Annotated in this window: 46 protein-coding genes (2 of these 46 cut by a window edge); 15 read left to right on the plus strand and 31 right to left on the minus strand. The window is 73.9% G+C overall.

Features of this window, described 5'->3' with window-relative positions; genetic code table 11:
• A protein-coding gene (locus ACFVYK_RS09900) for an enoyl-CoA hydratase/isomerase family protein (RefSeq protein ID WP_389770876.1) crosses the window boundary here: on the plus strand, positions 1 to 294 show its final stretch. It extends 504 nt beyond the left edge of the window; 294 of the gene's 798 nt are visible here — the last part of the coding sequence; its start codon lies off the left edge, out of view; it ends in the stop codon at positions 292 to 294.
• Positions 295 to 361: 67 nt separating this feature from the next.
• Positions 362 to 940, plus strand: a complete 579-nt coding sequence (locus ACFVYK_RS09905) for a flavin reductase family protein (RefSeq protein ID WP_389771006.1) — start codon at positions 362 to 364, stop codon at positions 938 to 940.
• Positions 941 to 1110: 170 nt separating this feature from the next.
• Here the strand turns inward: ACFVYK_RS09905 and ACFVYK_RS09910 are convergent, their stop codons facing one another.
• Both ACFVYK_RS09910 and ACFVYK_RS09915 read right to left on the minus strand, forming a co-directional pair.
• Entirely contained in the window at positions 1111 to 2622 is a 1512-nt protein-coding gene (locus ACFVYK_RS09910; RefSeq protein WP_389770878.1) for a multicopper oxidase family protein, read from the minus strand.
• 244 nt (positions 2623 to 2866) lie between these two features.
• Entirely contained in the window at positions 2867 to 4192 is a 1326-nt protein-coding gene (locus ACFVYK_RS09915) for an MFS transporter (protein ID WP_389770881.1), read from the minus strand.
• A 71-nt stretch (positions 4193 to 4263) separates the two neighbouring features.
• Between ACFVYK_RS09915 and ACFVYK_RS09920 the strand changes: the two genes are divergently transcribed.
• Positions 4264 to 5328, plus strand: coding sequence for a GlxA family transcriptional regulator (locus ACFVYK_RS09920; RefSeq protein WP_389770883.1), 1065 nt, complete (start codon positions 4264 to 4266; stop codon positions 5326 to 5328).
• 366 nt (positions 5329 to 5694) lie between these two features.
• On the opposite strand, the gene ACFVYK_RS09925 is transcribed toward ACFVYK_RS09920, so the two are convergent.
• The 3 genes from ACFVYK_RS09925 to ACFVYK_RS09935 form a co-directional block, all read right to left on the minus strand.
• Positions 5695 to 6744, minus strand: a complete 1050-nt coding sequence (locus tag ACFVYK_RS09925) for a Zn-dependent alcohol dehydrogenase (protein WP_389770886.1) — start codon at positions 6742 to 6744, stop codon at positions 5695 to 5697.
• A 19-nt stretch (positions 6745 to 6763) separates the two neighbouring features.
• Complete coding sequence (locus ACFVYK_RS09930; RefSeq protein WP_389770889.1) at positions 6764 to 7912, minus strand: acyl-CoA dehydrogenase family protein; 1149 nt, start codon at positions 7910 to 7912, stop codon at positions 6764 to 6766.
• Positions 7913 to 8012: 100 nt separating this feature from the next.
• Entirely contained in the window at positions 8013 to 8927 is a 915-nt protein-coding gene (locus tag ACFVYK_RS09935) for an SDR family oxidoreductase (protein ID WP_389770892.1), read from the minus strand.
• Positions 8928 to 9028: 101 nt separating this feature from the next.
• Here ACFVYK_RS09935 and ACFVYK_RS09940 point away from each other — a divergent pair, with 101 nt between their 5' ends.
• Entirely contained in the window at positions 9029 to 9955 is a 927-nt protein-coding gene (locus tag ACFVYK_RS09940) for a cyclase family protein (RefSeq protein WP_389770895.1), read from the plus strand.
• A gap of 471 nt (positions 9956 to 10426) precedes the next feature.
• On the opposite strand, the gene ACFVYK_RS09945 is transcribed toward ACFVYK_RS09940, so the two are convergent.
• The 4 genes from ACFVYK_RS09945 to ACFVYK_RS09960 all read right to left on the minus strand — a co-directional run bounded on the left by ACFVYK_RS09945 (position 10427) and on the right by ACFVYK_RS09960 (position 14749).
• The gene (locus ACFVYK_RS09945; RefSeq protein ID WP_389771009.1) at positions 10427 to 10939 is read right to left on the minus strand and encodes an ATP-binding protein; all 513 of its coding nucleotides are present in this window, start codon (positions 10937 to 10939) and stop codon (positions 10427 to 10429) included.
• Positions 10940 to 11471: 532 nt separating this feature from the next.
• Positions 11472 to 12371 carry an acyl-CoA dehydrogenase family protein gene (locus tag ACFVYK_RS09950; protein ID WP_389770897.1) on the minus strand — a complete coding sequence of 300 codons (900 nt, stop codon included), beginning with the start codon at positions 12369 to 12371 and terminating at the stop codon, positions 11472 to 11474.
• A 10-nt stretch (positions 12372 to 12381) separates the two neighbouring features.
• Positions 12382 to 13518 (minus strand): acyl-CoA dehydrogenase family protein, encoded by a 1137-nt coding sequence (locus ACFVYK_RS09955; protein WP_389770900.1) that lies wholly within the window; start codon positions 13516 to 13518, stop codon positions 12382 to 12384.
• A 34-nt stretch (positions 13519 to 13552) separates the two neighbouring features.
• The gene (locus ACFVYK_RS09960) at positions 13553 to 14749 is read right to left on the minus strand and encodes an amidohydrolase family protein (RefSeq protein WP_389770903.1); all 1197 of its coding nucleotides are present in this window, start codon (positions 14747 to 14749) and stop codon (positions 13553 to 13555) included.
• A gap of 179 nt (positions 14750 to 14928) precedes the next feature.
• On the opposite strand from ACFVYK_RS09960, the gene ACFVYK_RS09965 reads away from it, so the two are divergent.
• Positions 14929 to 16482, plus strand: coding sequence for a class I adenylate-forming enzyme family protein (locus tag ACFVYK_RS09965; RefSeq protein ID WP_389770906.1), 1554 nt, complete (start codon positions 14929 to 14931; stop codon positions 16480 to 16482).
• Here the strand turns inward: ACFVYK_RS09965 and ACFVYK_RS09970 are convergent.
• Both ACFVYK_RS09970 and ACFVYK_RS09975 read right to left on the minus strand, forming a co-directional pair.
• Complete coding sequence (locus ACFVYK_RS09970; RefSeq protein ID WP_389770909.1) at positions 16466 to 16978, minus strand: EF-hand domain-containing protein; 513 nt, start codon at positions 16976 to 16978, stop codon at positions 16466 to 16468. The two genes, ACFVYK_RS09965 and ACFVYK_RS09970, sit on opposite strands and share 17 nt — an antisense overlap.
• A gap of 220 nt (positions 16979 to 17198) precedes the next feature.
• Entirely contained in the window at positions 17199 to 17579 is a 381-nt protein-coding gene (locus ACFVYK_RS09975; protein WP_389770911.1) for an STAS domain-containing protein, read from the minus strand.
• Between the two features lie 319 nt (positions 17580 to 17898).
• On the opposite strand from ACFVYK_RS09975, the gene ACFVYK_RS09980 reads away from it, so the two are divergent.
• On the plus strand, positions 17899 to 18489 hold the full coding sequence (locus ACFVYK_RS09980) for an RNA polymerase sigma factor (RefSeq protein ID WP_389770913.1): 591 nt from the start codon (positions 17899 to 17901) through the stop codon (positions 18487 to 18489).
• 152 nt (positions 18490 to 18641) lie between these two features.
• Positions 18642 to 20015: a zf-HC2 domain-containing protein gene (locus tag ACFVYK_RS09985; RefSeq protein WP_389771012.1), complete on the plus strand. Its 1374-nt coding sequence runs from the start codon at positions 18642 to 18644 to the stop codon at positions 20013 to 20015.
• 47 nt (positions 20016 to 20062) lie between these two features.
• On the opposite strand, the gene purU is transcribed toward ACFVYK_RS09985, so the two are convergent.
• Both purU and ACFVYK_RS09995 read right to left on the minus strand, forming a co-directional pair.
• On the minus strand, positions 20063 to 20947 hold the full coding sequence (purU, locus tag ACFVYK_RS09990) for a formyltetrahydrofolate deformylase (RefSeq protein ID WP_389770915.1): 885 nt from the start codon (positions 20945 to 20947) through the stop codon (positions 20063 to 20065).
• 109 nt (positions 20948 to 21056) lie between these two features.
• A complete protein-coding gene (locus ACFVYK_RS09995) occupies positions 21057 to 21557 on the minus strand; it encodes a hypothetical protein (protein WP_389770918.1) in 501 nt (166 codons plus the stop codon).
• 118 nt (positions 21558 to 21675) lie between these two features.
• Between ACFVYK_RS09995 and ACFVYK_RS10000 the strand changes: the two genes are divergently transcribed.
• On the plus strand, positions 21676 to 23037 hold the full coding sequence (locus ACFVYK_RS10000; RefSeq protein WP_389770920.1) for an ABC transporter substrate-binding protein: 1362 nt from the start codon (positions 21676 to 21678) through the stop codon (positions 23035 to 23037).
• 172 nt (positions 23038 to 23209) lie between these two features.
• Here the strand turns inward: ACFVYK_RS10000 and ACFVYK_RS10005 are convergent, their stop codons facing one another.
• Positions 23210 to 25132 carry a hypothetical protein gene (locus ACFVYK_RS10005; protein ID WP_389770922.1) on the minus strand — a complete coding sequence of 641 codons (1923 nt, stop codon included), beginning with the start codon at positions 25130 to 25132 and terminating at the stop codon, positions 23210 to 23212.
• Between the two features lie 211 nt (positions 25133 to 25343).
• Positions 25344 to 26729 carry a transcriptional regulator gene (locus ACFVYK_RS10010; protein ID WP_389770925.1) on the minus strand — a complete coding sequence of 462 codons (1386 nt, stop codon included), beginning with the start codon at positions 26727 to 26729 and terminating at the stop codon, positions 25344 to 25346.
• Between the two features lie 333 nt (positions 26730 to 27062).
• Here ACFVYK_RS10010 and ACFVYK_RS10015 point away from each other — a divergent pair, with 333 nt between their 5' ends.
• From ACFVYK_RS10015 to ACFVYK_RS10025, 3 genes are read left to right on the plus strand one after another with little or no spacing between them, the layout of a single operon-like run.
• Positions 27063 to 27725, plus strand: coding sequence for a bifunctional DNA primase/polymerase (locus ACFVYK_RS10015; protein ID WP_389770928.1), 663 nt, complete (start codon positions 27063 to 27065; stop codon positions 27723 to 27725).
• Between the two features lie 58 nt (positions 27726 to 27783).
• The gene (locus tag ACFVYK_RS10020; RefSeq protein WP_389770931.1) at positions 27784 to 28554 is read left to right on the plus strand and encodes an ABC transporter ATP-binding protein; all 771 of its coding nucleotides are present in this window, start codon (positions 27784 to 27786) and stop codon (positions 28552 to 28554) included.
• Positions 28551 to 30185, plus strand: coding sequence for a transporter (locus ACFVYK_RS10025; RefSeq protein ID WP_389770933.1), 1635 nt, complete (start codon positions 28551 to 28553; stop codon positions 30183 to 30185). Before ACFVYK_RS10020 ends, ACFVYK_RS10025 begins: the two co-directional genes overlap by 4 nt.
• Positions 30186 to 30332: 147 nt before the next feature.
• Here the strand turns inward: ACFVYK_RS10025 and ACFVYK_RS10030 are convergent, their stop codons facing one another.
• Positions 30333 to 31238, minus strand: coding sequence for an alpha/beta fold hydrolase (locus ACFVYK_RS10030; protein ID WP_389770935.1), 906 nt, complete (start codon positions 31236 to 31238; stop codon positions 30333 to 30335).
• 542 nt (positions 31239 to 31780) lie between these two features.
• Entirely contained in the window at positions 31781 to 32473 is a 693-nt protein-coding gene (locus ACFVYK_RS10035; protein WP_389770938.1) for a metal-dependent transcriptional regulator, read from the minus strand.
• Positions 32474 to 32733: 260 nt separating this feature from the next.
• Between ACFVYK_RS10035 and ACFVYK_RS10040 the strand changes: the two genes are divergently transcribed.
• Positions 32734 to 33489, plus strand: coding sequence for an SIS domain-containing protein (locus tag ACFVYK_RS10040; protein WP_389770940.1), 756 nt, complete (start codon positions 32734 to 32736; stop codon positions 33487 to 33489).
• 48 nt (positions 33490 to 33537) lie between these two features.
• Here the strand turns inward: ACFVYK_RS10040 and ACFVYK_RS10045 are convergent, their stop codons facing one another.
• Positions 33538 to 35001: a PAS domain-containing protein gene (locus tag ACFVYK_RS10045; protein WP_389770942.1), complete on the minus strand. Its 1464-nt coding sequence runs from the start codon at positions 34999 to 35001 to the stop codon at positions 33538 to 33540.
• Between the two features lie 848 nt (positions 35002 to 35849).
• Between ACFVYK_RS10045 and ACFVYK_RS10050 the strand changes: the two genes are divergently transcribed.
• Positions 35850 to 36887, plus strand: coding sequence for an isopenicillin N synthase family dioxygenase (locus tag ACFVYK_RS10050; RefSeq protein WP_389770944.1), 1038 nt, complete (start codon positions 35850 to 35852; stop codon positions 36885 to 36887).
• A gap of 51 nt (positions 36888 to 36938) precedes the next feature.
• Here the strand turns inward: ACFVYK_RS10050 and ACFVYK_RS10055 are convergent, their stop codons facing one another.
• A complete protein-coding gene (locus tag ACFVYK_RS10055) occupies positions 36939 to 38039 on the minus strand; it encodes a citrate synthase 2 (protein ID WP_389770946.1) in 1101 nt (366 codons plus the stop codon).
• Positions 38040 to 38297: 258 nt separating this feature from the next.
• Here ACFVYK_RS10055 and pdxH point away from each other — a divergent pair, with 258 nt between their 5' ends.
• Entirely contained in the window at positions 38298 to 38996 is a 699-nt protein-coding gene (gene pdxH, locus ACFVYK_RS10060) for a pyridoxamine 5'-phosphate oxidase (protein WP_389770949.1), read from the plus strand.
• Positions 38997 to 39063: 67 nt separating this feature from the next.
• Here pdxH and ACFVYK_RS10065 read toward each other — a convergent pair whose 3' ends face one another.
• The 11 genes from ACFVYK_RS10065 to ACFVYK_RS10115 all read right to left on the minus strand — a co-directional run bounded on the left by ACFVYK_RS10065 (position 39064) and on the right by ACFVYK_RS10115 (position 54362).
• Entirely contained in the window at positions 39064 to 39615 is a 552-nt protein-coding gene (locus ACFVYK_RS10065; protein WP_389770952.1) for a hypothetical protein, read from the minus strand.
• A gap of 34 nt (positions 39616 to 39649) precedes the next feature.
• Positions 39650 to 40270 (minus strand): TetR/AcrR family transcriptional regulator, encoded by a 621-nt coding sequence (locus ACFVYK_RS10070; RefSeq protein ID WP_389770955.1) that lies wholly within the window; start codon positions 40268 to 40270, stop codon positions 39650 to 39652.
• On the minus strand, positions 40258 to 41007 hold the full coding sequence (locus tag ACFVYK_RS10075; RefSeq protein ID WP_389770958.1) for an enoyl-CoA hydratase family protein: 750 nt from the start codon (positions 41005 to 41007) through the stop codon (positions 40258 to 40260). Before ACFVYK_RS10075 ends, ACFVYK_RS10070 begins: the two co-directional genes overlap by 13 nt.
• Complete coding sequence (locus ACFVYK_RS10080) at positions 41004 to 42572, minus strand: 4-coumarate--CoA ligase family protein (protein WP_389770959.1); 1569 nt, start codon at positions 42570 to 42572, stop codon at positions 41004 to 41006. The genes ACFVYK_RS10075 and ACFVYK_RS10080 overlap by 4 nt, the downstream gene beginning before the upstream one ends.
• Positions 42573 to 42628: 56 nt before the next feature.
• On the minus strand, positions 42629 to 43780 hold the full coding sequence (locus tag ACFVYK_RS10085) for an acyl-CoA dehydrogenase family protein (RefSeq protein WP_389770962.1): 1152 nt from the start codon (positions 43778 to 43780) through the stop codon (positions 42629 to 42631).
• Positions 43777 to 45696: a biotin carboxylase N-terminal domain-containing protein gene (locus ACFVYK_RS10090; RefSeq protein WP_389770965.1), complete on the minus strand. Its 1920-nt coding sequence runs from the start codon at positions 45694 to 45696 to the stop codon at positions 43777 to 43779. The genes ACFVYK_RS10085 and ACFVYK_RS10090 overlap by 4 nt, the downstream gene beginning before the upstream one ends.
• 5 nt (positions 45697 to 45701) lie before the next feature.
• A complete protein-coding gene (locus ACFVYK_RS10095) occupies positions 45702 to 47300 on the minus strand; it encodes an acyl-CoA carboxylase subunit beta (protein WP_389770968.1) in 1599 nt (532 codons plus the stop codon).
• The gene (locus tag ACFVYK_RS10100) at positions 47297 to 49003 is read right to left on the minus strand and encodes an acyclic terpene utilization AtuA family protein (protein ID WP_389770971.1); all 1707 of its coding nucleotides are present in this window, start codon (positions 49001 to 49003) and stop codon (positions 47297 to 47299) included. The genes ACFVYK_RS10095 and ACFVYK_RS10100 overlap by 4 nt, the downstream gene beginning before the upstream one ends.
• On the minus strand, positions 49000 to 49794 hold the full coding sequence (locus ACFVYK_RS10105) for a TIGR03084 family metal-binding protein (protein WP_389770974.1): 795 nt from the start codon (positions 49792 to 49794) through the stop codon (positions 49000 to 49002). Before ACFVYK_RS10105 ends, ACFVYK_RS10100 begins: the two co-directional genes overlap by 4 nt.
• A 589-nt stretch (positions 49795 to 50383) precedes the next feature.
• Positions 50384 to 51343, minus strand: a complete 960-nt coding sequence (locus tag ACFVYK_RS10110; RefSeq protein WP_389770976.1) for a DMT family transporter — start codon at positions 51341 to 51343, stop codon at positions 50384 to 50386.
• A gap of 115 nt (positions 51344 to 51458) precedes the next feature.
• Positions 51459 to 54362, minus strand: a complete 2904-nt coding sequence (locus ACFVYK_RS10115) for an FAD-binding and (Fe-S)-binding domain-containing protein (protein ID WP_389770979.1) — start codon at positions 54360 to 54362, stop codon at positions 51459 to 51461.
• Between the two features lie 153 nt (positions 54363 to 54515).
• Between ACFVYK_RS10115 and serC the strand changes: the two genes are divergently transcribed.
• Positions 54516 to 55634, plus strand: a complete 1119-nt coding sequence (gene serC, locus ACFVYK_RS10120; protein ID WP_389770981.1) for a phosphoserine transaminase — start codon at positions 54516 to 54518, stop codon at positions 55632 to 55634.
• Positions 55635 to 55738: 104 nt separating this feature from the next.
• On the opposite strand, the gene ACFVYK_RS10125 is transcribed toward serC, so the two are convergent.
• Positions 55739 to 57098, minus strand: partial view of an alpha/beta hydrolase gene (locus tag ACFVYK_RS10125; protein ID WP_389770984.1) — the 3' portion only. It continues 239 nt past the right edge of the window; the window shows 1360 of its 1599 coding nt (coding positions 240-1599); its start codon lies off the right edge, out of view; its stop codon occupies positions 55739 to 55741.

A 57098-nucleotide genomic window follows, 5' to 3' on the forward strand; every position in this document is an offset into this window, starting at 1 on the left:
TTCGGCGACGCGCTCGGTGCGCCGGACGCCGAACGCCTGGGCCTGGTCAACCGGGTCGTCCCGGACGGTGAGTTGGACGCGACGGCCCGCGCATGGGCGACCCGCCTGGCCACCGGCCCCACCCGCGCTCTCGCCCTCACCAAACAACTCGTCAACGCCTCCCTGGACGCGGACCGCGCCACGGCCTTCGCCGCCGAGGCCGCCGCCCAGGAGATCAACATGACGACGGCGGACGCCCAGGAGGGCGTGACGAGCTTCGTGGAGCGCAGGGCGGCCGAGTTCCGCGGCCGGTGACGATCGGCCGGGCCGTGCGCTCCCACCCCTTCCGATCTGACGCTTCGTCAGCTTCAATGAGGACATGATGGGACACGCGGGAATGGCGGCCGCCGCCGTCCGGTACCTGAGGGCAGGCCCGGTCGAGCCGCTGCCGCGCCCGAAGTTGCGGTGTGTGCGCGAGGACGAACGGGCGCCCGTCGAGCCGGGGGAGTTCCGGCGGGTGCTCGGGGCCTTCGCGTCCGGGGTGACCGTCGTGACGGCGCCGACGCCGGAGGGACCCGCCGGCTTCGCCTGTCAGTCCTTCTCCTCGCTCTCCCTGGATCCGCCCCTGGTCGCCTTCATGGTCGGCCGCACCTCCACGACCTGGCCGCGCATCGCCCGCGCGGGCGTCTTCTGCGTCAACGTGCTCAGCGCCCGGCAGGGGACGCTGTGCCGCGCCTTCGCGGCCAGCGGCACGGACAAGTTCGCGGGCGTCGACCACGACCCGGCGCCGGTCTCGGGCGCCCCGCGTCTGGCGGGCGCGCTCGCCTGGATCGACTGCGCGATCCACGCCGTCCACACCGGCGGCGACCACCTCGTCGTCGTGGGCCGGGTGAACGCCCTGGGAATCGGCGAGGGCGCGGACGAGGCGCCCCTGCTGTTCCACCGGGGCCGGTTCCTCTGACCCCGCGGCCCGCCGCCCGTCCGTTCGCCGCCCGCCGCCGACTGTCCGGCGCCCGCCGCCGCCGTTCGCCGCGGCCGTTCGCCGCGTGCCGTTCGCCGCGGCCGTTCGCCGCGGCCGTTCGCCGCGGCCGTTCACCGCCGCCGTTCACCGCCGCCGTTCACCGCGGCCGTTCATTTCACGTACTCGACGATCTGCATCATGCCTTCGTCGCCGTGCTGGACCTGGTGGCAGTGCAGCAACGAGCGGCCGGTGAAGTCCTCGGCGCGCAACCGGAAGGTGACCGAGCCGTTCGGCGGGACGGCGACGGTGTCGTGCCAGACGGGCGTCTCCAGCCGGCGGTTGTCCACGGCGGTCACCAGGAAGTGGTTGGTGTGCAGGTGGAAGGGGTGATGGCTGTGGGCGTGCGAGTCGTTGACCACCGTCCACTCCTCGACCTCGCCCAGCCGCACCCGCTGGTTGACGAAGCCGGACGAGTAGCGGCCCCAGGCGACGTCGCTCCGGCCGCCCTGGGGGGCGGCGGGCGGGGTCTCGCCGTCGCCCAGGATGCGGTAGGCGTTCGGGAACGCGCCCGAGAAGACGTTCTCGTAGCTGCGGAAGGTCAGCGTCCGGGTACGGGTGGGCTCGGGCAGCTCGGTCGGCGGGCCGGGCAGCCGGGCCGGCAGCGACATCGTGCGGGCGGCTCCGGTGACGACGAGCGTGAGCAGGTGCTGCGAGGGGCCGCCGCCGGTCAGCTTGTAGGTGCCCGGCTCGCCGCCGCGGACCAGCAGGTCCACCCGTCCGCCCATGGGCAGGGTCACTCCGGTGGTCGCGACCGGTTTCGTGAAGGTGACGCCGTCACAGGCGATCTGGTGCATCTCCTGGCCGGCCAGGCTCAGGAAGTGAGCCGTGAGCCCGCCGGCGTTGACGACCCGCCAGCGCTGAATCTCCCCCGGGGCGATGGTCAGCACGGGGTCCTTCGCACCGTTGACCAGGAAGGTCGAGGCGATGCCGTCGTAGACGCCTTCCGAGGTCAGGTCCGGCACCCGTCCGCCGGACACCTTCAGCTCGCTGATGCAGACGACGACCTCCCGGGCGGCGGCGATCTCGGGCACCGCGTCGACGTCCCCGTCCACGACGAGCACTCCCGCCATGCCGCCCAGCAGCTGGGTCGCGGTGGACCCGTGGTGGTGGGGGTGGTACCAATACGTTCCGGCCGGGTGATCGGCCGGCACCCGGATGCTGCTGCGCTGGGCGCCGCCGGGCTCGAAGACGCGGAAGACGTTGTCCGCGTCGCCCGTGGGGTCCACGTGCATGCCGTGGGTGTGCAGGTTGAAGCTGTTGAAGTGGTGCGGGACGTTCATGTCCTGGTGCGCCGCGTCGCCGTTCGCCGGCAGCGCGTTGATCTGGGTGATCTCCAGGGAGTCCCCCGGGTGCACCCGCAGCGTGGGCCCCGGCACGCTTCCCTCGTAGGTGCGGGTGGACACGCGGCCGACCCCCGGGACGTCCAACTCCGTGAACCGGACGGTCAGTTCGGTCTTCAGCCGCCCCGTGCCGGGCGACGAACTGCGGGTTTCCGGCTCCGGGAAGACCGGGTCGGTCGCCTGCCGCGCCGCCGCGGGCGGACCGGCCGCCCCTGCGGCCACGACGGCCCCGGCGGCGAGAGGCAGGCTTTTCAGTACGCCACGACGGGACAGTGCTGTCATGAGGTGCCTCCACAGGCAGTGAGCGGCAGAGCGGGTCGAAGAACCTCACATTACGGAACGTGGCCGTCCGGTACGTGGAGTAATCACCGGCGGGTTGCGCGAGCCCCCGGTCGGCCGCACACCCTGCCGCCTCGGGCCCGCCCGCCCGACTGCCGCCGCCCTCCGCCTCGGCCCCGCCCGCCCGACTGCCGCCGCCCTCCGCCTCCGCCTCGGGCCGCACGTCGCCCGTCACCAGGGCCGCCCGTCACGCCGCCCCCGGCGCCGCCGTCGGGAACAAGGCCGCGGGCCTGCGCCTGATCACCAACGCCATCAGGGCCGCCGCGGCGCACAGCGCCCCCGAGCCGTACCAGACGACGTCGTACGAGCCGAACGCGTCCCGGGCCACGCCGCCCAGGAAGGCGACCAGGGCCGCACCCACCTGGTGCGAGGCCAGGACCCAGCCGAACACGATGGCGCTGTCCTCGCCGTAGTGCTCGCGGCACAGGGCCAGGGTGGGCGGGACGGTGGCCACCCAGTCGAGGCCGTAGAAGACGATGAAGAACAGCATCGGCGGGTGGACCGAGGGGGCCAGCAGCATGGGCAGGAAGAGCAGCGAGACCCCGCGCAGCGCGTAGTACACCGCCAGCAGTCGGCGGGCCTCGAAGCGGTCGGTGAACCAGCCGGAGGCGATCGTGCCGACCACGTCGAACACCCCGACGACGGCGAGCAGCGAGGCCGCGGCCGTGACCGGCATGCCGTGGTCGTGGGCGGCCGGCACGAAGTGGGTCTGCACCAGGCCGTTGGTCGAGGCGCCGCAGATCGCGAAGGTGCCGGCCAGCAGCCAGAAGGGGCCCGTGCGCACCGCCGAGGAGAGCACCCGCAGGGTGCGCCGGGCGGCGCCCGGCACCGCCGCCGGCCTGGGCACGAACTCCGTCGCGCCATAGGGCTTCTGGCCCACGTCGGCCGGATGGTCGCGCAGCAGCAGCCAGACGAAGGGGACGACGGCGAGCGCGGCCAGCGCGACCGTCACCGCGGCCGGACGCCAGTCGTAGCGGGTGATCGTCCAGGACAGCAGCGGCAGGAAGATCAGCTGCCCGGAGGCGGAGGCCGCGGTCAGGATGCCGCTGACCAGGCCCCGCCGCTCGGTGAACCACCGGTTGGTGACCGTCGCGGCGAACGCGAGCGCCATCGAGCCCGAGCCGAGGCCCACCAGCAGGCCCCAGTACAGCATCAGCTGCCAGGCGGCCGTCATCCACACCGTCAGCAGGGAGCCGACCGAGATCACCGTCAGGGCCACGGCCACCACCCGGCGGATGCCGAAGCGGTCCATCAGCGCGGCCGCGAACGGGGCGGTCAGGCCGTACAGCGCGAGGTTGACCGAGACGGCCGCGCCGATCGTGCCGCGCGACCAGCCGAACTCGGCGTGCAACGGGTCGATGAGGAGACCGGGAAGCGAGCGGAAGGCCGCCGCCCCGATGATCGTGACGAAGGTGACGGCGACGACGAACCAGGCACGGTGGACGCGGACGCGGGCCGGTTTCTTCTGGTTCGGTCGCCCGGCGGCTGCGGGCGCTTCGGTTGTCTGGGTCACGTCCTAGAGCTTCGGGCACCCGAGCACGCCCAACGAGTGGCCCGACAGACAGCATTCGCTAGGATCGGGCCATGCGTCCCGGCGAACCCCCCTACCGTCCCCACCGCGTCGCCGTCCTCGCCCTGGACGGCCTGCTCCCCTTCGAGCTGGGCATCCCGCACCGCATCTTCGGCCGCCCCAAGGACGCCGAGGGCCGGCCCCTGTACGAGGTCGTCACCTGCTCCGTGCGCCCGCCGGGCCCCGTCGAGACGGACGCCGACTTCGCCGTCGACGTCGCGAACGGCCCCGAGGCGCTGGCCACCGCCGACACCGTGATCGTCCCGGCCTCCTACGAACTGGGCCCGGTCTTCGAACAGGGCGTCCTGACCGACGAGCTCGCCGCCGCCCTCGCCCGCATCCGGCCCGGCACCCGCCTCGCCTCCATCTGCACCGGCGTGTACGTCCTGGCCGCCGCCGGCTTCCTCGACGGCCGCCCCGCCACCACCCACTGGGCCGACGCCGAGCGCCTCCAGCGGCTCTTTCCGCGGATCGACGTCGACCCGGACGTGCTGTTCGTCGACGACGGCGACGTGCTCACCTCGGCGGGCGTCGCCGCGGGGATCGACCTGTGCCTGCACATGGTGCGCCGCGACCACGGCACCGCCGTCGCCAACGACGTCGCCCGCCGCACGGTCGTACCGCCGTACCGCGACGGCGGCCAGGCGCAGTACATCGAGCGTCCCGTGCCCGACCCGCAGCAGGCGACCACGACCGCCGCCCGTGCCTGGGCGCTGGGCCGTCTGCACGAGCCGATCCAGCTGCGGGACATGGCCGAGCAGGAGGCCATGTCGGTGCGGACGTTCACCCGGCGCTTCCGCGAGGAGGTCGGGATCAGCCCCGGCCAGTGGCTCGCCCAGCAGCGCGTCGAGCGGGCCCGACACCTGCTGGAGTCCAGTGACCTGTCCGTCGACCGCATCGCCCGCGACGCCGGCTTCGGCACCGCCCAGTCGATGCGCCAGCACCTACAGGCGGCTCTCGGGGTCACCCCCACCGCGTATCGCCGCACCTTCCGCACCGGCGGCGGCCGGGGCGCCGAGAGCGGCGGCCCGGACGTCACCGGGCGCGCGGCCCACGGCCCGATCGGCGTCCCGAGCTGAGCCCCCGACCGCCCGCACCTCGCCGTACCCGCCGGGACGCTCGCGCACCAGGAACACCAGGGCCAGCGGGGCCATGGCGACCGGCATACGGGCGCCGACGGCGGTGCAGGCCCACGCCAGGACCTGCCGGGAGGCGACGTCGCGGTAGCTCATGAGCCGACCGTAGGGGGTGGCGCAGACGCCGTCCCAGCGGTTTTCCGCAGCCTGTGGACGACCGGGGATCAGCGGCCGGTCCGGCCGGGGTGAAGGCGGTGTCCCGCCACTCGGCGTCGACGGCGCCGACCTGCACGAGGCGGTACACGACCTGGACCAGGCCGAGACGCTGTTCAGCGGCGCCCGCCGGCCGGGGCCGCGGCCCGTCGACGGTCAGAACGTCAGCACCGCGCGCGCCACCCGCCCCGCCTCCGCGTCCGCCGCGGCCTTCTCGAAGTCCTCGACCGGGTAGGTCTGGGTGACGAGCTCGTCGAGCAGCAGCCGGCCCTCGCGGTACAGCTCCGCGTACAGGGGCACGTCCCGCTGCGGCCGGGACGCGCCGTACCGGCAGCCCAGGATCGACTTGTCCAGGAACAGGGAGGAGACGAGGAAGGACGCCTCGGCGGTCGCCGGCGGCACCCCCAGCAGCACCGCCTGACCGTGCCGGTCGAGCAGGTCGACGGCCGTCCTGATCAGCTCGACCCGGCCCACGCACTCGAAGACGTGGTCCGCGCCCGTCGGCAGCACCCCCCGCACGCCGTCCGCCGACCTCAGAAAGTGCGTGGCCCCGAACCGGCGGGCCGCCGCCTCCTTCGCCGGGTTCGCGTCGACGGCGACGATCCGCGAGGCGCCCGCGATCCGCGCGCCCTGCAGCACGTTCAGCCCGATCCCGCCCGTCCCGATGACGACGACGCTCTCCCCCTGGCCCACCCGCGCGCGGTTGAGGACGGCCCCGACCCCGGTCAGCACCCCGCACCCGATCAGCGCGGCGGACGTCAGCGGCACGTCCGTCGGGATGCGGACCGCCTGGACGGCCTTGACGACCGTCCGCTCGGCGAAGGCGGAGTTCGCCGCGAACTGGAACAGCGGCCGCCCCGCGCGCGTGAACGGCTTCCCCGGCCGTCCGATGGCCTGCCGGCACATCGTCGGCCGGCCGCGGTCGCACTCCGCGCAGGCCCCGCAGTTGGCCAGCGTGGACAGCGCGACGTGGTCGCCCGGCACGACGTGGGAGACCCCGGCGCCCACCGCCTCGACCACCCCCGCGCCCTCGTGGCCGAGGACGACGGGCGTCGGGAAGGGGATCGTCCCGTCGACGACCGACAGGTCGCTGTGGCACAGCCCGGCGGCCGCGATGGCGACGAGCACCTCGCCCGGCCCCGGCTCGCGCACCTCCAGGTCGTCGACGACCTCGGCCCGCTTCCCGTCGAACACCACGCCTCGCATCACGCTGCTCCCCTCCGCCTCATCCCTTGGGTTGCCTGGGCAGACCGAGCACGCGCTCGGCGATGATCGTGCGCTGGATCTGGTCCGAGCCGCCGTACACGGTGTCGGCCCGCGAGAACAGGAACAGGTGCTGCGCGTCGTCCAGTTCGTACGGCGAGGCGGGCGACCAGTCGGTGGGGCCGACGCCCGCCGCCGCCCCCCGCACCTGCATCGCCGCCTCCCCGAGCCGCTGGTGCCAGCCCGCCCACAGCAGCTTCGCCACGCTGGGCGCGCCCGGTCCGCCCGAACCCCCCAGCGTCCGCAGCGCGTTCCACCGCATGGTGCGCAACTCCGCCCACAGCCGCACCAGTCGCTCGCGTGTCACGGGGTCGTCGGCCGCCCCGGTCTCCACGGCCGTGCGCACCACCCGCGCCAGCTCCGCCGCGAAACCGATCTGCTGGGCGAGCGTCGACACCCCGCGCTCGAAGCCCAGGAGGCTCATCGCGACCCGCCAGCCGTCGCCCTCCGCGCCGACGACGTGCTCCGCGCGCGCGAGGGCCCCGTCGAAGAAGACCTCGTTGAAGTCGCTCGTGCCGGTGAGCTGCCGGATCGGCCGGACCTCGATCCGTCCCGGCTGGTCCATGGGCAGCAGCAGGAAGGTCAGCCCGTGGTGCCGCCTCGACTGCGGGTCGGTGCGCGCGAGCACGAAGCACCAGTCGGCCTCGTGGGCGAGGGAGGTCCAGATCTTCTGCCCGGTGACCCGGTACGAGCGCCCGTCGTCGGCGCGTTGCGCCCTCGTGCGCACACCGGCCAGGTCGGACCCTGCCCCGGGCTCGCTGTACCCCTGGCACCAGAGCTCGTCCCCGGCGGCGATCGGCGGCAGGAACCGGGACTTCTGCCGCGCCGTGCCGTGCGCGAGGAGGGTGGGCGCGAGCAGGTTCTCCCCGATGTGCCCCGACCGCGCCGGGGCCTCGGACCGGGCGTACTCCTCGGCCCAGGCGACCTGCTGCGTGAGGGTCGCGGTCCGGTTGCCGTACCCGTCCTGCGGCCACCCGAGCCCGATCCACCCGCCGGCCCCGAGGGTGCGTTCCCAGGCCCGGCGACCGGCGGCGTGCGGGACGTGCGCGTGGAGCCAGTCACGCACCTCGGCGCGGAACTCCTCGTCCGCGGGACTTGATCCGAAATCCACGGCACCGCCTCACGTCGGGGGCAAGCTGCCCGCTCGGGGGCGCGGGGAGCTGCGCGACCAGCCGCAGACGACCCGCACCCGGAAACCTCAGGAAGCACGCTCAGGCGTTGGGCCGGCTCCCCTCCCGCGCTGCCCGCGCCATCTCCTCCAGCCGCGCGAGCATCGGCATCGGATCCACCCCGACCGTCGCGGGCAGCACCTCGGCGATCCGCTCCGGCGTCCAGGGACCCCCCTGCGCGTACGCCGCGCGCAGTTCCCTCGGCTGCGCCCACACCGCGATCTTCGGGCCCGCGACGGTGTACACCTGCCCGGTGACCCCGGCCTCCCGCGCCCGGTCCGACAGGAGGTAGACCACGAAGGCGGCCACGTCCTGCGGCTCGCCCATCTCCGACAGCTCCATGGGCACGCCGGCCGACATCCGCGTGCGGGCCACGGGGGCCACCGCGTTGGCCGTCACGCCGTACTTGTGCAGGCCCAGCGCGGCGCTGCGCACCAGCGAGATGATCCCGCCCTTGGCCGCGCTGTAGTTGGCCTGGGACACCGAGCCCTGGTGGTTGCCGCTGGTGAAGCCGATCAGCGTGCCGGAGCGCTGTGCGCGCATCACCGCCGACGCGGCCCGGAACACCGTGAAGGTGCCCTTGAGGTGTGTGGCGACGACCGGGTCCCACTCCTCCTCGGACATGTTGAACAGCATCCGCTCGCGCAGGATCCCGGCCACGCACACGACCCCGTCGAGGCGTCCGTACGACGCCAGCGCGGTGTCGACCACCCGTTGCCCGCCGGCCATGGTCGAGATGTCGTCGGCGACGGCGACCGCCTCCCCTCCCGCCGCCTCGATCTCCTTGACGACGGCCTCGGCGATCTCGCTGGCGGGTGCGGCCCCGTCCACGCCGACGCCGTAGTCGTTGACGACGACCCGCGCGCCCTGCGCCGCCGCCGCGAGCGCCACCGCCCGCCCGATGCCTCGTCCCGCGCCCGTGACGGCGACGGCCTTGCCGGCCAGGAAGTTCCCCATGTCCGGCCCCCTCCCGCAGTTTCTGACGGACCGTTAGATTTGACTGCGAGGTCTACCTTGACCCGTCCGCCGGTCGGGGACAAGCCCCAAGGAGGCACCGAATGACACTGCCGGCCGAGTTCCACGACATCGCCAAGCGCGTCAACAACTGGGGGCGCTGGGGGGCCGACGACGAGATCGGCACGCTGAACCTGATCACCGACGACGTGGTCCGCGCCGCGGCCGCCGAGATCCGCACCGGCCGCCGCGTCCCGCTGGCGCTGCCCCTGCGGGAGGACGGCGTGCAGAGCGGGCTGATCCCGGGGCGGGTCAACCCCCTGCACACCATGGTGCAGATCAACCAGGAGATCTTCGGTCCGGGCACGGTGGCGTGCAGCGACGACGCCGTGACGATGGGCCTGCAGGCCGGCACCCACTGGGACGCGCTGACCCACGTGTCGCACTCGGGAAAGCTCTACAACGGCCGTCCGGCGGCCACCGTCACCGCGCACGGGGGAGCCGCGTTCAGCGGCATCGACAAGGCCCGGCACGTCGTCTCGCGCGGGGTGCTGCTGGACGTGGCCCGGGCGCGGGGCGTCGACCGGCTGGCGGGCGGCCACGCGGTCACCCCGCAGGACCTGGACGCGGCGGAGGAACTGGCGGGCACGCGGGTGCGCGCCGGCGACGTGGTGCTCGTACGGACCGGGCAGGTCCAGGTCTATCTGAGCGGCGACAAGCACGGTTACGGCCATCCGTCCCCGGGGCTGTCCGTCCGCACCCCGGAGTGGTTCCACGCGCGCGACGTGGCCGCCGTCGCCAACGACACGCTGACGTTCGAGATCTTCCCGCCGGAGATCGAGGACCTGTGGCTGCCCGTGCACGCGCTCCACCTGGTCGAGATGGGGATGCTGCAGGGCCAGAACTGGAATCTCGAAAAGTTGTCCACAGCCTGTGGACAAACCGGCCGCTACGCCTTCCTGCTGTCGGCGATGCCCGAGCCCTTCGTCGGCGGCACGGGAACCCCGGTGGCCCCCGTGGCCGTGCTCTGAGCGGTCGAGGAGGAGCGCCACCGAGAACGAGGGCCGTCGAGAACGAGGGCCGTCGAGAACGAACGTGTCGGCCGGCGGCGCGCGGCTGCCCGCCCCGAGCACGGCACCGCGCACCGCCATCCGCCTCCGGCGCCCCCCATCGACTCCCCTTCTCCCCCTAGGAAACCGTCGACGCCGAATAGCGACCCGCGCTCGACAAGGGCCCCCGTCACCGAGGCCCTCGCCGTCCCCTCGCGGCGCATCGCTGCCCACAAGCGTGATCAAACGGACACGCCTCGTCAACACCTGCGGGGCGATTTATCCCTTAGGTCCGGTTCGTAGCGGGCGCGCACGGAAGCACGGACGGGCGCACCGCCCCCCGGCCGACGAGAACCGTCGGTCCCGCCTGCTTCCGTGCACCGCACCCTGCCCGGCGTTTCGCGCCCGGAGGCCGCCGAGGGCACACGGCCGGGAGCGTGCGCCGACGGAACGTCACACCGCCTCGTAGGCGAGGCCTCCATAGGCGGGCGCGGGCTTCGGCCGTACCGCGACCGCCCGTTCGGCCACGACCGCGCACTCCGCGACGCCGCCCCGGTCGGTCTCCGTCCGGCCCGGGGCGGCACAGCGGTCGAGTTCGCACCAGATGCGCTTGCCCGCGCCCTCGACGCTCCAGCCCCAGCGGTCCGCGAGTCCGTCGACGAGCGCCAGGCCGCGGCCGCCGGTCGCCTCGTCCCCGGCGCAGCGGGGCACGGGGGCCCGGTCGCTGGCGTCGGCCACCTCCAGGCGGACGACGGACGGCTCGGCCGCCGCGCCCGGCAGGGAGAGCCGCAGCACGGCCGGACAGCCGGTGTGCACCACGGCGTTGGTGACCAGCTCGGAGACGAGCAGGATCAGCGTCTCGGCGAGCGGCTCCTCGTCCGCTATCCCCGACCCGGCGAGGCGCGAGCGGGCCCACCTGCGGGCGCGCCCCACCTCAGCGGGGTCGGGCCGGATCTCCAGCTGCACTTGAAGCACCTGCACCGCTCACACCATCCGAACCGGCGGACACATGGCCGTGCGCCACTCGAGCCACGCGAGCCGCGTGAGCACCGTGACGACGGGGGCCACGATCGTAGCCATTTTCTGCATGGCCAGAACAACAGCCAGAGGCAGGGTGACGGAACGTGAATCCCTGAGGAGACAGCTTGGTTGACATACAGTCACCTCAACAAGCGCTTCGGGCATATTCCATCGCGAAGGAGTACCCGTGCGGCATACTGTGCGACGCTCGTTGCGGGGAGTCGAACAGGCGGGGGCGTGAAGGCCGTCCGCCCTGCGAGCGGCGGCGCGCACCGCCGGATCCGGCATCACCCCGGGGGCGCCGCCGGCATGGCTCATGCTCGGAACCACTCGCATCCCACAGAAGGTACCGGAGAGGTCCGCCGACTCCGGGCCGTGACGGGTCACGCATCGGACACAACCCGGTATCAACGCTCCGTGATTCCGCTGTGCCACGATCCGCGACACCCGCGCGGCCGCCCGCCCGCCGCGCGCGCCGTCACCGCAGGCGGGCCCGCCCACGGTCGGCCCCGGACAGCAGATCCCGCGCGAGCAGCTCCTCACTCTCCGTGCCGCCGCCCGCACGGCGGGTGCGCACCCAGGCGCGTTTCAGCAGCAGATGGACGTCCGCCTCCCAGGTGAAGCCCATGCCGCCGTGCACCTGGAGGCAGTCGCGCGCACCGCGCACGGCGGCCTCGTCGGCGAGGAGCCGGGCGGCCGCGATGTCGGCCGGGTCGGCCGTGACGGCGGCCGCGTAGACCGCCGCGCGGGCCGTCTCGACCCGCACCAGCAGATCCGCGCACAGATGCTTGACCGCCTGGAAGGCTCCGATGGGCCGGCCGAACTGCTCTCGCGTCCGCGCGTGTTGCACGGCCAGCTCGCACGCGCGCGTGGCGGTGCCGAGCTGCTCCGCGGCGGTGAGGAGGACCGCGTGCGGATCGGCGGCCCCGCGCGCGGGAACCGTGTGCAGCGGCGTGAGCGGGTCCACGCAGTCCAGCGGCACGGCCCCGTCGGCGTCACCGCGCACGACGTCCGCCTGCGCGAGCCACTCCACCAGCCCGCCGCCGTCGACGGCCGCGACGACCGTCTCCCCCTGCGCCGCGCCGGGCACCCGGCCCGCCGCGAGGTGGGTGGCCAGCAGCGGCCCCGGGAGCAGGGCCCGGCCCGCCTCCTCGAACGCCAACACCGCCTCGGGCAGCCCGAGTCCCACGCCGCCGTCCGCCTCGGGCAGTCGCAGCGCGAAGAACCCCGCGGCCCCCAGCTCGCGCCACAGCGCCCGGTCCAGCCGCCCCGGCCGGTCCACGGCGGCCCGCAGCGCCGCCCGGTCGAACCGGCGCGCCAGCATCCCGCGCACGCCGTCCCGCAACGCGCGTTGGTCGTCCGTCAGTCGAAAGCGCATGGCCGGCGGTTCACCTCCCCTTCGGCAGTCCCAGGATCCGCTCGCCCACGATGTCGCGCTGGATCTGCGAGGTGCCGGCCGCGATCGTGTACGACAGCGAGGACAGCCGGTCGCGGACCCAGGGCCGGCCGAGGTCGAGGGCCGCGTCGCCGAGGACCTCGGCGGCGGCGTCGTACAGCTCCTGGCGCGCCTGCGAGTACCGCAGTTTGAACACCGAGCCCCCGACGCCCGGCACCCCGCCGCGGGCGGCCTCCGCCTCGCTCACGTTGCCCTGCGTCAGCCGCCACAGCGCCCGGAAGTCGGCGTTGAGGCGGCCCAGGCGCCGGCGCAGGGCGGGATCGTCCCAGCGCCCGTCGCGGCACGCCTGCGCGGCCAGTTCGCCCAGCACGCGCCGGCAGGCGACGACCTCGCCCACGAAGGCGGTGCCGCGCTCGAAGGACAGCGTCACCATCGTCACCCGCCAGCCGTCGTTCTCCTCCCCCACCCGGTTGGCCGCCGGCACCCGCACCTCGTCGAGGAACACCTCGGCGAACTCGGCGGATCCGGCGAGGGTGCGCAGCGGCCGCACGGTGATCCCGGGCGCGTCCATGGGCATGGCCAGCCAGGTGATGCCCCGGTGCCTGGGCGCGTCCGGGTCCGTGCGGACCAGCAGCTCGCACCAGTCGGCGACCTCCGCGTGCGAGGTCCAGATCTTGGACCCGCTCACCACGTAGTCGTCGCCGTCGCGCCACGCGCGCGTGCGCAGGGCCGCGAGGTCGGACCCGGCGCCGGGTTCGCTGAAGCCCTGGCACCAGACCTCCTCGCCGCGCAGGACGGGCGGCAGCCAGCGGGCCCGCTGTTCGGCCGTCCCCTCGGCGGCGATGGTCGGCCCCGCGTGCAGCAGTCCGACGAAGTTGGCCCCCACGTAGGGCGCGCCCGCCTTCTCGGTCTCCTCCAGGAAGATCAGCCGGACGCCGGGCGAGGCCTCCCAGTGCACGTCGGCGTACCCGGCCTCGTACAGGGTCCGCTGCCAGCCGAGGTCGTAGGCGCGGCGGCCGGGCCAGTCGTCCGGGGAGGGCTGCGGCGGGAGCGCGGGCAGGGTCCTGGCGAGCCACTCGCGCAGCCGGGCCCGGAACTCCGCGTCCTCGGGACTGTCCGAGAGGTCCATGGTCGTGGTCCCCCTGTCCTGGCCGCCGCGCCGGCTACTTGTCGAGGTCCAGGCCGAGCATGCGGATCGCGTTGCCGCGCATCAGCTTGTAGACCGTCTCCTCGTCGAGGCCCTTGACGTGGTCGAGGGCGACCTCCTTGGTGTGCGGGAAGGTCGAGTCGACGTGCGGGTAGTCGGTCTCGAAGGTGGCGTTGTCGCGTCCGACCGCGTCCAGCGAGGCGACGCCGTGCTTGTCGCGGAAGAAGCAGCAGAAGATCTGCCGGTAGTAGTACGTGGACGGCGGCTCGGGGACGAGGTCCCGCACGCCGCCCCACGCGCGGTGCTCCGCCCAGACGTCGTCGGCGCGTTCCAGGGCGTAGGGGATCCAGCCCATCTGCCCTTCCGAGTAGGCGAGCTTGAGGCGCGGGAACCGCACCAGGACGCCGCTGAAAAGGTAGTCCATCATCGAGGCCATCGCGTTGTTGAACGACAGCGACGCCTGGACGGCCGGGGGCGCGTCGGGCGAGGCGGCCGGCATCTGCGACGACGAGCCGATGTGCATGTTGACGACCGTCCCGGTCTCCTCGCACACGGCGAAGAACGGGTCCCAGTAGCCCGAGTGGATCGAGGGCAGCCCCAGGTGGCTGGGGATCTCGGAGAAGGTCACCGCGCGCACCCCGCGGGCCGCGTTGCGCCGGATCTCCGTCACCGCCAGGGCGACGTCCCACAGCGGGATCAGGCACAGCGGGATCAGCCGGCCGCCGCTGTCCCCGCACCACTCCTCGACCATCCAGTCGTTGTAGGCGCGCACACAGGCGAGCGCGACCTCCTTGTCGTGCGCCTCGGAGAAGGTCTGCCCGCAAAAGCGTGGGAAGGACGGGAAGCACAGGGAGGCCTCGACGTGGTTGAGGTCCATGTCCGCCAGCCTGGCCTTCGGGTCCCAGCACCCGCGGCGCATCTCCTCGCGCGTGATGCCCTCCAGCGTCATCTCGTCGCGGTCGAAGCCGACGGCGGCGATGTTGCGCTTGTACGGGAACTTCAGGTCCTCGTAGATCCACCAGTCGGTGGGCTGGCCGTCCGGGTCCATGGTGATCCGGTACTTCCCGGCCACGTAGGCGAGTTCGCCGATCCCGGCGGTGAGGGGCTGCGGCCCCCGCTCCCGGTACCTGCGCGGCAGCCAGGTCGCGAAGAGGTGCGCGGGCTCGATCACATGATCGTCGACGCTGACGATGCGCGGCAGTTCGGTGCTCATGGCTTCCCCTCCGCCTGGCGGTGCGCCAGTCGTCCCACGCGCTGTCCGCAGCGCTATCTGATGGGCCGTCAGATGCTTTCTTCCCAGCAGGCTAGTCCGCGACCCCTGGACCGACAAGGCGGCCGGCCCTACGCTCTGCCGAAAATCTGACTGACCGTCAGCTATGTCAGGGGGCCGACGTGCACGACACCGCCACCGCCACCGCCCACGAGCTGAGCGCCTCCCGCACGCTGTGGGAGCTGCTCGCCCGCCGCGCCGGCCTCACGCCCGACCGCCGGGTCCTCCTCCAGGAGGATCGCGCCCTGACCTTCGGCGAGCTGCGCGAGAGGGCCGAGCGGGCCGCGGCGGGGCTGTACGCCATGGGCGTGCGCCCCGGCACGGTCGTCGCCTGGCAGCTGCCCACCCGCCTGGAGACGGCCGTCCTGTCCTTCGCCCTGGCCCGGCTGGGAGCCGTGCAGACCCCGGTCATCCCGTTCTACCGCGACCGCGAGGTCGGCTTCGCGCTGCGCGAGTCGAAGGCGGAGTTCTTCGCGGTGCCGGGCGTCTGGCGGGGCTTCGACCACGGTGAGATGGCCCGCCGGCTCGGCGCGAAGGGCGTCTTCGAGGCGTACGACGAACTCCCCGACGGCGATCCGGCCGTGCTCCCGCCGCCGCCCGCCGAGGGCGTCTCGGTGCGCTGGATCTACTGGACCTCGGGGACCACCTCGAACCCCAAGGGCGTGCTGCACACCGACCGTTCGCTGATCGCGGGCGGCTCGTGCCTCGCCCACGCGCTCCGGCTGACCCCTGACGACGTCGGCTCGATGGCGTTCCCGTACGCCCACATCGCCGGCCCCGACTACACCGTCATGCTCCTGCTGTACGGCTTCCCTGCGGTGATGTTCGAGCACTTCGCACTGCCGGAAGCGCTGGAGGGGTACCGCCGGCACGGCGTGACGGTCGCGGGCGGGTCGACGGCGTTCTACTCGATGTTCCTCGCCGAGCAGCGCAGACGGCCGGGCGTCCCCGTGATCCCCACCCTGCGGCTGCTCGCGGGCGGCGGAGCGCCCAAGCCGCCGGAGGTCTACCACTCCGTCGTGCGCGAGATGGGCGTGCAGCTCACCCACGGATACGGGATGACGGAGGTGCCGATGATCACCATGGGGTCGCCGGACGACACCGCGGAGCACCTCGCGACGACCGAGGGGAGGCCCCCGCGGGGCATGGAGATCCGCGTGGTGGACGGAGAGGTGCGGCTGCGCGGGGAGGCCGTGTGCCGGGGGTACCTGGACCCCGCCCAGACCGCCGAGGCGTTCGACGCGGACGGGTTCCTGCGCACCGGCGACCTGGGGCACGTGACCGACAGCGGCCATCTGGTCCTCACCGGACGGCTGAAGGACGTGATCATCCGCAAGGGCGAGAACGTGTCCGCGAAGGAGATCGAGGACCTGCTCGCCGCGCACCCGGCCGTCGCGGACGTGGCGGTGATCGGCCTGCCCGACGCGGAGCGCGGCGAACTGGTGTGCGCGGTGGTGGAACGGGCGCCGGCGGCCGCGGAACCGCTGACCCTGGCGGCGGTGACCGCGTACCTGCGCGCGGGCGGGCTGTCGGTGCACAAGCTGCCCGAGCGGCTGGAGGTGGTGGAGTCCCTTCCGCGCAACGACACGCTGCGCAAGGTCCTCAAGTACAAGCTCCGCGAACGCTACGCGCGGGCCGCTCGGCCGCCCGTTCCGGAGGCTATTCGGGAACGGTGAAGTAGCGCGCGAAGGCCGGCACGATCTCCGCCTCGCCGACCTTGCCGTCCGCGTCGGCGTCGAGGACGGCGGCGGCTCCTCGGGCGACCTCGTCGGGCGCACCGAGAGCGCGCAGCACCCGCACGGTGTCCTCGACCGTCGCCCGGCCGTCGCCGTCGGCGTCCGCGACCGCCAGGGCGGCGTGCAGGAAGGGGCGGGCGATCTCGGCGAACCGCTCCGGGTTGTCGCGCAGGCGCTTGACCGCGCTGTTCACGAACTCGTCCCGGGAGATGCGCTGGTCGCCGTCCCGGTCGGCGATGCCGGCCATGCCCTGCCAGAACGCCTCGGCCCCCGCGTAGAGGGCCTGCCCCTTGTCGGAGCGCGCCGCGGTCCCGAACTCCGCCAGCACCGCCTTGGCCGCGGCGGCGAAGTCCGCCCGGTCGATGTCACCGTTGCCGTCCTGGTCGAAGGTGGCGAACCGGGCGGCGATCCTGCGCTCGTACTCACTGCTGACCATGTCTACTCGGGCCGCCTTACGTCGTCACGTGATGAGGTGTGTGCCGTGCCGCCGGCCGCGCGCCGGCGGTGGGTGGTGCCGGGGCCCTTCCCGGCGTGCGTCGGAGAGTGCTTCCGGCAGGGAGCGTACGACGCCGAAGGGGCCGGGGTGGCCGGAAGGCGACGCCTGTGCCGAGACCGGGGGAATTCCGGGACATACGTGTGGCATGCGGGCGCACGGTTCATGCCGAGAGGGGCTCGGTCCCGTCGTCCACGGCGTCGGCGAGATCGCCGTAGACGTCGAAGAGCCGGCGCACGCCCAGCGCGCCCAAGACCCGGTTGACGTGGGAGCCCTCGGCCGCGCCGTGCGCGGGGAGGATCAGCCGCAGCCGTCCACGGCAGGAGCGGATGAGCCGGCGGGCCGCGATCAGGACGCCGACGCCGCTGGAGTCGCAGAAATACACGTCGGAGAGGTCCAGGACGAGACGGTGGCGCCCCTCGGCCACCTCGTCATGCACCCGTTGTCGCAGCACCGGGGACGTCACCAGGTCCAGCTCGCCCGACACGTGGAGCACGGCCCATCCGCCCTGCTCGCCGCCGGTCACTTTGAAGGTCACCACCACGCCCTTCGCTCGCTGTAGCCGGCTGGAAACGGAAGCCGTTCCTTCGGTTCCTTGCAGCGCGGCTGCCCAGCGGCCGTGCCCCGAAACGCTGAAGGAAAAACAGAAAGCAAAGGAAATAGGCCTGTTTCTGTCATATACAGTCCGGTTCGATCCGAGCCCGTCGGGTAGGCGCGGCCCATACCACCCCGTCGCGGACCGGGGGCGCACCTTGAAACAAAGGGGCGTGCATTGTCGTACGTGCCGACTACATTCGAGGAGACGGTGGACGCACGCTGGACACACGCACGGTCCGAGGGACGGACACGGGTGAGGGGGCCGCATGGCGAAGAAGGACGCACCGCCCCGCTGGGACCGCAAGATGCAGCAGCGGCTCGCGCGCGGTGAGGCGGCCGCCCTCGGCGAGCTCTATGACCGGTTCGCTTCCCTCGTGCACGGTCTCGCCCATCGCGTGCTCGGAGACGAACGAGCGGCCGACCACGTCACCCGCGAGGTCTTCGCCCTGGTGTGGGAGCACCCCGACGCCTACGACCCCCAGCAGGGCCCGCTGCGCACCTGGGTCGCCGCGCTGACCCACCGTCTCGCCGTGCAGCGGCTGCGCGCCACCGAGACCGCCGCGCTGGCCGAGACCGGCCGCGGCACGCCCGAGGCGACCGAGGAACTGGAGCGCAGGGTGCGGCACGCGTCCGTCGCCGCCCGCGCCGACTACATCGTCCAGGCCATGCCCGCACCCCTGCGCGCCGCCCTGGAACTCGCCTACTTCCAGCGCCGCGACTACCGCCAGACCGCGGCCGACCTCGGCGTCACCGAGGACGAGGCCCGCCGCCGGCTCCGCCTGGGCCTGCAGCTGCTGTCCACCGCCCACGACGCCGCGGCCCCCGGGGCCCCGCCCGGATACGGGGGTGCCGCGTGAGCGACGCGATCCCCTGGCCTTCGTACGACGACGGCGAAGGCGAGGAGGACGGGGAACGGGACGGCCGGCCGGGCGGCGGCCGGCGGGACCAGACGCAGGGTCAGGAGCGGGAACACACACAGGCGCACGGCGAGGACAGGGTGCCCACCGGAATGAACGGGCCGAACGACACGAGCGGGTCCGGCGGGCCGTACGGACCGGGCGACCCCGGAGCCGGGGGCGGCGACGGCGGCCGGGACACGCCCTCGGCCCCGGACCCCGGGCGGCCGCCCCGCATCCCGCAGCCCCGCACGTCCGTCGAGGACGGCGGGCTGCCGCTGCCCGCGCCGCCGGAGCCGGCCGTCCCGCAACCACCCGTGCCGGCGCACCCGGTGCTCAAGTCCCTGCTGGGCGCCTGGGCGCTGGCGGCCTGCTCCGCCGAGGAGACGGCGGCCGTCGAGGAGCACCTCGGAGACTGCGGCGCCTGCGCCGACGAGGCACGGCGGCTGCGCGAGGCGGTCGGCCTGCTGCAGCGCCCGGAGAGCCTCGACCTGGACCCCGGTCTGCGCACCCGCGTCCTCGACGGCGCTCTGACCCGCCGTCCGCCCCGGATCCCGGTGCCGTCCTGGGCGCAGCCCTACGACGCCGAGACCGCGCGACTGGACGCCCTGCTCCAGGACTTCGGGGACGCCGAGTGGCACGCCCCCGTCCGGCTGCGCTGGTACCGCGGCCGGCAGGCCACGAGCCGCCGGACCACGGTCGCCGGGGTCATCGCCCACCTGCTCGCGGTGGACGGACTGGTCGCCCTGGCCCTGGGACTCGACGACCCGCTGGTCACGGAAGGGACGCTCAAGGCGGACGAGGCGGGTGACAGCGCGGCGGGCGGGAGCGCGGCGGGCGGCCCGGCCGACACCCCGGCACACCGCACCGAGGCCTTCTGGGCCGGCTCGCACTTCCCGCCGACCCGTTCCGTGCGCGGCCCCTGGCGCGAACAGAGCCACGCCCTGGTGCGCACGGTGTCGTTCACCGGCGGAGAGGGCCACGGCGCCATGCCGGTGTCCTACGGCGGCTTCGAACTGCCCCTGCGGGACGCCATGCTGGACCGCGCCTTCGAATGCTGGGTGCACGCCGAGGACATCGCCGAAGCGGTCGACTACCCGTACGCGCCGCCCGCGCCGCGCCATCTGCACGGCATGATCGACCTGGCCGCCCGGATGCTGCCCGAGACGCTCGCGGCCCGCCGCCGCGCGGGACTCGCCACACCCCCGCAGCGCACCCGCCATCTGGTGAGCGCCGGCCGCCCCGGCCGCAGCGTGCGGCTGGAGATCGAGGGCTCCGGCGGAGGCCAGTGGCTGATCCCCCTGGACTCGCCGGGCGCGGTGGGCTCCGCCGACCACGAGGTGGCCCATGTGGCTCTGGACGACGTCGAGTTCTGCCGCCTCGCCGCGGGCCATGTGCCCCCCGAGGAGGCGGCCGCGGGACAGGTCGGCGACCGCGAGGCGATCCGGGACGTCCTGTTCGCCGCGGCGAGCCTGAGCCGGATGTAGGGGCGGCCGGCCTCCGGGGAAGAAGGGGCCGGGCCCTGGCAGTGCCGCTAGGCGAAGACGACCGTGCGTCGGCCGTTGAGCAGGATGCGGCGCTCCGCGTGCCACTTGACGGCCCTGGCCAGCGCCTGGCACTCCACGTCCCGCCCGATGGCGACGAGCTGGTCCGGCGTGACGCCGTGCCCCACCCGCTCGACCTCCTGCTCGATGATCGGGCCCTCGTCGAGGTCGGCGGTGACATAGTGCGCCGTCGCGCCGATCAGCTTCACACCCCGCGCGTGCGCCTGGTGGTACGGCTTCGCGCCCTTGAAGCTCGGCAGGAAGGAGTGGTGGATGTTGATGATCCGCCCGCTGAGCTGCTTGCACAGGTCGTCGGAGAGGACCTGCATGTAGCGGGCCAGCACGACCAGTTCGACGTCCTGCTCCCGGACCAGCTCCAGCAGCCGGGCCTCGGCCTGCGCCTTGTTCTCCTTCGTCACCGGAATGTGGTGGAAGGGAATGTTGTACGAGCCCACGAGCTCGGCGAAGTCGGTGTGGTTGGACACCACGGCCGCGATCTCCACCGGCAGCGCCCCGATGCTGGCGCGGAACAGCAGGTCGTTCAGGCAGTGCCCGAACCTGCTGACCATGAGGACGATGCGCATCTTGTCGTCGGCCCGGTTGATCTGCCAGTCCATGTGGAACGAGTCGCCGATCGCGGCGAAGCTCGCCCGCAGCTTGTCCACGGTCACCGGGGACTCGGCCGAGAAGTGGACGCGCAGGAAGAACAGGCCCGTGTCGTGGTCGCCGAACTGCTGACTGTCCTCGATGTTGCAGCCGGTCATGAAGAGGTAGCTCGACACGGCGTGCACGATGCCCTGCTTGTCGGGGCAGGAGAGCGTGAGGACGTACTGGTCGGCGGGGTTCGCCGCGGCTCGGCCGGACTGCGCGTTCATGCCCGACAGGGTCGCATACCGCCCAGCGCCGTGGGCAATCGTCCCGCAGGGCGGAACGGAACGGCACGTCCGGTGCCGGTTCTGATCCCGGTCCCGGCGCCCGGCGCGCCTACGCCGCCCGCGTCATGATCCGCAGGACCTCCAGGGTCCGGGGCGGTGCGTCGGGGTCGTCGCCGTCGCTCGTCGCCATGCGCACATGCGCGTCCCGAGCCGCCCGCACCGCGTCCGGCCACCCCTGGTGGTCGACGTACGCGGAGACCTGGGCGTCCGGCCCGACCTGGTGCATGATCCGCAGCACCCGCAGCACGGCGGTGTCGACGAGGGCGGCCTCCTGCGAGTCGCGGAAGATCGTCCCGACGTACTTCTCGGCGGACCAGTTGTCGAGCCAGGTGTCCTCGACCAGGCGGTACACGGCGTCGGTGACGTCCCCGTACCCCTCGACGCCGGCCAGCCAGACGTTCTGCTGGAACACCGGATCGGAGAGCATGTGCAGCGCGGAGCGCACATTGCTGCGCCAGCGCCACCACGGCATGTCGTTGAGTGGCATGCCGCCCATGGTGAACGAGCGACGGCCGCGACGGGAAGAGTTCTCCGAACCTTGCACGGTCACCGATCGTACGTTTCCTCACCCCACGGGCTTCACGGACCCCGGCAATTCACCGTCCCGTCACCGTGCGTCGACCGGAGGTCACTCCGGGGTTGGTGATGTGACGGAATCGTGCGTGTCCATGACCGGCAGGCGACGCACGTCCACGCGAAGCACCTTCCTCCCCGGGTCCGTCCGCTTCACCGGGTCCGTCAGAGCGGCCGCCCTCACGGCGGGCGCCCTGACCGCCTGTGCGTCGCTCGCCGTCGGCTGCGGGGTCGTCCCCGGCGCCACGGGCGGCTCCGGGGACGACCCGATCGTCGTGATGACGTGGGCGCCCGAGGGGACGTCCGCGACCAACGAGCCCGGCATGCCCGCCTTCGCCCGCGCCTACGCCCGCTGGATCAACGCGGCCGGGGGCCTGAACGGCCGCAGACTCAAGGTCCTGACCTGCAACGACCACAACGACACGGTGGCCGCGGCCACGTGCGCCCGGCAGGCCGTCAAGGAGCACGCGGTCGCCGTCGTCGGCTCCTACAGCCAGCACTCCGACGCCTTCTTCCCGCACCTGGAAGGCGCCGGCATCCCCTACATCGGCGGCTACGGCGTCACGAACGCCGAGTTCACCAGCCCGCTGTCCTATCCGGTCAACGGCGGTCAGCCCGCGCTGCTGGCCGGGCTCGGCAAGGAGCTGGCCGCCGACTGCGGCCCGGTCTCGCTGGTCCGCCCCGACACCATCGCGGGCGACGCCCTGCCCACGATGCTCGACGCCGGACTGACGGCGGGCGGCCACGACGAGGCCGACGACCAGCGGGCCCCGGAGGACGCCGCCGAGTACGCGAAACAGGCCGAGACCGCGCTCGCGCACGCGAGCGACGGCGGAACCGGCACGAACGGCGGGACCGGCGGGAAGGGCGCAAGGAAGGGGAAGGGCTGTGTGGTCACCGCGCTCGGGGACCGCACCAGCACCTTCATGGACTCCTTCCGCCGCACCCGTGCGGACCACCCCGAGGTGCGCACGGCCACCGTCCTCGGCAGCGTCGACCAGACGGTGATCGACGCGGCCGGCGCCGCCTCCGGGCCCTTCGAGGGGGCGTACGTCACCGGCTGGTATCCCGAGGCGAGGGATCCCGCCTGGGCGCCGATGAAGAAGGTGATCAGCGAGGCGGCCTTCTCCGACACCCGGATCGACCCGACCGACACCGGGGTGCAGACCACCTGGATCGCCTACACCGTGTTCCGGCAGGCCGTGGAGTCGCTGGACGGCGGTGACGTGACCGCCGACACCGTGCGCGGCGCGCTGGACGACGGCCTGCGGATCACCACGGGCGGGCTCACGCCGACGCTCCGCTGGCAGTTCTCCGACCGGCTCGCCTCCATCGGCTTCCCCCGCCTGGTCAACGCCGACGTCACGCTCCAGAAAGTGCGGAAGGGCCGGCTGGTGGCCGCCGAGAAGGGCTTCGTCGACGTGACGAAGACCCTGCAGAAGGCGGACGTGGACTGACCGGCCCCCCGCGGGGCTACAGCTGGGTGGGCCCCCCGCGGGACTACACCTGGTGGGGCCCCCGCGGGACTACACCTGGGTGGGGCCCCCGCGGGACTACACCTGGGCGGGGCCCCCGGGGCTACAGCTGGGTGGGCCCCCGCGGGACTACACCTGGGCGGGGCCCCCGGGGCTACAGCTGGGTGGGGCCGCGCTGGGTGAGCCCGTACTTCTTCGCGATCTCGTTCCACAGCTGCGCGGCCCGGCTCTTCTGGGCGCTGGCGGTGCCGCTCGCCCGGTTGCCGGCCTGGGCCTCGCCGGTGGCGCGGGCCGAGCCCTTCTTGCAGTTCTTCTTCCTGTCGCCGCCGACCTGATCGGCCCACGCGGCGTAGTGGTCGTCGGCCGACGCGGACGCCTGCCAGGCCTTGGTCAGGGCGGTGGTCAGCGCGGCGTGGTCCGGCAGCCGGTCGACCTTCAGCGCGGCCAGCTTCGTGACCAGGCCGTTGCGCTGCTCCGCCGCGTCCCGCAGATCCGTGGCGGCCTGCGCGAGGTTGCCGCACGCCTTCACGTCGGCCACCGCGCTGATCACGCTGGCCCGGCTGCTGCCGCTGTCGGCCAGCAGCTTGTCCAGCTCGACGGCCTGCTGCCGGGTCACGTCGGTGGACGTCGACGCGGACCCTCCGGAGGCGGGCACCGACGCGGCGACGGTCTTGTCGTCGCCGGCCTTGTCACCGCCGCCACCGCCCGCGAGCATCGCGCCCGCGCCGATGCCGACGACGGCCAGCGCCACGCCGACGGCCACGAACAACGGCACGCGCGAGCGGCCACGGCCGTCCTCGTCGTGCGCCCCGCGTCTCCCGCCCGTCCCGGCGTCGCCGGGCGGGGTGTAGGAGGGCTGCGGGGCACGGGCGGCGGGACCGGCGCCGTAGCCCTGCCGGGCGCCGTGCAGGGGTACGTCCGGCTCGCTGAACCGGGGAAGCTGCTGGGTGGACCCGGCCTGACCGTCGTCGCCCGGGCCGTCGCGGAAGAGGTTCTCGAACCCGGCGGGCGGCTGCCCGTCCCCGCCCGTCCGGCCCGGGACGGGCGGAATGTACTGGGTGGCCTGGGAGTCGGGGTGCGCGCCCGGCTGTGCGCCGGGGTAGGCGCCGGCGCCGGGCATGGGGCCCGGGGCGTTCCCCGGGGCGCGGCCCAGATAGTGGGTCGACTCGGCCGGGGTCTCGGGCGGCAGAGCGCCCGGAGCGACCGGCGGCAGGTACTGCGTCGCGCCCTCGTCGGCGGGGACCGGCGGTATGTACTGGGTGGCACCCTCGTCGGCGGGGACCGGCGGTATGTACTGGGTGGCACCCTCGTCGGCGGGGACCGGCGGTATGTACTGGGTGGCGCCCTCGTCGGCCGGGACGGCCGGGACCGGCGGCAGGTACTGCGTCGCGCCCTCGTCCGCCGGGGGCGGGGAGGGCACGGCCGGCGGCAGGGGCGCGCCCTGGCCGTACGTCGCGCCGCCCGGGGCCGGCGCGCCCTCCGGCGGGAGCGGACCGGCGCCCGCCCGGGAGCCGCCGTCCCACGGGTCCTGCGAGGCGTTCCACCGGTCCTGCTGTCCGCCGTGCCCCTGGTGGCCCTGCTGGTGCGGCCCGTCCTGCCGACGCCCCGGATCCGTCTGGTCCACGGGGAGCGGCCAGCCCTGGGCCGACGGTTGTGGGGCGGGCGTCTGCTGGTCGGGGCCCCAGGGCTGACCCCAGGTCTGCCCGCCGGACGGCGCCTGCTGCCCGTGGTCCTGACGCCCCTGATCCTGCCGGCCGGGCTGCGGCTGCGGCTGCGGTCCGGGGTGCCCGTACGCCGGTTGCCCGTACTGCTGCCCGTAGTCCTGCCGGCCCTGCCCGTAGTCCTGCTGCCCGTACCCCTGCTGTCCGTGCTCCTGGCGTGCGGGGTCCGGCTGTCCGTACTGCTGAGCGCCGTACGCGCCGGGCTGCTCGCCCGGCTGCGGGCCCGGCCGGGCTCCGGGCCGCGGCAGGCTCGGCGTCATTCCCGGCAGCAGGGGTTCCCCGCCGTCGGAGGGCAGCACGATGCCTTCGCGCGCGGGCTGCGCCGAGGGCTCCTCGCCCTGTCCACTCTGCGTCACCGGGACTCCTACGAATGGGGGACCTTCGGGATCGTCGGCTCACGCTACCGGGTCCCCGGAACCCCGTGCCACGCAGCTCAGCTCGTGACCTCCCGATTCAGGGCCGGGCAGTGACGTCCCCAACAGCTCCGGAGCGCCGCGCGCGGTGTCCGTCGCCCGCCTGCCGACCGACGCCGTTCCCCGCACGTTCACGCAGCGGCGCCCCGCCCGTTCACGCCGCGGTCTGCAACTCCAGCCGCGCCCCGAACTCCCGTACCACCGACTCGTCGCGGAACGGCTCCAGCCGTTGCTGAAGATCCTCCAGGTACTCCGCGCCCCGGTTGGAGCGGAGCGTCCCCAGCAACTCCACGGCCTTCCACGCCGTGTTGCAGGCCTGCTCGATCTCACGCTGCTGGACCTGCGCGGTGGCGAGCAGGACATACCCGATCGCGCGCCGGCGCGCACGGCCCGGCGGATGCCCGGCCAGGGACTGCTCGGCGCAGCGCGCCGCCGCCTCCGCCTGGCCCAGGTCGCGGTGGCAGTGCGCCAACTCGTCGGCCAGATAGGCCCCGTCGAAGTGCGCGATCCACGCCGGGTCGTCCCCGGAGGCCGGATCGGCCGCCTCCAGTGCCGACACCGCCCGCCCGGACGCCTCCTGCGCGCCCCGGACGTCGCCCATCAGGGCGTGCCCGCGCGCCTCCGCCGCGAGGAACATCGCCTCCGCGCGCGGGGTCACTTGCCCGCGTGCGCCCTCCTGCGCGGCCCGCGCCAACTGGGCGATCTCCCGCGGGTTCCCGAGCTGTGCGGCGAGGTGGCTCATGGACGCGGCCAGGACGTATCCCCCGTAGCCGCGGTCGCCGGCCGCCTGGGCCAGCCGCAGCGCCTGGATGTAGTAGCGCTGGGCGAGGCCCGGTTGACCGGTGTCGACGGCCATGTACCCGGCGAGTTCGGTCAGACGGGCCACCGCCGCGAAGAGTTCACGGCCCACCGCCTCCCGGTAGGAGCCGGCCAGCAGGCCCGAGACGACGCTGTTGAGGTAGTGCACGACGACCGGGCGCACATGCCCGCTGCCGTACTGGTGGTCCAGATCGACCAGCGCCTGCGTCATCGCCTGGACGGCCGCCACGTCGGACGAGCCCACCCGGGGGCCCGCCGATCGCGCCACCTGCGCGTCGGGCGAGGAGATCAGCCAGTCGCGGCTCGGTTCGACCAGCGCCGAGGCGGCCACGGACGAGCCGGACAGGAAGTCGCGCCGGCCCACGTCGCTGCGCCACAGCTCGCAGACCTGCTCGATGGCCCCCAGCACCGTCGGCGAGAACTGGAGACCCACGCCGGACGCGAGGTTCTTGCCGTTGGCCATGCCGATCTCGTCGATCGTGACCGTCCGGCCGAGCTTGCGGCCCAGCGCCTCCGCGATGATCGCCGGAGCGCGTCCCCGCGGCTGCTGTCCGCGCAGCCAACGGGCCACGGACGTCTTGTCGTAGCGCAGGTCGAGACCGTGCTCGGCGCCGCACATGTTGACGCGGCGGGCCAGCCCGGCGTTCGAGCACCCCGCCTCCTGGATGAGCGCCTGCAGCCGTTCGTTCGGCTGCCGCGCGACTAGCGGCCTTGCGGCCATGGGCACTACCCCCTGTGGCTGCGGTGACCGGGGCGGCGGCTGCCCGCCCACCCACCGAGTTGAGTGTCTTCCACCGAAAAGTTCCGGCCGAGCAGATCAATGCCCCACGGAACGGCCGAAAATGCGAGGCATGTGAGGATTGCTGTTGATTGCCGAGCAATACGAAGAATTGCCGGGTTACCGACGGAAGCCCGCCCCCGTTACCTGGTTACCCGCTCCCGCGCCCGTTCCTCCCGCGCGCCCCCGCCCATGCACCCATGCGCCCCGGACGCCGAATCGATGCTCCTCCCCCGCGCATCAGGGCGGGCGTAACCCCTGGTGACCGCTAGAGTTGTGTTCATCGTGGAAGAGACCATCGCGGGCGCCGAAGCCGCTCAAATCCCGAAGCAGCGCGGGGAATCGCTGCTCGAGACCGCTGTTCGCTACGCCGAGGAACGCCACTGGGACGTGTTCCCGGGCACCTGGCTGGAACCCGTCGACGGCGTGCAGCACTGTTCCTGCGGGGACGGCGCCTGCGCGGCCCCGGGAGCGCATCCCGCCCGGCCGGACTGGGCCACGCAGGCCACCGGCAGTGCGACGGTCGCCCGCCGGATGTGGCAGAAGCAGCCGACCGCCTCGATCCTGCTGCCGACCGGGCGCACGTTCGACGCGATCTCCGTGCCGGAGACGGCCGGATTCCTCGCCCTGGCCCGGATGGAGCGGATGGAACTGACCCTCGGACCCGTCACGTTGACGCCGGACCGGCGGATGCAGTTCTTCGTGCTGCCGGGCGCGTCGGCGAAGGTGCCGGACCTGGTGCGCAAGTTGGGCTGGTCGCTGGGGGCGCTCGACCTGGTGACGCTCGGCGAGGGCACCTACGTGGCCGCGCCGCCGACCCGGTTCGGGTCCCGGGGAGCCGTGCAGTGGGCCTGCCGGCCCACTGCCGCGAACCGGTGGCTTCCGGACGCGGAGGAGTTGATCTCGCCGCTCGCCTACGCCTGCGGACGGGATCGTTAACGGCGTCGAGTCCAACCCGCACCCCGTCCGGCGGATTCCCTCACCGTAGGGTGCGTGCATGACGTCCGTACGCGTGCGCAACCTCTGGAAACGGTTCGGTCAGCAGGTCGCCGTCGCCGGGATCGATCTCGATCTGCCCTCGGGGAAGTTCATCGGGCTGGTCGGGCCGAACGGGGCCGGCAAGACCACCACCCTGTCGATGGTGACCGGGCTACTGCGGCCCGATCAGGGGTCCGTCGAGGTGGTCGGACACGACGTGTGGCGGGATCCCGTCGAGGTGAAGGCACGGATCGGGGTCCTCCCGGAGGGGCTGCGGCTGTTCGAGCGGCTCTCCGGGCGCGAACTGCTGTCCTACAGCGGTCGGTTGCGGAGGCTGCCCGGCGCCGAGGTGGACAAGCGGGCCACGCAGCTGCTCGACGTCCTCGACCTGGCCGGCGCCCAGCACAAGCTCGTCGTCGACTACTCGACCGGCATGCGCAAGAAGATCGGGCTCGCGGCCGCGCTGCTGCACAACCCCGAAGTGCTCTTCCTCGACGAGCCGTTCGAAGGCGTCGATCCGGTGTCCGCGCAGATCATCCGGGGCGTGCTGGAGCGGTACACGGCGTCCGGGGCGACGGTCGTCTTCTCCTCCCACGTCATGGAGCTCGTCGAGTCGCTGTGCGACTGGGTGGCGGTGATGGTTGCGGGGCGGATCCGGGCGCACGGCACGCTGGAGGAGGTGCGGGGGTCGGCGCCCTCGCTGCAGCGGGCGTTCCTCGAACTCGTCGGGGCGCAGGGCCGGGACACCGGCTCCGACCTCGACTGGCTGGGCGGCGGGGCGGGCCGGTGAGCGCCCCCGCCACCGCGCCGGCCGGCGCCTCGGCCGACCCCGCGCCGGGCCTCGTCGCCACCGTCGTCCGGCTGAAGCTGTCGCTGTTGCGCAACGGGCTGCGGCAGTCGAGCGGGCGGCGGGCCGCGTACGTCGCCTCCGCCGTCCTCACCCTGCTGTTCGCCGCGCTGCTGCTGCTCGGGCTGATCGCCCTGCGCGGGCACGCGCACGCCGTGTCGCTGGTGGTGCTGCTCGTCGCGGTGTTCGGCCTGGGCTGGGCGGTGATGCCGCTGTTCTTCCCCGGCGGGGACGAGACGCTGGACCCGACCCGGCTGGTGATGCTGCCGCTGCGTCCGCTGCCGCTGGTGCGGGCGCTGCTGGCGGCCTCGCTGGTGGGCATCGGGCCGCTGCTCACGCTGCTGATGCTGGCGGGCTCGGTGGTGTCGGTGGCGCACGGGGCGGCGGCGTGGGCGGTGGGGGTGCTCGCCGTGGTGCTCGGGCTGCTGGTGTGCGTGGCGCTGGCCCGCGCCGTGGCCGCCGCCAACACCCGGTTGCTGACCAGCCGCAAGGGGCGCGATCTGGCGGTGCTGAGCGGACTGGTCATCGCGGTCGGGGTGCAGGTCGTCAACTTCGGGGTGCAACGGCTCGGCACGTCCGGCCTGGGGGAACTCGACACGCCGGGGGCCGTGCTGCGGTGGCTGCCGCCCGCGTCCGCGGTCGGCGCGGTGGACTCGGTGAGCGCGGGGGACTACGGCGTCGCGGCGCTGCAGCTCGCCGTCAGCGCCGGGGCGCTCGCCCTGCTGGTGGCGGCGTGGGCGCGGAGCATGACGCGGCTGATGACCTCGCCCGACGGTTCGACCCTGCAGGCCGGGGAGCCGGCCGCGCGGGAGCGGCGGGGCCGGGCGGGATGGGCGCGGCTGCTGCCGGGCGGGCGCACCGGCGCCGTGATGGAACGCAGCCTGCGCTATGTCTGGCGTGATCCGAAGACCAAGGCGGCCTGGGTGACGTCGCTGGCCATCGGCCTGATCGTGCCGGTCTTCAACGCCGTGCAGGGCACCGGCTCGATCTACTTCGCCTGCTTCGCCGCCGGGATGCTCGGCATCCAGATGTACAACCAGTTCGGGCAGGACACCTCCGCGTTCTGGATGGTCGCCCTGACGATCTCCTCGACCCGGGACGCTTACGACGAGCTGCGGGCGCGGGCGCTGGCCCTGCTGCTGATCACCTTGCCGTACGCGACGCTGGTGACCGTGCTGACGACGGCGCTGCTCGGCGACTGGGCGAGACTGCCCGAGGTGCTGGGGCTGTCCCTCGCGCTGCTCGGCGCGATGCTGGCGACGGGGGCGTGGACCTCGGCGCGCTTCCCCTACTCGATCCCGCAGGAGGGCTACAAGAACGTCGCCCCCGGGCAGGCCGGTCTCGCCTGGATCGCGGTGTTCGGCGGGATGGTCTCGGCCGCGCTGCTGTGCGCGCCCGTCATCGCGGTCACCATCTGGCTCAACGTCAGCGAGGGCGGGGACGCGTGGACATGGACGCTGCTGCCGGGAGGCGCGGTGTACGGCGCGGGCATCACGCTGCTGGGGCTGCGGCTGGCCGCGCCGCGCACGGCGACGCGCCTGCCGGAGATCCTGGCGGCCGTGAGCAAGGGCTGACGGCCCGGGCCGCTGCTGCCGGGAGGCGCGGTGCACGGCGCGGGCATCACGCTGCTGGGGCTGCGGCTGGCCGCGCCGCGCACCGCGACGCGCCTGCCGGAGATCCTGGCGGCCGTGAGCAAGGGCTGACGGCCCGGGCCGCCCAGCTCAGAGGGCGTCGGGGCTGAGCACCGCGTCGAGGAAGGGCTCGATCGCCGTGCGCCATCCCTCCGGCTGGTCGTAGTGGACGAGGTGCCCGGCGTCGGCGACCTCGGCGTACGCGCCGCGCGGCAGGACCCGGACCATCTCCTGGGCCTCGGCGCGGCCCAGCTCGCCGTCCAGACCGCGCACGACCAGGGCCGGGCACTGGACCTGGGTCAGCTCCTCCCAGTGCGCGTCGTAGACCCAGGTCTCGCGGGACTTGAGCATCTGTTCGGGCTCGAAGACGGGACGCCAGCCGTCGGGCGACTCCTGCATCGCCTCGGCGTAGAACTCGCCCCGGGAGGGGTTCGGGCGCTCCACCCAGGGGTCGTCCTCGCCGAACCACTTGCGGACGTCGGCGAGGGTGGCGAAGGGGAGGGGCCAGGAGGTGAACCAGTCGGCCCACTCGCGCTGCGAGGCCGCTCCGAGCGCGGAGGCCCGCATGTCGCAGACGACCAGGCCGCGCACCAGGTCGGGCCGTTTGGCGGCGAGCTGCCACGCGGTGAGCGCTCCCATGGCGTGTCCGATGAGGACGGCCGGGGCGAGGCCGAGCTGTTCGAGGGCGGCCTCCGCGTCCTCGACGTAGGCCTCGCGGGTGAACGCGGCCTGCGGCGGCTTCTCGCTCTGCCCGTGGCCGCGCTGGTCGAGGGCGACCGCTCGGTGCCGCTCGGAGAGCCAGCGGGCGGTGGACGCCCAGTGCGAGGCACGGCCCATCAGGCCGTGCAGTAACAGGACCCCGGAGGTCCGCTCGGGCTCCGCGGGACGCCGGCGGCCTCCGGAGGACTGCGCCGGGATCCCTTTGGGCGGGTCCCCGAACTCCCAGGCCGCCAGACGTACGCCGCCCGCCCCGGTCACGTCGATGCGTCGCGCCATAGGTCCTGGCACCCCCCTAGCCGTCGTACCGCTGCGCTGCCGATGCCTTCGTACCGCCTTCGATCACCCGCAGGCTATCGAATGCTCTTTCGAGAATTGCACTCTCTGCGCACAACACCCCTCGTTCGAGTGACCCCTCTCAAGGAATGATCCCCGCTGCCGAGGGGAGATCTTCAGCGGGAGGCGGACCGCTCGGGGAAAACGGTCCGAGGGGAATGACCCTGGGAGCTCGGGGCTCCGGGTCAGCACAGGGGAGGACAGGCCCCGGCGCCGCACGGCGCCGGGGCCCTCCGCTGCTCCGCGGCGCATCGTCCCCGCCCCCTCAGGTCCTGTGCCTCACGCGACAGCCTGGCACGGGAAGCGCCGCGGCGCTGCGATTCGACACAGCGGATCCCCGATTCGACGAGATCGACGCAGCACCACAACTTCCCCGCCGGTCCCGGGCGTTGCACGACGCTCAGCCCGTGCGGCGTCCCGCGGAACGCCTCCCGCGCGCCCTGGAGGCCCGCCGGACGCCCCGCCGGACGCTTCCGCGACGCCGCCTACCGCTTCGCGACGAACACGTGCGAGGCCACGTCCGACTCCAGCTCCGCGGCCTCACCGCCGCTTCCCACCAGCACGCCGCCCGGGGACTCCGTCACGCTCACCACCGAGCCGGGCTGCACTCCCGCGCGGCGCAGCGTGTACATCAGCTGCGCGTCCGTCTGGATCGGCTCGCCGATCCGGCGCACGACGACCGTCTTGCCCTCCACGCCCGGGTCGAGATCGGCCAGCGAGACCATGCCCTCGTCCAGGAAGGGGTTCGCCCCGTCCTTCTCGCCCAGCTCCTCCAGGCCCGGGATGGGGTTGCCGTACGGCGACTCGGTGGGGTGCCGCAGCAGCTCCAGCACCCGCCGCTCGACGGCCTCGCTCATCACGTGCTCCCAGCGGCACGCCTCCGCGTGCACCTGCTCCCACTCCAGGCCGATCACGTCGACGAGCAGACACTCGGCGAGGCGGTGCTTGCGCATCACGCGCGTGGCCAGCCGGCGGCCCTCGTCGGTGAGCTCCAGATGGCGGTCGCTGGCCACCGCGACCAGTCCGTCACGCTCCATGCGCGCCACCGTCTGGCTCACCGTCGGGCCGCTCTGGTCGAGCCGCTCGGCGATCCGGGCACGCATGGGGACCACACCTTCCTCCTCCAGCTCGAGGATGGTGCGGAGATACATCTCCGTGGTGTCGATCAGTCCGGACATTCGTGCCCCTCGATTAGCTCTGCCGAAAGCTCGACCGCTCTACGGCGCGTGCGCTGGCCCTGCACCCAATTCTGCCGGATACCACTGACAAGCGTGCCTCGCCCGCGAAAGGCGAAGGTCGCGTCCGGGCGCCGGCGGCCGCCCCCCGAGCGGCCCCGCGCCCGCGCCGTCCCCCCGTACCGGCCGTGTTGACAGCGCACTGGTCCAGACCGCACGGTGATCCGCGACACGGACACCGACCCGGCAAAGGGGCCCCTCGGATGAGCGACCGCAAGCTCGCCGCCCAGTTCTTCGACGCCGCCGTCGCCCTGCTGCAACGGGTCCGCGACGAGGAGGCCGCGGCCGTCGACGCCGCCGGCGCGCTCCTCGCCGACACCGTGGCCGCGGGCGGCCGCCTCTTCGCCTTCGGCGCCGGCCACTCCTCGCTCGCCGCGCAGGACGTCGTGTACCGGGCGGGCGGCCTCGCCCTGATGAACCTGCTCGCCGTGCCCGGCGTCGTCGGCGTCGACGTCGTCCCCGCCACCCTCGGCTCGGCCCTCGAACGCGTCGACGGCCTGGCGAGCGCCGTCCTCGACACCTCGCCGCTGCGCGCGGGCGACGCCCTCGTCGTCGTGTCGCTCTCCGGCCGCAACGCCCTGCCCGTCGAAATGGCCCTGACCGCCCGCGCCCTGGGCGTGAAGGTCATCGGCGTGACCTCGGTGGCGTACGCGGAGCAGACGGCGTCCCGGCACGTCACCGGGACCTTCCTCAAGGACCACTGCGACGTCGTCCTCGACTCGAAGATCGCGGTCGGCGACGCAGAACTCACCCTCGACACCGTCCCCACGCCCTTCGCCCCCGCCTCCACGGTCGTGACCTCGGCCCTCCTGCAGGCCGTCATGGCCACCGCGGCCGGCGCCCTCGCCGAGCGCGGGATCGAGCCCCCGCTGCTGCGCTCGGGCAACGTCGACGGCGGCCACGACTGGAACGGCCGCATCATGGACGAGTACCGGGACCGCATCTTCTACCGGCACTGAGCCGGCACCGGGCGGTCCGCGCGGTCCGGGCGGTCCCCCGCGCGTGAATCAGCTCTCGCCCGGCCCGGCCGCGTCCGCGGCGGCCGTCAGGTCCGCCAGATCCAGCGCCGAGGCGATGCGCACGGCGACGTCCTCGGCGTAGTTCGCGTCGGAGCGCTCGAACGCGGTGCGGCCGCCCCCGCGCAGGAACGTCACCACCCCCAGGGTGCGGCCACGGCTGCGCAGCACCGCGCACAGCGCCTGCACGGTGTCTTGCGGCCACTGCCGCGCCCGGGCCCACTCCCGCGCCTCGTCGGCCGGCACCGAGCCGGAACCGGCCCGCACGGAACCCGCCCGCAGGACGCACTGCAGCGCCGGGTGCCCCTCGGCATAGCGGACCGGCAGCCCCGCGTGCCCGGCGAGCGTGCTCGGCCCGGGCCCGCCCGAGGGGGTGGCCACGACCCGCATCAGCCGCAGCGGGCCCGGCCCGTCCGGGTCGCCCATCACCCGGTCGACCAGGGCGTGGTCGGCGAAACCGGCGAGCGCGAAGTCGAGATGGACCGTGGCCGCCTCCACCGGGTCCTCGCACTCGGCGGCCGCCCGGGCCGCCCGGTGCAGCTGGTTGGCGCGGAACCGCAGCAGCGAGGCCTCCTGTTCGCCCTGCTTGGCCTCCGTGACGTCCTGGAAGATCCAGCCGACCCCGAGCGGCACCGGCTCTTCCGCGAGCGGCGAGGCCAGGCGCAGGAAGCCGCTGCGCCAGCAGCGCCGCTTCTCGCCGTCCGGGGTGCGCACCCCCACCCACAGCTCGGCGGGAGCCGGCGGGGCGCCCTCGGCGAGGACGTGCGTCAGCGCGTTCTCCAGCTCCTCCGCGCCCCGGGTGAGCAGCTCGCCCAGCGGGCGGCCCAGGACGGCCGTGCGGCCGGTGCCGAGCGCGCGGGCGGCGTGCGCGTTGACGACCGCGGGACGCAGGTCGGCGTCGACCAGGACCACGCCCCAGGAGGCGTCGTCGAACAGGGCCTCGCTGAGGGCGATGGAACGCTCCAGGTCGATCTGGGCGTGCACCTCGCTGAAGGCGCAGTACAGCCCGGCGGGCTTGCCGTCCGGACCGGGCACGGCGGCCGACTGGGTGCGCACGAGCACCCGTCCGCCGTCCTTGGTCAGCAGCGCGAACTCGTTCACCTGGCGGCCGGGGGCGTGCATGGCGGCCATCAGCCGCCCCTCGATGTCCTCCGCGTCGGCCTCGCGCACGGCCCAGCCGGCGAAGCCGCGCCGGCCGACGGCCTCTTCGGCGCTCCAGCCGAGGATGCGCTCGGCCTCGCGGTTCCAGTGCGTGACGACTCCGTCGCCGTCGAAGGCGCACAGCGCCGCGTCCATGCCGTCCAGCAGCGCGGCGAGCAGGTCGGCGCCGTCCGGGCCGACGACGGGCTGTGCGCCGCCCGGGGTCTTCGGGCCGTCACCGCCCGACCGCCCGGGCCGCTCGGGCTCGTCCGGCCCGAGTTCGTCGGTGGTCCCACTACGCCGGGAAGCACTCACCTGGACCCCCTGCAGGTTCGCTCACTTGCCCTCATTCAACTCGAACGTGACGCAGCCCACATATGGTTCCCGCAAGATTGCAGGGGAATCGTTGTGCCGCGCCTCGATCCCGGCGGGACAGGAGCCGCAGGGCCGCCCGTACCGCCGTCCCGCCGCTCGCGCCGCCGGGGCCCCGCGCCCGTCCGCGACGACGGCCGCGGGCGGGACCGAAGATCGTTCACAGTTCCAGCGAACCCCGCCCGCACCCGCGCGTCAAGCCGCGCGCGAGGGCACGTCCCGCACCGGCCCGCCGGGGTCGTCGAGGCCTGTGGAAAAAACACTTGAGCGACCGGGGACGGGTTCCTAAGGTGTTCGTACCGAAGGAAAGGAGGTGGTCCGAAGCATGTATGCACACCGGACGTCGGAGGTGGCTGCGGGCTAGCGGCCCGTCGCCCACTGAGTGCGGTGCCGGACCGGCGCGTGTGAGCAGCGCGCAACCGGCCAATTCAACGCAGTCACCCGACCCGCGAGTCGCCGGTACGTCCGGCCGGCCCTCCTGAGCGAGGACCAGACTCGCGGGTCGTCTGCGTCCACGGGACCTTCGCGCAGGTTCCACGGGACGTGATCCGCGCCACGTACGGATCTTTCGCCAGGCAGTACTCTGACCGCATGCTTTCGCTCGTTCGACGCCGCCACGTGGACTACGTCCGCGTCACGAGCATGGGCTGTCGACGCTCCGTCTGAGCCTCCGGCCCCCGCGGTTCCCCCGCCGCCCGCGTTCACGCGCCCCTCCTCCCTCCGCCCACCTGGCACCCGTGCGCCGTCCCACCCGACGCCGGCCACGGGCCCCCGTAACCCACGGACGCACCATGACGAACGTGACACCCCTCGCGACGAACCCGTCCTACCGGCAGCTGCCGATCATCGATCTCTCCGCCGCCGACCGCGGCCCGCAGGCACGGAGGCTGCTCCACGCCCAGCTGCACGGCGCAGCCCACGACGTGGGGTTCTTCCAGCTGGTCGGACACGGGGTCGGCGAGCCGGAGACGCAGGCGCTGCTGTCCGCGATGCGGGCCTTCTTCGCGCTGCCCGAGGACCGGCGGCTCGCCATCGACAACGTGAACTCGCCGCACTTCCGCGGCTACACCCGCACCGGCGACGAGCGGACCGGCGGCCGGCAGGACTGGCGCGACCAGCTCGACATCGGGGCCGAACGGCCCGCGCGGGCGCCGGGACCGGACGAGCCCGCCTACTGGTGGCTCCAGGGCCCCAACCAGTGGCCCGCCGGGCTGCCCGAGCTGCGCACGGCCGCGCTCGACTGGATCGACCGGCTGAGCGCCGTCGCCGAGAAGCTGCTGCACGAGCTGCTCACCGCGATCGGGGCGCCGGCCGACTTCTACGACCCGGTGTTCGGGGAGCGGGCGCATCCGCATCTCAAGCTCGTGCGGTATCCGGGCAGCGCCGGGGACGGCGCCGGCCAGGGCGTGGGGGCCCACAAGGACTACGGCTTCCTGACGCTGCTGCTCCAGGACGAGGTGGGCGGGCTCCAGGTGCAGCGGGAGGACGGCGCGTTCCACGACGTCCCGCCGCTGCCGGGCGCGTTCGTGGTCAACCTCGGCGAGCTGCTGGAGGTGGCCACCGACGGGTACCTCGTCGCCACCAACCACCGGGTGGTGTCACCGCCGAGCGCCGTGGAGCGGTTCTCCGTGCCCTTCTTCTACAACCCCCGCCTGGACGCGCGCGTGGAGCCGCTGCCCTTCCCGCACGCCTCCGCCGCGCCGGGCGTGACCGACGACCCGGCCAACCCGCTCTTCGCCGAGTACGGCTTCAACGAGCTGAAGGGCAAGCTGCGCGCCCACCCGCTGGTGGCCGAGCGGCATCACGCGGGGCTCCTCAGCCCCGCGTGACGGGCTCGCGCTCGGCGTGCCGGGCAGGCGCCCCGCGTGCCGGGTCTGCGCTCAGTCGGCGATGTCGTCGTAACCCTCGATGGCGCGCGGGTCTCGGGAGCCGGGGCCGACGTAGCGGGCCGACGGGCGGACCAGGCGGCCGGTGCGCTTCTGCTCCAGGATGTGCGCCGACCAGCCGGCCGTGCGGGCGCAGGTGAACATCGAGGTGAACATGTGGGCGGGGACCTCGGCGAAGTCCAGCACGATGGCCGCCCAGAACTCGACGTTGGTCGCCAGGACCCGGTCCGGGCGGCGGGCGTGGAGTTCGGCGAGGGCCGCCTTCTCCAGGGCCTCGGCCACCTCGAAGCGGGGGGCTCCCAGCTCGCGGGCGGTGCGGCGCAGCACCCGCGCGCGGGGGTCCTCGGCGCGGTAGACGCGGTGACCGAAGCCCATGAGGCGCTCGCCCTTGTCGAGGGCCTGCCGGACGTAGGCGTCCGCGTCGCCGGTCCGCTCGATCTCCTCGATCATGCCGAGGACGCGGGACGGGGCGCCGCCGTGCAGCGGGCCCGACATGGCGCCCACGGCTCCGGAGAGGGCGGCGGCGACGTCCGCGCCGGTGGAGGCGATGACCCGCGCGGTGAACGTGGAGGCGTTCATGCCGTGCTCGGCGGCGGACGTCCAGTAGGCGTCGACCGCCTTGACGTGCTTGGGGTCCGGCTCGCCGCGCCAGCGGATCATGAACCGCTCGACGACGGAGCGGGCCTTGTCGATCTCCCGCTGCGGGACCATCGGGGTGCCCTGGCCGCGCGCCGACTGGGCGACGTAGGACAGGGCCATGACGGCGGCGCGGGCGAGGTCGGCGCGGGCCTGCTCGGCATCGATGTCGAGGAGGGGCTTGAGGCCCCAGACGGGCGCGAGCATGGCGAGCGCGGACTGCACGTCGACGCGGACGTCCCCGGAGTGGACGGGGATGGGGAACGGCTCGGCGGGCGGCAGGCCGGGGTTGAAGGCGCCGTCGACGAGCAGGCCCCAGACGTTGCCGAAGGAGACGTGGCCGACCAGGTCCTCGATGTCGACGCCCCGGTATCGCAGGGCGCCGCCCTCCTTGTCCGGTTCGGCGATCTCCGTCTCGAACGCGACGACTCCTTCGAGTCCGGGTACGAAGTCGGACATCGGGCGGCTCCTCGTGATGTGGACGACGGGACGGGTGGGGGACAGCGGATGCGGGACGGACGGCGCCGGCGGTTCCACGGTCCTCGGGCGGACTCGCGGTCCTGGGCGGTCATCCCACTGATGCCCCGTGGTGCGGGCGGTCACCCGCCGGGGACGGCATCTGCACCATATCCCCGAGTGCCACGTTTGGGGAGTGGTTGCGGCACTGAGTGCCACCCCGATGGGCCGTGGCCGGCGGGTGATCCGCGTCGGTGGGCCATGCGGCAAGATGGCCGGGTGACCGACGCAGACGCCGTCTCCCCCGGGTCCTTTCCCGACCCCGCCGCCATGCGCAAGCAGTACCGGGCCGAGGGGCTCTCCGAGGTCGATCTGGCGGCCACGCCCGTGGAGCAGTTCGCCCGCTGGTTCGAGGACGCGGCCGTCGAGGCCCATCTCTTCGAGCCGAACGCCATGGTCGTCGCCACCGCGGACGCCGAGGGCCGGCCCGGCTCGCGCACGGTGCTGCTGAAGCACTTCGACGAGCAGGGGTTCGTCTTCTACACCAACTACGACTCCCGCAAGGCGCGCGACCTCGCCGAGAACCCGTACGTCTCGCTGCTCTTCCCGTGGCATCCGATGGCCCGGCAGGTGATCGTGCGGGGCGTGGCCCGGCGCACCGGACGCGACGAGACGGCCGCCTACTTCCGCACCCGGCCGCACGGCTCTCAGCTCGGGGCGTGGGCCAGCGCCCAGTCCTCGGTGATCGCCACGCGCGCCGACCTGGACGCCTCGTACGCCGAACTGGCGGCGCGCTATCCGGAGGGCGAACAGGTCCCGGTGCCGCCGCACTGGGGCGGTTTCCGGGTGGCGCCGCAGTCGGTGGAGTTCTGGCAGGGCCGTCTGAACCGGCTGCACGACCGGCTGCGGTACGTGGCGGAGCCGGACGGGAGCTGGCGGGTGGAGCGGCTCAGCCCCTGAACGGCTCGGGCGCGCCGGGTTCACCTCCGAGCGGCTCGGGCGGACGAGACGCGGTTGCCCGGACGGCTCAGACCTTGCCCGGCAGGTACGCCGTGCGGTGTCCGCCCAGGAGCCGGACCAGGCGGGCGCGGAACTCGTCGGCGAGCCGGGGCCAGTTCCAGAACACTAAGCCCAGGTGGACGAAGGCCAGGTGGTCCTCGGTCCAGTTCCAGGCCTCCAGCGGGACGGTCGCGGCGCAGGCGGGGCACTCGACGTCGGCCTCGCCGGTCCGGTACCAGCGGTCGATCGGGTCGGAGAACGGCGCCGTGTCACGCAGGCCCGTCCGGCAGCGCGGGCAGGACACCGCCGCCGTCCAGCGGTCGTCGAAGCTGCTGTAGAAGACGCGGTGCCGTGTGTACACGGCGACGCCCTCCGGCGAGCCCCCGCGGGCGTCGGCCACCGCCTTGTGCCAGTGCGGGCCGGGCGGATGGGCCGGGTCGTCCCCCAAGGCCCAGCCGGGTTCCGCCCGGGCCAGCACGATGCCCTCGGCGACGAGCAGGTCCACCACCGCCCCCGCCAGGCGCGGCGCGTCCTCGGGGGTCGCGTCGCGGTCGACCACGGTCTGGAACGTGTCACCCATGCCGCGACCGTAGCCCCCGGCTCCGACGACGCCCTCAGCGCAGCTTGCCGTCCAGCAGCCCCGCCCACTGCGCCACCACGCGTTCGCGGCGGGCCCGGTCGTCGGTGAGGAGGTTGGCGAGGCCCAGGCCGCGGGCCATGTCGAGCAGGCCCTGGACGCGCTCGCGGACCCCGGGCACGGACTCGTCGGCGCCCAGCAGCTCCACCGCGATCCGGTGGGTCTCGCGGCCGACGCGGGCCTCCAGTTCCGTCACCCGGGGGCGCAACTGCTCCTCGTCGGAGGCGGCGACCCACAGGTGCAGGGCGGCTCGGAACAGCGGCCCGGTGTACAGGTCCACGAGGGCGGCGACGACCGCGGTGCGGTCGGCCGCCGCGTCGCCGGCCGCGGTCTGGGGGAACAGGGCGCGCAGCGCGCGGGAGCGTTCCTCGGCGACGTACTCGACGGCCGCGGTGAACAGGTCCTCGCGGGTGGGGAAGTGGTGCTGGGCGGCGCCGCGGGAGACTCCGGCGCGTTCGGCGACGACGGAGACGGTGGAGCCCGCCCAGCCGTGTTCGGCGAGACAGGCCACGGCGGCTTCCAGGAGGCGCTGCCGGGTGGCCCGGCTGCGGTCCTGCTTGGGGAGGCGGTCGCGGTCGACTGCGCTCACAGCACCCATGCGGGCTCCCGTCGTTCGAGGAAGGCCGTCATCCCCTCGCGGGCCTGCGCGGTGGAGAACAGCCGGGCCGAGAGCGCGGTGAGGTGGGCGGCGTCCCGGTCGAATGTCTCCAGCACCCTAGCCGTGAGCAGCCGTTTCGTCTCCGCCAGCCCCTGGGGGGAGGATCTGCGCAGTCCGTCCAGGACGGGTGCGAGCACGGCGTCGACGTCGTCGCCGTACGCGGTCAGCAGACCGATCCGGGCCGCCTCGGCGGCGTCGAAGCGTTCGCCGGTGAGGTAGTAGCGGGTGAGGGCGCGCGGGTCGGTGCGCGGGAGCAGCGCAAGCGAGATCACGGCGGGCGCCACCCCGATGCGCACCTCGGTGAAGGCGAAGGTGGAACCGTCGGCGGCGGCCGTGACGTCGCAGGCGGCCAGCAGCCCCAGCCCGCCGGCGCGGACGTGGCCGGCGACGCGGGCGACGACCGGCCGGGGCAGCTCGACGATCTGCCGCAGCAGGGTTACGAACGCGTCGGGGTCGGGCGGGTCGCGCAGGTCGGCGCCCGCGCAGAAGGCGCCGCCGGTGTGGGTGAGGACGACGGCGCGCACGTCGGCGTCCTCGGCGCAGTCGGCGAGCGCCTCGGCGAGCTGTCCGACGAGCGCCGAGGACAGGGCGTTGCGGGTGGCGGGCGAGTCGAGGCTGAGGGTCTCGACGCCCCGCTCGCGGCTGCGTCCCAGCAGGGGCGTCCTCGCCGGCGTCATGTGCGCTCCCTGAGCAGACGGCGCAGGATCTTGCCGGAGGCGGCGCGCGGGACCGCGTCGACGAAGGTGACCTTGCGGACGCGTTTGTAGGGGGCGACGCGTTCGGCGACGAACATGGCGACCTCTCCTTCGGACAGGGCGGGCGCGGTGGGCCGGCGCACCACGTGTGCGTGGGGGACCTCGTTGCGGTCGTCGTCGTAGCCGCCGACGACGGCCGCGTCCGCTATGCCGGGGTGGGTGAGCAGCAGGGCCTCCAGCTCGGCCGGGGCGACCTGGAAGCCCTTGTACTTGATGAGTTCCTTGACGCGGTCGACGACGAACAGCCAGCCGTCGCCGTCGACCCGTCCGACGTCGCCGGTGTGCAGCCAGCCGTCCGCGTCGATCATCTCGGCGGTGGCGTCGGGGCGGCCGAGGTAGCCCTTCATGACCTGCGGGCCGCGGATCAGGATCTCGCCCGCCTCGCCGACGTCGAGGTCCCGGCCGGGGTCGTCGAGGGCGACGATCCGCATCTGGGTGCCGGCGATGAGTCTGCCGACGCTGCCGGCGGGGGCTTCGCGCAGGGCGTCCAGGGGGACGACATGGGTGCCCGGGGACAGTTCCGTCATGCCGTAGGCCTGGCCGACGGGCGGCAGGTTCAGGCGTTTCCCGCAGGCCTCGGCGAGGTCGGCGTCCAGCGGGGCGGCCGCGCTGACGACGTAGCGCAGGGACGACAGGTCGTACTGGGCGACGGCCGGGTGCTTGGCGAGGGCGAGGACGATCGGCGGGGCCACGTACAGGCCGGTGATGCGGTGGTTCTGGACGGCCGCGAGGAACGTCTCCAGGTCGAAGCGGGGCAGTACGACGACCGTGGCGCCCTGCCGCAGCGGCGCGTTCATCAGGGCGGTCAGGCCGTAGATGTGGAAGAAGGGCAGCACGGCGAGGATGCGTTCGCCGGGGCCGGCGGAGACGGCCGGCCGGAGCTGGTCGAGGTTGGTGGCGATCTGACGGTGGGTGAGCATCACGCCCTTGGGGACGCCGGTGGTGCCGGAGGAGTACGGCAGGACCGCCACGTCCTGCGCCGGGTCGATGTCCACCTGGGGCTCGGGGGCGTTCGAGGCGAGCATGTCGATCAGCGAGCGGTGTCCGGGGGCGGTGTCGCAGACGAGGATCTCCTCGACGCCGCCCGCGAGTTCGGCCGCCCGCCGGGCCGTCTGGAGCAGCGGGGAGACGGTGACGATCCAGCGGGCCGCGCTGTCGCCGAGCTGCCTGGCGAACTCCTCGGCGGTGGCGAGCGGGTGCACGGTGGTGACGGTGGCGCCCGCGCGCGTGGCCGCGTAGAAGGCGAGGGGGAACGCGACGGTGTTGGGGCTGTGCAGGGCCAGCACGTCGCCCTTGCGGACGCCGGCCTCGGCGAACGCGGCGGCGACCCGGCGGTGGAACCGGTCCACCTGGGCGTAGGTGAGGGCGGTGCCGTCCGTGCCGTCGACGAGCGCGGGCAGCTCGCCGAAATCGGCGGCGCGGCCGAGCACGGCGTCGTGGATGGGCAGGTCCAGGGGCGGGACGTCTGCGTACTGGCTGCGGAACATGGTTCCTCCTCGCGCGCCGGGCACGACGAGGTGCCGGCTCGGGCCGTTGAGACGGTTCAGTACGACTTGGGCAGGCCGAGGGTCTGGTGGGAGACGTAGTTGAGAATCATCTCCCGGCTGACCGGCGCGATGCGAGCCACTCGGGAGGCCGTTATCAGCCGGGCGAGCCCGAACTCCCGGGTGAGGCCGTTGCCGCCGAGGGTGTGCACGGCCTGGTCGACGGCCTTCACGCAGGCCTCTCCGGCCGCGTACTTGGCCATGTTGGCGGCCTCGCCCGCGCCGACGTCGTCCCCCGCGTCGTACAGGCGGGCCGCCTTCTGCATCATCAGACGGGCCAGTTCGAGTTCGATGTGGGCCTGTGCGAGGGGGTGCGCGATCGCCTGGTGGGCGCCGATGGGGGTGTTCCAGACGGTGCGTTCGCGTGCGTACTCGACGGCTCGCGTGAGGGCGTGGCGGCCCATGCCGATCGCGAAGGCGGCCGTCATGACGCGTTCGGGGTTGAGGCCGGCGAACAGTTGCAGCAGCCCCGCGTCCTCGTCGCCGACGAGCGCCTCGGCGGGGAGCCGGACGTCGTCCAGGACCAGCTCGAACTGCTTCTCCACGCTGTGCAGTTCCATGTCGATGGCGCGGCGGGTGAAGCCGGGCGCGTCCCGCGGGACGATGAACAGGCAGGGCTTGAGCCGGCCGGTGCGGGCGTCCTCGGTGCGGCCGACGATCAGGGTGGCGTCGGCGATGTCGACACCGGAGACGAAGACCTTGCGGCCGGTCAGCAGCCAGTCGCCGCTCGCGCCGTCGCGGCGGGCGGTGGTGGTGATGCGGTGGCTGTTGGAACCGGCGTCGGGCTCGGTGATGCCGAACGCCATGAGGCGGCTGCCGTCGGCCAGCGCGGGCAGCCACTCCCGTCGCTGGGCGTCCGTGCCGAAGCGGGCGATGACCGTGCCGCAGATCGCCGGGGAGACGATCATCATGAGGAGCGGGTTGCCCGCGGCGCCCAACTCCTCGAGGATCAGGGAGAGTTCGGTGATGCCGCCGCCTCCGCCGCCGTACGCCTCCGGGAGGTTGACGCCGATGTAGCCGAGCTTGGCGGCGGCCTGCCACAGGGCGTTGCCGTCGGAGCCGTCGTCGGAACCGTGGGGGTGGCTCCCGGCGAAGGCCGACACCGCTGCCCTGAGTGCCTTGTGCTCGTCGGATTCGATGAGGGCGGTCACTGTGGCTCCTTCGTCTGCGGGCTCGTCGGGGCTGGTCGCTCGGCTGCCGGTGTCCCCTGCGGCGGGCCGGTCCCGACCACGGCCAGGAGCGTGCCGACCTCCACCTGCTGTCCTTGCGTCACCGGCAACGCCGTCACGGTCCCGTCCGCCGGGGCCGCGATGACGTGTTGCATCTTCATCGCTTCGAGCCAGAGGAGCGGTTCACCGGCCCGGACACCCGATCCGGTGACGAGGCCGTCCGCGAGCTTGACGACGGTGCCGGGCATCGGGGCCAGCAGGGATCCCGGGGCGTGCTGGACCTGCGGGTCGGGGAAGCGGGGCAGGACGGTGAGGGCCACGGCGTTGACATGGACGCGGTCGCCGTGGCGGGCGATGTCGAAGCGGCGCCGGACGCCGTCGACCTCCAGGACGACCAGGCCGGCGCCGGCCGACACCACCTGGACGCCCTCGGCCGCCAGACCGGTGCGGGTGTGCCGGTAGCGGACCTCGATCTCCTCGCCCGCGACCGCGTACCGCTTCGTCTGCGGCAGCGAGGGCAGGTTGCGCCAGCCGCCGACGCCCCGGCGCGCGACGGTGTCCGCCGCTTCGGCGAGGGCCGCCGCGAGCGGGGCGTACGGGTCGGCGACCGCCTCGGTCAGCTCGGCGAGGTGGCGGTCGTAGAAGCCGGTGTCCATGCGGGCGGAGGCGAACTCCTCGTGGCGCAGCGAGCGGACGAGGAGGTCGCGGTTGGTGACCGGACCGTGGATCGCCGACCGCTCCAGGGCGCCCGCCAGCCTGCGGAGGGCCTCCGCGCGCGTGGGGGCGTGGGCGATCACCTTGGCGAGCATGGGGTCGTAGTGCACGCCGATCTCGTCGCCGTCGGCGTAGCCGGTGTCCAGGCGGACGCCGTCCGGGACGGTCAGACGGTGCAGGACGCCGGTCTGCGGGGTCCAGTCGGCCGCGGGGTCCTCGGCGTAGAGGCGGGCCTCGATCGCGTGACCGCGCGCGGGCGGCTCGGCGGGCAGGGCCGCGCCCTCCGCGATCCGCAGCTGCTCGGCCACCAGGTCGAGGCCGAAGACGGCCTCGGTGACGGGGTGTTCGACCTGGAGGCGGGTGTTCATCTCCAGGAAGTGCGCCCGGCCGTCGGCGACGAGGAACTCGACGGTGCCCGCGCCGACGTAGTCGACGGCGCGCGCGGCGCGCACGGCCAGCGTGCGCAGCCGCTCGGCGACCTCGTCCGGCAGTCCGGGCGCGGGCGCCTCCTCGACGACCTTCTGGTGCCGTCGCTGCAGCGAGCAGTCCCGGGTGCCGAGCGCCCACACCGTGCCGTGCGCGTCGGCGAGGATCTGCACCTCGACGTGGCGGCCGTTCTCCAGGTACGGCTCGACGAACACCTCGCCGTCGCCGAAGGCGCTCGCGGCCTCGGCGCGGGCGCCGTCCAGCGCGGCGCCCAGCTCCTGAAGGCGGCGCACGACGCGCATCCCGCGTCCGCCGCCGCCCGCGGCCGCCTTCACCAGCACCGGCAGGTCGGCCTGCGTCACCTCGTCGGGGTCCAGGGGCGCGAGGCCCATGAGCCGCTTGGCGCGGGTCTTGGAGGCCATCGCCTCGATCGCCTCGGGCGGCGGCCCGATCCAGCGCAGGCCCGCGTCCAGGACGGCGCGCGCGAAGCCGGCGTTCTCGGAGAGGAAGCCGTAGCCGGGGTGCACGGCGTCCGCGCCCGCGGCGACGGCGGCCTTCACGACGAGGTCGGCGCGCAGATAGGTCTCCGCGGGCGTGGATCCGGGCAGCCGCACGGCCGCGTCGGCCACCCGCGCGTGGAGGGCGCCGGCGTCGGCGTCGGAGTGCACGGCGACGGTGCGGATGCCCGCCTCGCGGCAGGTGCGGAAGACGCGGCAGGCGATCTCGCCGCGGTTGGCCACCAGAACGGAAGTAATCATGAGCCTCACATCCGGAAGACGCCGAAGCCGCCGCGGGCGCCCTCGTACGGAGCGGTGTGGACGGCCGACAGGCACAGGCCGAGCACGGTGCGGGTGTCGCGCGGGTCGATCACGCCGTCGTCGTAGAGCCGTCCCGAGAGGAACATCGGCAGCGACTCGGACTCGATCTGCTGTTCCACCATCGCGCGCAGGGCGGCGTCGGCGTCCTCGTCGTAGGGCAGGCCCTTCGCGGTCGCCGCCTGACGGGCGACGATGGACAGGACCCCGGCGAGCTGCTGCGGTCCCATCACGGCCGACTTGGCGCTCGGCCAGGCGAAGAGGAACCGGGGGTCGTAGGCCCGCCCGCACATGCCGTAGTGGCCGGCGCCGTACGACGCGCCCATGAGGACGGACAGGTGCGGGACCCTCGAGTTGGACACCGCGTTGATCATCATCGCGCCGTGCTTGATGATGCCGCCCTGCTCGTACTCCCGGCCGACCATGTAGCCGGTGGTGTTGTGCAGGAACAGGAGCGGGATGTCGCGCTGGTTGGCGAGCTGGATGAACTGCGCGGCCTTCTGGGACTCCGCGCTGAAGAGCACGCCCTGGGCGTTGGCCAGGATCCCGACCGGGTAGCCGTGCAGGGCGGCCCAGCCGGTGACGAGGCTCGTCCCGTACAAGGGCTTGAACTCGTCGAAGTCGGAGGCGTCCACGATCCGGGCGATCACCTCGCGCGGGTCGAAGGGGGTGCGCAGGTCCGCGGGGACGATGCCCAGGAGCTCCTCCTCGTCGTACTGGGGAGGGACGGCCGGGCCGGGATCCGGATACGCCTTGCGGTGGTTCAGGCGGGCCACGACGCGCCGCGCCTGGCGCAGCGCGTCCCGTTCGTCGACGGCGAGGTAGTCGGCGAGGCCCGACACGCGCGCGTGCATCTCCGCGCCGCCCAGCGACTCGTCGTCGCTCTCCTCGCCGGTGGCCATCTTCACCAGGGGCGGCCCGCCGAGGAAGACCTTCGCCCGCTCTTTGACCATGATCACGTGGTCGGACATGCCGGGGATGTAGGCGCCTCCCGCGGTCGAGTTGCCGAAGACCACGGCGACGGTCGGGACGCCCGCGGCGGATAGCCGGGTCAGGTCGCGGAAGACGCCCCCGCCGGGGATGAAGATCTCCTTCTGCGAGGGCAGGTCGGCCCCGCCGGACTCCACCAGGCTGACGCAGGGCAGCCGGTTGGCCAGGGCGATGTCGTCGGCGCGCAGGGCCTTCCTCAGCGACCAGGGGTTGCTGGCGCCCCCGCGCACGGTCGGGTCGTTCGCCGTGATCAGGCACTCGACGCCCTCGACGACGCCGATGCCGGTGACGAGGGACGCGCCGACCGTGTGGTCGCTGCCCCAGGCGGCCAGCGGCGACAGTTCGAGGAACGGCGTGTCGGGGTCGAGGAGCAGCTCGATGCGCTCACGGGCGAGGAGCTTGCCGCGGGCGCGGTGCCGGGCGACGTACTTCTCCCCGCCCCCCGCCAGCGCCTTGGCGTGCTCGGCGTCGAGGTCGGCCAGCTTGGCGAGCATGGCCTCGCGGTGGGCGCGGTAGTCGGGGCCGTGGATGTCCAGGGCGGAAGAGATGACCGTCACAGCAGGGCCTCCGGGATGTCCAGGCAGCGGGAGCGCAGCCATTCGCCGAGCGCCTTGGCCTGCGGGTCGAAGCGGTGCTGGGCGGCGACGCCGGCGCCGAGGAGGCCCTCGACGACGAAGTTCAGGGCGCGCAGGCCGGGCAGGGCGTGTCGGGTGACGGTCAGGGGCCGGCTCTCCGGGAGCAGCTCGCGGAACCGGTCGACGGTCAGTTCGTGGGCGAGCCAGCGCCAGGCCTCGTCCGTGCGCGCCCACACCCCCACGTTGGCGTCGGAGCCCTTGTCGCCGCTGCGGGCGCCGGCGACGAGCCCGAGGGGTGCGCGGCGCACGGGGCCCGCGGGCGGCGGCTCGGGCAGGGCGGGTTCCGCCACCGGTTCGAGGACGCGGGTCCCGGCGGCCGACGGAGCGGGCACGGACAGCCTGCGCCCGTCGGGGAGGACCGCGACGTGCTCGACGTCGTCCTGGGGGACGTACGCGGCCTCGAACACCCCGTAGGCGGCGCCCTTCCCGGGCGGGGCGAGCACATGGAAGCCGGGGTAGCTCGCCAGCGCCAGCTCCACCGCGGCTCCGCTCAACGCCCGTCCCACGACGGCCTGTTCCGGGTCCCGGACGACGAGCCGCAGCAGGGCGCTCGCCGTCTCCTCGGTGTCCGCGTCCGGCCGGTCGGTGCGCACCAGCTCCCAACGCACGTCCTGTGGAGGCGATGTGGCGAGCGCGTCCGCCATCTGCTCCCGCACCAGCGCGGCCTTGGCCTCGATGTCCAGACCGGTGAGGACGAAGACGACCTCGTTGCGGAACCCCCCCAGGCGGGTCCGGCCGACCTTGAGGGCCGGGGGCGGGGCCTCACCGCGCACGCCGTGGATGCGCACCCGGTCGGGGCCGTCCTGGGCGAGTCGCACGGTGTCCAGGCGGGCGGTGACGTCGGGTCCGGCGTACCGGGCGCCGGCGGTCTCGTACAGGAGCTGGGCGGTCACCGTGCCGACGTCGACGAAGCCGCCCGTGCCGGGGTGCTTGGTGATGACGCAGCTGCCGTCCTCGTGGATCTCGGCGAGGGGGAAGCCGGGCCGGCGCAGATCGCGGCCGGCCCCGCCGCCGGGCCGGCCGTCGGCGAAGAAGGCGTAGTTGCCGCCGGTGGCCTGCGTGCCGCACTCCAGGACGTGACCGGCGACGACGGCGCCCGCGAGCCGGTCGTACTGCGTCGGCCGCCAGCCGAAGCGGGCGACGGCCGGACCGGTCACGAGGGCCGCGTCGGTGACCCGCCCGGTGACGACGACGTCGGCGCCCTCGCGCAGACACGCGGCGATGCCGAAGCCGCCGAGGTAGGCGTGCGCGGTGAGGCTGTCGGGGTACCGGGGGCCCAGGTCGTCGCCCTCGACATGCGCGACGCGCACGGGTATGCCGAGCTGTTCCGCCAACTGCCTCACGGCGTCGGCGAGTCCGGCGGGGTTGAGTCCGCCGGCGTTGGTGACGATCCGCACGCCCCGCTCGTGGGCGAGGCCGAGCGACTCCTCCAGCTGGCGCAGGAACGTGCGGGCGTACCCGGCGGCGGGGTCCTTCAGCCGGTCGCGCCCGAGGATGAGCATGGTGAGCTCGGCGAGGTAGTCGCCGGTGAGGACGTCGAGTTCGCCGCCGGCGAGCATCTCGCGCAGGGCGTCGAAGCGGTCGCCGTAGAAGCCGGACGCGTTGCCGATCCGCAGGACCGTCACCGGGCGGCCCCCTTCGGCGGACGGCCGCTGCCGGGCGGGCCGGCGAAGGCCTGGGCGACGTCCAGCCAGCGGTCGGCGTCGGGCCCCTCGGCGCGCAGGGCGAGGTCGGCGCGGTGGGCGCGCTGGGTGACCAGCAGGCAGAAGTCGAGGGCCGGGCCGGTGACGCGGTCCGTGGCGTCCTCGGGGCCGTGGATCCACGACTCGCCCGAGGGGCCGCGCAGTTCCACGCGGAACTCCTCGAACGGGACGGGCAGTCCGTGCACGCCGAAGGCGAAGTCACGGGTGCGCACACCGAGGCGGACGATGTGCCGCAGCCGGTCGGTGGGCACGGGGGCCGCGCCCAGCGCGTCCGCCACGTCCAGCCCGTGGGCCCAGGTCTCCATGAGCCGGGCGGTGGCCATCGAGGCGGCCGCCATGGGCGGCCCGTACCAGGGGAACCGTGCGCCTGCCGGGGCTGCCCGCAGGGCCTCGTCCAGGGCCCGGCGTCCGGCCCGCCAGTCGGCGAGCAGCTGGGCGGGCGGCTTCGCCGCGCCCTCCTCGGCGCCGTTGTCGACGAAGTCCCCGGGCGCGGCCAGCGCCTTCTCCACCTCACGGGCGAAGGCGTCCGGGTCGGTCACGGCCAGCACGGAGGAGTGGTCGGTCCAGGCGAGGTGCGCGATCTGGTGGGCGACGGTCCAGCCGGGGGCGGGGGTGGGGCGCGTCCATTGCTGCGCATCCAACTCGGCTACCAGCCGGTCGAGTTGGTCGCTTTCGGCGCGGAGGTCGTCGAGCACGGGGGTCGCATCGGCCATGGGCTGGAGCATGGCAGCGGACGGAGAAACAATCAAGCATGCTTGCATGAATCAGGCCGTGACCGTGCGCGGCGGGGGCGTGACGGGAGACGGCCGGGCGGCGACGGCGCGGGAAGGGAGACGCCACCGCACGGGAACGGCGGCGACGGCGCGAGAAGGGCGACGACCGTGCGCGGCCACACCAGGGCCGAAGCGGCCTGGCGGCGATGGCGCAGGGAAGGCGGCGACCGTGCGCGGCCACACCGGGGCCGAAGCGGCCGAGAGGCGACGGCGCGAGAAAGGCGGCGACCGTGCGCGGCCACACCAGGGCCGAAGCGGCCGGACGGCGATGGCGCAGGGAAGGCGACGACCGTGCGCGTGCCGCCATGGCGGCACTCGGCCGGGAAGGACGGCCTCGGCGCGGGGAGGCGGTGACGGGCGGGAAGCGCGGTGACGGCAGGGAGGGCGGCGACGGCAGGGAGGGGGGTGACGACAGGAAGCGCGGCGACGGCAGAAAGCGCGGGGACGACAGGAAGCGCGGTGACGGCAGGGAGGGCGGCGGCTCGCGCAGGGGCTTCGTGCGGTCCGCCGCGATAGCCCCGCGTGCCGCTCAGGCCTCGGGGACCGCCGTCTTCGCCCGCCCCACCTGCGTGCGCACCGCGCCCATGCTGGCCCCGACGACCAGGGCGATCGCGGCCGCCTGGACGGCCGTCATGGCCTGGTCGAGGATGAGGAAGCCCGCCGTGGCGGCGATGGCCGGCTCCAGGCTCATCAGGACCGCGAAGGTGGAGGAGGGCAGGCGGCGCAGCGCGAGGAGTTCGAGGGTGTACGGGAGGACGGAGGAGAGCAGGGCGATCGCCGCACCCAGGCCCAGCGTCACCGGGTCTGCCAGTTTCGTGCCCGCCTCGGCGAGCCCCAGCGGGAGGAACAGCAGCGCGCCCACCGCCATCGCCAGGGCCAGACCGTCCGCCTTCGGGAAACGACGGCCCGTGCGGGCGCTGAACACGATGTAGGCCGCCCACATCACCCCCGCCCCCAGCGCGAACGCCACGCCCGCCAGGTCGAGGTCGCCGCCGAACCCGCCGCCGTCCCCGCCGTGTCCGCCGCCGCCGCTGAGCAGGAAGACGCCGATGAGAGCCAGTCCGGCCCACACCAGGTTCAGCGCCCGGCGCGAGACGACGACCGACAGGGTGAGCGGCCCGAGGACCTCCAGCGTCACCGCCGCACCCAGCGGGATGCGGTCCAGCGCCTGGTAGAAGAGGCCGTTCATCGCGGCCAGCGTGACGCCGAAGACGACGACGGTGCCCCAGTCCGTACGGGAGTGGCCGCGCAGCCGGGGCCGGCAGAACACCAGCAGGACCACCGCCGCGACCAGCAGCCGCAGCGCCACCACGCCCAGCGCGCCCGCCCTCGGCATCAACGTCACCGCCAGCGCGCCGCCGAACTGCACCGAGACGCCGCCCGCGAACACGAGGCCGACGGGACCGAGGGCGCCCAGGCGGCCGGGAGGGTCCCCCGCGGTGCCGCCGGGGGCGAGCTGGGACGGGGCGGCGGCGTCGGGGGCAGTCACGGGCGGTCCTGGGGCTCGGCACGGGTGCGTACATCAAGCTGCACTGTCGAGTCCAGAGTAATGGACTGGGTCAGGGGTGTGAACCGGTTATGCCGCTGTCTCGGGTTGTGAGACGTCACGTCCCTGAGGCATGCGAGCCGTCCGGGAGCCCCGCCGCCAGCACCTCCGCGAGATGCCGGCCCCGCACCCCCGCCAGCTGTTCCAGCTGCGTCCGGCAGGAGAACCCGTCCGCCAGGACGACCGAGCCCTGCGGGGCGTCCCGCACGGCCGGCAGCAGCCGCTCCTCCGCGCAGGCCGCCGACACCTCGAAGTGGCCCCGGGCGAAGCCGAAGTCGCCGGCGAGACCGCAGCACCCGCCGCTCAGTTCGCCGGTGAGCCCCGCGGCCGCGCGCAGCCGCCGCTCGGCCGCGTCGCCCAGGACCGCGTGCTGATGGCAGTGGGTCTGCCCGACCACAGGACGCTCCAGACGGGGCGGCGCCCAGCCGGGGGCGTGCCGCTCCAGCGCCTCCGCGAAGGTGAGGACGCGTGCGGCGAGGCGACCCGCGCGCGGATCGTCGTGCAGCAGCGCGGGCAGGTCGGTGCGCAGGGCGGCCGCGCAGCTCGGCTCCAGGACGACGACCGGGGCGGCCGTCTCCAGCACCGGCTCCATCAGGTCGAGCGTGCGGCGCAGCACCGCCCGCGCGCGGTCGAGCTGGCCGGTGGAGACATAGGTGAGTCCGCAGCAGACCCGGCCCCGGCGGGCGGTCAGCAGCGCGGCCGGGTTCCTCGACCGGCCGTCGCCCACCGGCCGTCCGCGCATCCGCAGGGCCGGCGGCAGCGCCACCCGCAGCCCCGCCGCCTCCAGCACCCGCACGGCCGCCCGGCCCACGGACGGCGAGAGGTGCTCGGTGAAGGTGTCCGGCCACAGCACCACCAGCTCACCGCCGCGTCCCGGCCCGGCGGCGGGGCCCCGCGCGCGCCACCAGCCGGTGAACGTCCGCCGTGCCAGTCGCGGGACGTCCCGTTCCGCCGCGATCCCGCCCAGCCGCTTGACGAGTCCGGCCGACGGGCCGACCGAGGCGAACGCGTTGATCAGGGCGGCCGCCCGCAACCGGCTCACCCAGCGCAGCCACACCGGCAGCAGACCCATGCTGTAGTGCGCGGCCGGACGCCTGCGCCCCTCGTAGTGGTGGTGCAGGAACTCCGCCTTGTAGGTGGCCATGTCGACCCCGACCGGGCAGTCGGAGCGGCAGCCCTTGCAGGACAGGCACAGGTCGAGGGCGTCCAGGACCTCCGTGGAGCGCCAGCCGCCGGTCACCGGGTCGCCGGCGAGCATCTCGTGCAGCAGCCGGGCCCGCCCGCGCGTGGAGTGCTCCTCCCGGCCCGTGACACGGAACGACGGGCACATCACCTCCGCTCCGGACGCCGCCCCCGGCGGGGGCGCCGTCCGGCACTTGGCGACGCCCACGCACCGGCGCACCGCCGCCGAGAAGTCCCCGCCGTCGGCGGGGTAGCCGAACTCCACGTCGACCGGCAGCCGCGGGAGCACGGCGAAGCGCAGGTTGCCGTCGAGGGGCGCGGGCCGCACCAGCATCCCCGGGTTGAGCAGGTCGTCCGGGTCCCAGACCGCCTTGGCCCGCTCGAACAGCGCGACCATGGCCCGCCCGTACATCCTCGGCAGCAGCTCGGCCCGCGCCTGCCCGTCGCCGTGCTCCCCCGAGAGGGAGCCGCCGTGGGCCACGACCAGTGCGGCCAGCTCCTCGGAGAACCGGCGGAAGCGGGCGATCCCCGCCTCCGTCAGCAGGTCGAAGTCGATGCGGACGTGGATGCAGCCGTCCCCGAAGTGCCCGTACGGCGTGCCGCGCAGGCCATGGCCGGCGAGCAGGCCCCGGAAGTCGCGAAGATACGCGCCGAGCCGGGCCGGCGGCACCGCGCAGTCCTCCCAGCCGGGCCAGGCCTCGGCGCCGTCCCGCGTCCGGGTGGCCGTCCCGCTCGCGTCCTCGCGGATCCGCCACAGCGCTCGCTGCCCGGCGGGGTCCTCCACGATCCGCGCGTCCAGGACGTCCGCCGCGCGCACGATCGTGCGGGCACGCGCGTGTGCCTCGCTCCGCGAGTCGCCGCCCGTCTCCACGAACAGCCAGGCGCCGCCCCGCGGCAGCCCGGCCGCCGCGCCCGACGGCACCAGGTCGGCCGCCATGCCCTCCACCGTCAGCGGCCCGAACGGCAGCAGACCGGCCGCCGCGTCGGCGGCGGCCCCCTCGTCCGCGTAGCCGAGCACCGCGAGGGCACGCGCGCGGGGCGCCTCGACGAGCCGGACGACGGCCTCCGTGAGCACGCCCAGGGTGCCTTCGCTGCCGCAGAGGGAGCGGGCGACGTCCGCGCCGTTCTCCGGCAGCAGCGCGTCCAGCGCGTACCCCGAGATACGGCGGGGCAGTTCGGGAAAGCCGGTCCGCAGCCGGGCCAGCTCCCCGTCCACCAGGGCGCGCAGCCCGTCCGGCGCCCCCGACCACCCCGGCCCGGTCCGCAGCCGTCGGCCGCGCGCGGTGACGACGCGCAGCTCGCGCACGTTGTCGGCCGTCGTGCCCCAGGCCACCGAGTGCGAGCCGCAGGCGTTGTTGCCGATCATCCCGCCGAGCGTGCACCGGCTGTGGGTGGAGGGGTCGGGCCCGAAGCGCAGCCCGTGCGGGGCGGCGGCCTCCTGGAGCCGGTCGAGCACCAGCCCCGGCTGCACGACGGCCGTCCGCGCGTCCGGGTCGAGCCGGACCAGCCGGTTCATGTGCCGGGTGAAGTCGAGCACGACGCCGGTCCCGGTGGCCTGTCCCGCGATCGACGTCCCGCCGCCGCGCGCGACGACCGGCGTCCGGTGCTCCCGGCACACCTCCAGGACGGCGGCCACGTCGTCCTCGTCCCGGGGCGCGACGACGCCGAGCGGGACCCGGCGGTAGTTGGACGCGTCCATCGTGGTGAGCGCGCGGGAGGTCACGTCGAACGCGACCTCGCCCCGGACGACCTTGCGCAGAGCGGCTTCGAGATCCGTCATGGCTTCAGCAAACCAGCATGCGTCCGCGCCCACAGCCCGTCGGCCGGGCCCCCCGGGACGACGACGGGACGACGCCGGGAGCGCGCCCCGGACCCGTCTCACCCGACGGACGAGGTTTCACCCAGGTTTCCCGCACCGGCTAACCTCGCTTCCGTGGCTGAGATCCGGATTCCTGCTGACATCAAGCCCGCCGACGGTCGATTCGGCGCGGGCCCCTCCAAGGTGCGGGTGGAGGCGCTGGACGCCCTGGCCGCCACCGGCACGTCCCTGCTCGGCACCTCCCACCGCCAGGCCCCGGTGAAGAACCTGGTCGGCAAGGTGCGCGAGGGCGTCTCCGAGCTGTTCTCGCTCCCCGAGGGCTACGAGGTCGTCCTCGGCAACGGCGGCTCCACCGCGTTCTGGGACATCGCGACCCACGGCCTGATCGAGAACAGGTCGCAGCACCTCGCGTTCGGCGAGTTCAGCTCGAAGTTCGCCAAGGCCGCCAAGCTCGCCCCCTGGCTGGCCGATCCCACGGTGATCTCCTCCGATCCCGGCACGCACCCCGAGCCGGCGGCCGAGGCGGGCGTCGACGTGTACGCGTTCACCCACAACGAGACCTCCACCGGTGTCGCCGCCCCGCTCAAGCGGGTGCAGGGCGCCGACGAGGGCGCGCTGGTCCTGGTCGACGCGACCTCCGGCGCCGGCGGCCTCCCGGTCGACATCGCCGAGACGGACGTCTACTACTTCGCCCCGCAGAAGTCCTTCGCCTCCGACGGCGGCCTGTGGATCGGCGTCTTCTCCCCGGCCGCGATCGAGCGCGCCGAGCGGATCCACGCGTCCGGCCGGCACATCCCGGAGTTCTTCAGCCTGCCGACGGCGATCGACAACTCCCGCAAGAACCAGACGTACAACACCCCGGCCCTCGCCACCCTGTTCCTGCTGAACGAGCAGCTGGAGTGGATCAACGGCCAGGGCGGCCTGGACTGGTCGGTGCGGCGCACCGCCACCTCGGCGCGCACGCTCTACGGGTGGGCCGAGGACGTCAAGTACGCGAACCCCTTCGTCGCCGACCCGGCCAAGCGCTCCCAGGTCATCGGCACGATCGACTTCACCGACGACGTGGACGCGGCCGCCGTCGCCAAGGTGCTGCGCGCCAACGGCGTCGTGGACACCGAGCCCTACCGCAAGCTCGGCCGCAACCAGCTGCGCGTCGCGATGTTCCCGGCGATCGACCCGGCGGACGTCGAGGCGCTCACTAAGTGCGTCGACTACGTGATCGACAAGCTCTGACCGCTTCCGCGACGGTCACCTGCGTGACCATCGCCTCCGTTCGACGATGAGGGGCGCCCGGTGGTCACCGGGCACCCCTCACGTCTTCGTCCCGCGGCGGGCCGTCAGCCGCGGAAGCCGAGCATCCGGTGCAGGGCGTCGGCGGGAGCCGCGGCGGCCGGCTGCCCGGCGGCCAGGGCGGACGGCGCGGCGGCCGCCGGCTCGGGGTCGGCGGTCTTCTTGCAGACCGCGTCGGCCACGCCGCCGCCGCGCGGCACGGTGCCGTCGGTCAGGTACTTCGCCAGGTACTCGTCCAGACAGGCGTTGCCGCTCAGCGTGATGCCGTGGTTGCCGCCGCCCTGCTCGACCACCAGGCTGGAGTGCTTGAGCAGGCGGTGGACGGCGACGCCGCCCTGGTAGGGGGTGGCCGCGTCGTTCGTCGCCTGGAACAGCAGCACCGGCGGCAGCTTGCTGTTGGCGACGTTCACCGGCTTCATCGCCTTGGTGGGCCAGAACGCGCAGGGCGCGTTGTACCAGGCGTTGTTCCAGGCCATGAGCGGGGCCTTCTTGTACACGGCCCAGTTGTCCTTGCGCCACTGGTTCCAGTCGCGCGGCCAGGACACGTCACGGCACTGCACGGCGGTGTAGACGCTGTAGCCGTTGTCGCCGGAGGCGTCGACGGCCGCCATGCCCTCGTACGCCTTGACGAGCGGGGTGGCGTTCTTGTCGTTCACGTAGGCGGCGAACGCCTCGGCGAGGGAGGGCCAGTAGCCGTTGTAGTAGCCGCCGGGGATGAAGGTGTCCTCGAGCTCGGAGGCGCCCACCTTTCCGCCGGCCGGCTTCTTGGCGAGTTCGGCCCGCATGGCGTACCACTTGGCCTCGATCCTGGCCGGGTCCGTCCCGAGCTTGTACGTGCCGTCGTACTTGGCGATCCACGCCATGAGCGCCTTGTGACGGGCGTCGAAGGCGTAGTCCTGCGAGATGTTGGCGTCGTACCAGACTCCGCCGGGGTCGACGATCGAGTCCAGCACCAGGCGGCGCACCCGGGTCGGGAAGAGCTTGGCGTAGACCTGGCCCAGGTAGGTGCCGTACGAGTAGCCGAAGTAGTTGATCTTCTGGGCGCCGAGCGCCTTGCGGATCGCGTCCATGTCCTTCACGGCGTTGACCGTGTTGATGTGCGGCAGGATGTCCGCGTACTTCGTGCCGCAGGCCTTGGCGAAGGACTTGACGCGCGCGAGGTCGGCCTTCTCGATCGCGGCCGTGCGGGGCACGGAGTCCGGACGGACCGGGTTGAAGTAGCCCGGCTTGCAGTCCAGGGCGGGCTTGCTCTCGCCCACGCCTCGCGGGTCGAAGCCGATGATGTCGTACTGGGACGCGACCGCCTGGGGCAGCGAGGACGCGACGAACCCGGCGAGGGACAGACCGCTGCCGCCGGGGCCACCGGGGTTGACCAGCAGCGGGCCCTGGAACGTGCGCGCGGTGTGC

Origin of the sequence: Streptomyces sp. NPDC058291 (assembly GCF_042880855.1) — a bacterium.
Lineage (GTDB): Bacteria > Actinomycetota > Actinomycetes > Streptomycetales > Streptomycetaceae > Streptomyces.

Bases quoted from the DNA above. Each gene is read 5' to 3' on its own strand.
- ACFVYK_RS09950 (WP_389770897.1), bottom strand. From the start codon at position 12,371: ATGCGCTTTCGACTGACGGACGACCAACGCGCGTTGCGGGACGGCGTG.
- ACFVYK_RS10010 (WP_389770925.1), bottom strand. From the start codon at position 26,729: ATGGCCGCAAGGCCGCTAGTCGCGCGGCAGCCGAACGAACGGCTGCAG.
- ACFVYK_RS10080 (WP_389770959.1), bottom strand. From the start codon at position 42,572: ATGTTCCGCAGCCAGTACGCAGACGTCCCGCCCCTGGACCTGCCCATC.
- ACFVYK_RS09935 (WP_389770892.1), bottom strand. From the start codon at position 8,927: ATGGGGAACTTCCTGGCCGGCAAGGCCGTCGCCGTCACGGGCGCGGGA.
- ACFVYK_RS10070 (WP_389770955.1), bottom strand. From the start codon at position 40,270: ATGGGTGCTGTGAGCGCAGTCGACCGCGACCGCCTCCCCAAGCAGGAC.
- ACFVYK_RS10040 (WP_389770940.1), top strand. From the start codon at position 32,734: ATGAGCGACCGCAAGCTCGCCGCCCAGTTCTTCGACGCCGCCGTCGCC.
- ACFVYK_RS10050 (WP_389770944.1), top strand. From the start codon at position 35,850: ATGACGAACGTGACACCCCTCGCGACGAACCCGTCCTACCGGCAGCTG.
- ACFVYK_RS10020 (WP_389770931.1), top strand. From the start codon at position 27,784: ATGACGTCCGTACGCGTGCGCAACCTCTGGAAACGGTTCGGTCAGCAG.
- ACFVYK_RS10030 (WP_389770935.1), bottom strand. From the start codon at position 31,238: ATGGCGCGACGCATCGACGTGACCGGGGCGGGCGGCGTACGTCTGGCG.
- ACFVYK_RS10105 (WP_389770974.1), bottom strand. From the start codon at position 49,794: ATGGCCGATGCGACCCCCGTGCTCGACGACCTCCGCGCCGAAAGCGAC.
- ACFVYK_RS10065 (WP_389770952.1), bottom strand. From the start codon at position 39,615: ATGGGTGACACGTTCCAGACCGTGGTCGACCGCGACGCGACCCCCGAG.
- ACFVYK_RS10000 (WP_389770920.1), top strand. From the start codon at position 21,676: ATGACCGGCAGGCGACGCACGTCCACGCGAAGCACCTTCCTCCCCGGG.
- purU (WP_389770915.1), bottom strand. From the start codon at position 20,947: ATGAACGCGCAGTCCGGCCGAGCCGCGGCGAACCCCGCCGACCAGTAC.
- ACFVYK_RS10075 (WP_389770958.1), bottom strand. From the start codon at position 41,007: ATGACGCCGGCGAGGACGCCCCTGCTGGGACGCAGCCGCGAGCGGGGC.
- ACFVYK_RS09985 (WP_389771012.1), top strand. From the start codon at position 18,642: ATGAACGGGCCGAACGACACGAGCGGGTCCGGCGGGCCGTACGGACCG.
- ACFVYK_RS09980 (WP_389770913.1), top strand. From the start codon at position 17,899: ATGGCGAAGAAGGACGCACCGCCCCGCTGGGACCGCAAGATGCAGCAG.
- ACFVYK_RS09905 (WP_389771006.1), top strand. From the start codon at position 362: ATGGGACACGCGGGAATGGCGGCCGCCGCCGTCCGGTACCTGAGGGCA.
- ACFVYK_RS09925 (WP_389770886.1), bottom strand. From the start codon at position 6,744: ATGCGAGGCGTGGTGTTCGACGGGAAGCGGGCCGAGGTCGTCGACGAC.
- pdxH (WP_389770949.1), top strand. From the start codon at position 38,298: ATGCGGCAAGATGGCCGGGTGACCGACGCAGACGCCGTCTCCCCCGGG.
- ACFVYK_RS09970 (WP_389770909.1), bottom strand. From the start codon at position 16,978: ATGGTCAGCAGTGAGTACGAGCGCAGGATCGCCGCCCGGTTCGCCACC.
- ACFVYK_RS09910 (WP_389770878.1), bottom strand. From the start codon at position 2,622: ATGACAGCACTGTCCCGTCGTGGCGTACTGAAAAGCCTGCCTCTCGCC.
- ACFVYK_RS10055 (WP_389770946.1), bottom strand. From the start codon at position 38,039: ATGTCCGACTTCGTACCCGGACTCGAAGGAGTCGTCGCGTTCGAGACG.
- ACFVYK_RS09960 (WP_389770903.1), bottom strand. From the start codon at position 14,749: ATGAGCACCGAACTGCCGCGCATCGTCAGCGTCGACGATCATGTGATC.
- ACFVYK_RS10090 (WP_389770965.1), bottom strand. From the start codon at position 45,696: ATGATTACTTCCGTTCTGGTGGCCAACCGCGGCGAGATCGCCTGCCGC.
- ACFVYK_RS09920 (WP_389770883.1), top strand. From the start codon at position 4,264: ATGCGTCCCGGCGAACCCCCCTACCGTCCCCACCGCGTCGCCGTCCTC.
- ACFVYK_RS09955 (WP_389770900.1), bottom strand. From the start codon at position 13,518: ATGGACCTCTCGGACAGTCCCGAGGACGCGGAGTTCCGGGCCCGGCTG.
- ACFVYK_RS09940 (WP_389770895.1), top strand. From the start codon at position 9,029: ATGACACTGCCGGCCGAGTTCCACGACATCGCCAAGCGCGTCAACAAC.
- ACFVYK_RS10035 (WP_389770938.1), bottom strand. From the start codon at position 32,473: ATGTCCGGACTGATCGACACCACGGAGATGTATCTCCGCACCATCCTC.
- ACFVYK_RS10115 (WP_389770979.1), bottom strand. From the start codon at position 54,362: ATGACGGATCTCGAAGCCGCTCTGCGCAAGGTCGTCCGGGGCGAGGTC.